The organism is Achromobacter anxifer (genome assembly GCF_903652925.1).
In the GTDB taxonomy this organism is placed as follows: domain Bacteria; phylum Pseudomonadota; class Gammaproteobacteria; order Burkholderiales; family Burkholderiaceae_B; genus Achromobacter; species Achromobacter anxifer.
On the sequence record NZ_CAHLAR010000002.1, the window covers coordinates 670,474 to 725,424 of the forward strand.

Sequence of the window (54,951 nt, forward strand, 5' to 3'; positions counted from 1 at the left end):
CGTCCAGCGCATCGAGGAACAGCGTGATGCCCGTGACCAGGAATATGCTGCCGACGATCAGCAAGCCGCGGGCGCGCTTGCGCAGATAATCCACGCCCAGCAACAGCAATACCAGATTACCCATTGTTTTTCGTGCTCCTCTTTCGGGGCGCGGGGCTGCTCTGCGGCGGACTCCGGGCCGGGATTGCGGCTGGCTGGCGGGAAGCTGGATACAGGCACCCGCAATAGCCGTGAATATTATGGTTTGATATCCACGTTAACAAATTTCCGCCGGGTTTCAATGCGCGCGTGTCCATGCACGCCGCCGTCCGCGGCATTTTCCGGAGCATGCCATGAATACCCGTAGTCGCACCGACGCGAAAGACGAAGGCCCTCTCGACTCCGCCTCCAGCCTGATAGACGCCAGGATCCGCGAGCTGGACGACTGGCGCGGCCAGACGCTGGCGCGCGTCAGGGCGATCATCCTTCAGGCCGACCCCGGCGTGGTCGAGGAATGGAAGTGGCGGGTGCCGGTGTGGTCGCACGGCGGCATCATCTGCACCGGGGAAACCTACAAAAGCGCGGTGAAGCTGACCTTCGCCAAGGGTGCGGCGCTGGCGGATCCGTCCGGGCTCTTCAACGCCAGCCTGGATGGCAACACGCGGCGGGCCATCGATATCCGTGAAGGCGAATCAGTCGACGAGAAAGCGTTGAAGGCGCTGGTCCGGGCGGCCGTGGCCTTGAATGCGGCCGGAAAATCCGGCTCGCGGAAGTGACCGGCCGGCGTGCCGTGGTCCACGGTCCGGCCTTGCGCCCAGTCGGCGTCAGGGCAGCAGGCCGGCGTCCCGCAGCAGCGGTTCCTCGTAAACGGAATCTTCGGCGGGATAGCGCAGGCCGGGCACATCGAGGGCCTTGGCGCGCGCCCAGATGACGCTCTCGCCGGCCGGAAGCGTGTCCGGCGCCTGGGCATACAGCGGATCCTCGAACGCGGCGCTTGCGGGCGCAATGGTCCAGCCCTGGGCGGTCAGCGCCGCGATCACGTCGGGCAGGGCCTGCGCATTGAGTTGGTTGGTGTGCAGCAGCATGACATGCTTGGGACTGCGGCCCAGGACCTTGCGGGCCAGCCCGTCGTAATAGGCCGCACGGTCCAGCAAATGGCGGACGTACAGCTGTTTCACGCGCTGGGCCTTGGCGGTTTCGCCCGCTTTCACGTGATCGGCATAGACGCGGCTGTAGTACCAGTCGCTCGCATCGATCGACACTGGCGCGCTCCGGTAGCCGTTTCGGGCCATCCAGTCGCGCATGCCGTCCCGCTTGGCCTGGGTATCGCCTTCCTTCAAGTACGGGAACCTCAGCATGGGCACAAAGGCGGGCAGGCCCCTGAGGGCGGTATCCGCGGTTTTTACGTCGGCGATGAACGCTTCCAGCGAGACCTTGGGGTCGGCAAGACTGCGGTGGCTGGCCGTATGGTTGCCGACCCAATGTCCCGCCCGCGACCACTGCGCCGCCAGTTCGAGTCCGCCGGCGCCGCCTATGCGGTTCAAGGCGGGAAACAGCGCGGACTGGATTCCTTGCTTGTGCAAGGCGTCAAGCAGCTGGGCATTCCATAGCGCGGCTTCGGGTTGCTGGTCCGGATTGAGTCCGTCATCGAAGGTCAGGGCCACGGTCTGGGCGGAACACCACGACGCCCACAGAGAGAAGCCGACCGCAACAATGCGGTGGAAGAAAAAACGGGAAGCCATGCGGGAATGCAAACCTCAGGTGTAGTTGCCACGCGCGCGCCAGGAAACCGGCCAGGGCGGCCCGCGCCCCGGCGGATGCCGGGGCATCAGGATAGCAGTCATGGCGGGTCGCGCGCGGCTCAGGTCAGGCGGCTGCCGGCCTGATGTTCTGGTTGTGCCGGAACAGGTTCTGCGGGTCGTAGCGAGTCTTGGCCTGAACCAGCCGGTCGAAGTTCGGCCCGTACGCCGCGCCCAGGCGCTCCGGTTCGTCCTGCGTCAGGAAGTTCACGTACACCCCCTCCTGCGCATAGGGCTCGGTGGATCGGAACAGCGCCCGGGCCCACGCGATGCAGCGCTCGTCTTCTTGCTGCGATTCCCAGCGTCCGTGCACGTTCATGGCGAATTGCGCCGATCGGTGCGGATAGGCCGTGGCGGACACCGGCACCTGCGCGGCGACGCCGCCGATGTAGCCCAGGAAAATCTCGCATTGCGGCGACGGCAGGCCTTCCAGCGCCGCCACGATGGCGTCTATCAGTCCGTCCTCCAGGCCGCCCAGATTATGCGATTTCCAGTAGTTGCGGGCCCCGGGCGTAAGCAGCGGATCGAAGGCCTTTTGCCAGGCCGTGTACGGCATCGGGCCCAGATGCTCGCCATAAGGCGTGCCGAAGCCGCGCACCGCTTCCACCGCCGCCGGCCCCTGGGCGGGATCGCCCGAATAGCACATGGCGAAGGCGACCATGGGCTTGCCATGCACGGATTGCGGCAGGAAGGGCAGCGGAGGCGCCAGGCGCAGCACGGCCCAGACGGTCAGGTCCTGGGGCATGGTTGCCAGCGCGTCGCGGTACTTCGACAGCGCTACCTTGCCCTGTTCCAGCGGCAGCGCCACCAGGCCGCCATACACCTCCGGGCCGACGGGATGCAGCTGGAACTCGAACATGGTGACCACGCCGAAGTTGCCGCCGCCGCCACGGATCGCCCAGAACAGGTCCGGGTGGTCTCGCTCGCTGGCGTGCAGCAGTTCGCCGTCTGCGGTGACGATGTCGGCCGAGAGCAGGTTGTCGATGGTCATGCCGAACCTGCGCGTCAGCCAGCCGAAGCCGCCGCCCAGCGTCAGGCCAGCGACGCCGGTGGTGGAATTCACGCCCAGGGGCGTGGCCAGGCCGTAGGCCTGGGCTTCATGGTCGAAATCCGCGAGCGTGGCGCCGGGCTCGACATAGGCCCGGGCGCGCAGCGGGTCGACGCGTACCGACTTCATCGGCGACAGATCGATCATCATCCCGCCGTCGCAGACCGCGGTGCCAGCGATGTTGTGGCCGCCGCCGCGCACGGACAGGACCAGGCTGTTGTCGCGCGCGAAATCCACGGCGCGGCGCACGTCGGCCGCGCCCGCGCATCGCAAGATCACCGCCGGGCGGCGGTCTATCATCGCATTCCAGATCTTGCGGGCGTCGTCGTAGCCGGGATCGCCCGGACAAAGGACCTGGCCTCGGGCCGAGGCTCTCAGGTCATCCAGGGCGTCATTGGAAAGTTTGCTCATCACACACCTCCTTGAAGGTGCTGTTTCGTGAACAATCTCTGAAACTGTGGGGCCTGCGGGCAGGCCCTGGCCGCCTATGAGGTCGGGCGCGGCATGGGATACGCCTCCTGCGTGAGGGGCCATGACCCGGAAAGGGCGGCGCGCCGCGCCGGGAGCCAGTCGGCCCGCTCCCGTTTTGCGCGCCGTGGCGTGCGTATCCGGAAAGCTTACTCCTCGCTGGTCCATTCCACCTGCACACCGAGGCTGCGCAGGTTTTCGACGAAGCGCGGATGGGCGCGGCGGATCGGCGTGGCGTTGCGGATTTCCGAACGGCCGTCGATGCTGCTGGCGATCATGAAGAGCGCGATCGCGACGCGGATGATGTAGGGGCTTTCGACCACCGCCGGCGTCAGCGGCCGGCCGCCGAAGGTGATCAGGCGATGCGGATCGGAAGAGAACACGTGCGCGCCGAACTTGGACAGTTCGCCGGTCCAGCCCAGCGCGCCGTCGTAGACCTTGTTCCAGAACATGGCGTTGCCTTCGGCGCACACGCCCAGCGCGATGAAGATGGGCAGCAGGTCCACCGGAAAATAGGGCCACGGCGCCGCTTCGACCTTGGTCAGCACATTGCTGGTGAAGGGCGTCTGCACCTTCAGAGGCCCCGAACGCAGCGCGCGCGACCAGCCGTTCTCGTGCACGATCTGCACGCCGAACTTGGCGAAGGTGCGGTCGATCAGCGGGAAATTGCTGGGCGTGCTGTTGCGCACCACCACGTCGCCGCCCGTGATTGCGCCTAGCGCGAGGAAGGTCGTGATTTCGTGGAAGTCTTCCTCGAAGGTGAATTCGCCGCCGCCCAGGCGGGCGCCGCCGCGCACCGTCAGCCGCGAGGTGCCGATGCCGTCGATGTCCGCGCCCATCATGGCCATGAAACGGCAGAACTCCTGCACGTGCGGCTCGGAGGCCGCGTTGGTCAGGGTGGATTCGCCGTGGGCCGCCGCGGCGCACAGCACGAAGTTCTCGGTCGTGGTGACCGAGGCGTAGTCCAGCCAGTGGTGGGTCGGCTTCAACGGGCCGCTGCTGCGCACCAGCAGCGAGCCGCTGGCGCGCTCCACTTCGCCGCCGAAGGAACGGAAGATGTCCACGTGCGGATCGATCTCGCGCACGCCCAGCGTGCAGCCCTTGACGTTGTCCTCGAGCCGCGCGACCCCGAAGCGCGCCAGCAGCGGCGGCACCAGCATGATGGACGAGCGCATTTCCTCGGGCAGCCGGTGGGCGGCGGCGTCGAAGGCGGTGTCGCGGTGGTGCAGGTCTAGCGTGCGCGTGGATTCGTCGAGGCTGACGTCGCTGCCCAGGGTGCGGAAGATGTCGAGGATCTTGCGCACGTCGGTGATGTCGGGCACGCCATGCAGCCGCAGCGGCTGGTCGGTCAGCAGGGTGGCGCACAGCACCGGCAGGACCGCGTTCTTGTTGGCCGACGGGATGACGCGGCCGCGCAAAGGGGTGCCGCCGTGGACGATGAGGTTGGACATGGAGCGAGGAAGGCGTAGAGGAATAAGGAAAGGGGAGCCCCGGGGGCTCCAGGTAATTTCACACTGTAAGGGCGCGCGGCTCTGGTGTCATGCAAGCCTGACGGCGCCAGGACCCGGATTCTTCCGGATCAGGACCCAGCCGCCTACGGTCAGCGCCAGTCCGCCGGCCAGATAAGGCAGGCCGAAAATCAGCGCCCAGAAAAACAGCGCCGTATAGGCGTCGTTGGCCGCCTGCTTGCCGCCGCTGGCCGGATTGAAGATGCCGGGTTCCATGCTGAACACGGCGGTGACCAGGGTCAGCAGGAGGATCAGGCCCAGCACGGCGCAACCCCAGCCAAGCCGGCGGCGGAAATTGGGAATGCGCACGAGCGCCACAACGAGCGCCACGCCGGTCAGCAGCGCCACGACGTTGGTCGTGATCAGCATCCGGTCCAGCGCCGCCATGTAGGCAAGCCCCGTCAAGTCCGCCAGCCCGAATGCGCGCAGCAGCGCCGGACCGAGGACACCGAAGCTGGCCCAGGTGGCCAGCGCGCCGAATGCGATGCTGGTGAGCCACTTGGTCAGGGCAGGGGGCATGCGGGAGTCCTGTTCATGGTGCGGTGCGGGGAGAATACTGCGGATTGCTGCTGACGATTGAGACGGGCGGTAACGGCATTCCGGACAACCCGGGCATTCCGGGCATTCCGGGCAATCCGGTGGCGCCTAGGCCCGGCGCCGCATCCTTTCCTGATGCAGCAGGCGGACCTGTTCGGCGAATTCCGGCACGGGGCCGTCCAGGGGAATGCCGTCGACGACTTCCGAGATTGCCAGGGGCCGGACCTTGGAGGTGGGGGCGACGCCCCATTCCCGCAGCCATTGCCGGTACTGCGCGGACGAACTGGCATATACGATCCTGCCCAGCCCCACCCATCCGTGCGCCGAGGCGCACATGGAGCAATGTTCGCCCGAGGTATAGACGGTGCAGGCAGCGCGCTCCGCGGCCGGGACATGGTTTGCCGCCCAGCGGGCGATCTCGAACTCCGGATGCCGCGTGCGGTCGCCGCTGGAGGCATGGTTGTGGTCCTCGAACAGGACCGCGCCGTCGGGCGAGACCAGCACGGAGCCGAAGGGCTCGTCGCCCGCCTCCAGCGCCTGTTTTGCCAGTTCGACGCAGCGCGCCAGGTGCTTTTTGTCCAGTTCGGTGATCATGCCGGGTCTCCTCGTGTGCGCCGCAATGTGCCGGGCCGGCGGAATGCGGCATCGGGGAGGCCGCCGGGAGGCATGCGCAAGCATAGCCTCCTTGCAAGCCGGCTTAGTAATACACGTCCACGTAATCGGTCAGGCCGCCGCAGGCTTCCATCTGCTGCAGGCGCCAGTACTTGCGCTTGCCGGTCGCCCGGAACTCGAAGTCGCCGTTGCGCTCGCAGCGCCGTCCCTTGTCCGGCGCGTCCAGGATCAGGATCGTGCCGCGGAAGATGAAGCGGTCGCTGGCGATCGAGACGATGTCGCCCTTGATCTTCAGCGTGCCTTCGAAGTTGGCCTGCGTGCCTTCGATGTGAACCAGGTCGTTCTCATCGGTGGCGGTCAGATGGCCGCGCTGCGCGGACCAGAGCCATTGCAGGGTGATGCCGCTGTTGTTCATCAGCCGCTCGTAGGCGGCCTGGTTCTGGATGTCGGTCTTCAATGCCGAACCGGAAGGCGCGGCCGTGGCCGCCGCCGCGGGGGCCGGCGCAGGAGCTGCGGCTGGCGCTGCGGCAGGGGCCGGGGCGCCATGCGCCTTGATGGGAGGCGCGGCCAGCGCCGGCATGGCCGCGGCGAAGGCCAGGCCGGCTGCCAGCAGCAGGCCGGACATCCGCATTTTTCCCCGGGCGATGGTCGTGTCGCGGGCTAGGTTCGTGTGCATGGTTTTCGTCAGATAGGGGTAGGAGGCGCGGCCAAGCATGCGCGGGCGCATAAATTAGCACGCCCTTCGGACCCCGATAATTGCCGTTCCTTAATGCCATGTATCGATTGGTTAATTGAATGACCAAGGGATACCGAACCTGCCCGCGTCCTTTTTCGCGGCTGCCGCCTAGGGCCCGTTCAAATCAAATCGAGCCTTGCACGGGCCCTAGCGCTTGGCGTTCGCGCTCTCCGCCCGGAAAGCGGCTTCCCCGGCATCGGATATCTCGACCCACTTCCGGTCGGGCGGCGCGTCCGTGACATAGCTGTCGTGCCAGTTCCACCACTTGTAGGTCGGCGTCTGCGGGTAGCCTTCGGGCGAATCCTCCCAGAGTTCCTGCCGGCCCAGCGGCGTGATGTCCAGGTAGTTCCAGGTGCCGCCCATCTGCTCGTCGCCCCGGTTGTTGAGGAAATACGTGCGGAAGATGCGGTCCCCCTCCCGGTAGAACACGTTGGTGCCGTGCCACTCGTGCACGCCGTGATCGGCGTCGAAGTCGTCGGTCAGCGTGTACCAAGGCATGGTCCAGCCCATGCGCGCCTTCAGGCGCTCGATGTCCGCCTGCGGCGCGCGGGACACGAACACCAGGGTGGTATCGCGCGCGTTCAGGTGGGCCAGGTGGGCGACCTGGTCGGCCACCATGGAGCAGCCGCGGCAGGCGTGCTCCGGCCAGCCGTACACGCCGGGTTCGTGGAACGCGCGGTAGACGATCAATTGGCGGCGGCCGTCGAACAGCTCGGGCAGGGTCAGCCTGCCTTCGGGGCCTTCGAAGACATAGGCCTTGGCCACTTCCGTCCAGGGCATGCGTCGGCGCTCGGCGGCCAGGGCGTCGCGGGCGCGGGTCTGCGCCTTTTCCTTCACGAGCAATTGCTGCCGGGCCGCTTCCCATTCCTGGGGCGACACGACCGGGGGCGTGCGCATGGGCTTGCCATTGCTGGCGTTGTTGTCGGTTGATGATGTCATGGCTTGGGTACCTCCTCATCGCGGGCCGCCGGCCTGGCGCAAGGGCTGCGCGGCATGGCGCGGGGCGGCCTTGGGGATAGTCTGGCGCCGCGGGGCGAGGTGGGGGGAGTAACAAATGCGGCGCCATTGCGGCCGCGGCCGGGCTAGAAGCTCACTGCCAGCCCCACGGAGAAGCCCGACACGTTGTTGCCGAACACATAGCGGCCCACCAGCCGGGTGCGGGTGATGATCACGTTATAGGCGCTGGAATCCAGCTCCAGGCCGGCGCCCACCGAGGTCAGCCGGTCAAAGCCCAGGATGCCGCGCTGGTCGCCCAGGAATTCCGAGTGCGTCAGCTCCAGCACGTAGCGCAGCGGCCGCTGCAGCATGACGAACCCCGTGGGCGCGCGGTAACGCGCCCACAGGTTGGCCGATTGCGCCGTGGCATGGCCTTGCACGGCCGCGGAACTGTCGAAGCTCTGCAGGCGCAGGTCCGAATAGCGCAGCTCCACGTCGACCTCGTAGCCGGGGCGGTAGTGTTCGTAGTCCAGCATGAGCGAGCCGCCCAGGCCATAGGCGTTGAGCGAACCCTTGTCCAGGAAATTGATGTCCTTGCCGGTCTGGCGCCCGACATACCAGCTGGCCGCGCGCAGGTCGCTGGTGACATTGCCCAGCGCGAAATTGAAGATGGGGCGCAGCTTCAATTCGTCGGTCAGCTTGAAGTCCCAGCCTATGCCGCCGGTGGCCGATACGCTGTTCCACTTGGTGGGGATGGTGCGAGACTCCGCGCCTTGCGTGGCGACGAAAGTCGGATCGTAGCGGCTCCAGGCCAGCACGCCTTCCAGGTAGATGGGGACCGATTTGGAAATAGTGTCGCCGCCGCCCAGCTGCGACATGGAGAATTCGCTGGACCCGGACACCGATCCGGTGCCCGTGCCGATGCTCAGCGCGCTGGTCGTGATGTCGGGCACGATGGAGTACGACATGATGGCCAGCACGCCGTTGGCGCGCTTCTGCAGGTCGTCCTTGCTCAGGCGCAGACCTTGCTGCGCCTGGGCGGGATCGGCCGCCGCGCAGGCCAGCGCGGCCAGCAGCCAAGCGCTACGTCGTATCGCCATTTTCACGGGCATGGGCATGTCATCTCCAGCATGAATGCGTGTCCAAAACAGCTGCCGACCTGGCGGCGTGACGAAATCTATTGGGCCGCGGCGGGCGGGTCGACCATGGACTGGCGCTGGGACGCTAGCAGCGCGTCGCTCTGGTCGATCCGGATGACGCCTATCCGCGGAAACTCGAAATCCACGATGATGTACATCGCCGCCGTCATGACCACGGCGTACACCAGCTGGTGCAGCAGGCTGTCGCGCTGGGAAGTCGCCAGCTTCGATCCGATGAGGCAGGCGCATACCAAGGCCAGGAAGACCAGGAAGGCATAGGTCGCGACGGGCGGGTGGACCTTCTGCGCCACGGTCTGCGCGGTGGACACGTCGAACATGTCGTTGACGGCGCCGATGTAGGAGACGCCGAAGGGCGGCACGGTATTGCGGGCCGCGCGCATCGAGTCGGTCCAGATTTCCTTCTGCAGCGCGCCCACCCGGGCGGCGATCGCGTCGCGCTGCTCCAGGTCGGCGACGTGGCTGTAGTACTCGATGCGTCCGTCCACGTAGCGCCGGAACTGTTCGCGCAGCTTGGGCTGGTCCTGCGGATTCAGCATGTCGATGCGCAGCCACGCCGTGCCGATTGAATTGACCTCCTGCACCAGGATGTTGCGGCGCTCGGCCATGCGCTGGGCCGCGCCTGAAAACGTGAAGGCCACCAGCAGGCCCAGGAGCGCGAACACCGACGCCTCGATGGCGGCGGCGCCCGCGCCGGTCTGGTCGTCGGCGCTATGGCCCAGGCGCCTGCCGATGCGCATCGCGATCATCAGCAGCACGAAGAACACGACAGCCAAACCCGCCAGCAACAGGGAGTAGTTCATGTAGGCACCATGTGTTCAATGACGATCGGTGGGTTGTGGCGGCGCGGTCGCGGCCATGTCGCGCCATAGCGTGACGCGGTTGCGTCCGGACTGCTTGGATTCGTAGAGAGCCTCGTCCGCGCGCCGGATCACATCAACCGTGGACTCGCCGTCTTGCGGCCACAGCGCGACGCCGATGGATACCGTTACCCGGCCCACACTGTCCGGCATGATGCGCCGGGCCACGGCGTAGCGCAGGCGCTCGGCGACCTCGCTGGCCTGTTCTGCGGAACCGGTGGGCAGCAGGGCGATGAACTCTTCTCCGCCCACACGGAAGGGGCGGTCCTGCTCGCGCAGGCAGGCGCGGATCACCTCGGCCAGCGCGATCAGCACCTTGTCCCCGGTCAGGTGGCCAAAGGTGTCGTTGATGCGCTTGAAGTGGTCCAGGTCCATGGCGATGACGGCAATCGGCGCATCCTTGGCGGCGTGTTCGTCCAGCACGCCCGTCATGGCCCTGCGGTTCAGCAGGCCCGTCATGGGATCAGTTTGCGCCTGGGTGTTCAGGCGTCCGACCTCGTCCCGATGCTGATCCAGGGTCAGCCGGACCGCGTCGCGCAGCGTGTCGGCCTCGGCATACCAGGCATTGAGCGCGGCGAGGTCCTTGCCGCCCGAATGGCCTTTCCTCATGGCGCGCGTCAGCCGCGACAGGGGCGACGCGATGGCATAGGCCAGGCCGCATACCAGGAGCAGCGTCAGCACGATGGCGGGAATCGCGGAGCGCAGGGAGTCTTCGAGCAAGACGCGCAGCGGCGACAGCACCTGGTCCAGCGGCCGTTGCGCCACCACCGCCCAATTGCCCTTGGCCAAGGGGGCGTAGCCCGTCAACACGGTGCCGCCATTCGCGTTCGAGAGCAGGGCGGCGCCGCCCTGCCTAGTGGGCTCCACGCCCGCCAGATCGAGCGCGCCGGGGTCCGCGTGCCTGCGGTACAGCACGTCGCCGCCGTTGCCGACCAGGAACACCGACATGCCCGCAATATCGTCGCGGTCGCCAATGATCCGGTCCATGCCGCTGCCTTCATCCAGCTTGATGGCCAGGGCCAGATAGGCCAGCGGGGCGCCGGCCGCATCATCCAGCGGCTCGACCACGGTCAGCACCGTGGCGCCCGACGTGCCAGGCGTCGCCACCCAGTCGCCTGGCCCCGGCGCATCCAAGCCCAGGTCGGCCAGGTCGCGGATGCCTGTCACCGCGTCGGGGGCGCCAGGAGCGCGGGCGATGATGTTGCCGGTGGCGTCCGCAAGCAGCACCGCATGGACGGAGTCGATCTGGCCGCCCAGGCGCTGCAGCTCATCCTGCAAGGCCTGCGGGTTGTGCAGCAGAGGGAGGATTTGACGCGCGCTGTTGCGGGCCTGCCGATGCAGCGCGGCAACGTAGACTTCGATGACCTCAGCCAGCTTTTCGGCGCGGGCATGATTGGCCGCCAGCGCATTCCTGATGATCTGCGCCTTCTGGGCCTGATAGCTGGAGTACATGGCGGCGGAAAAACCCACCGCGACGCTGAACACGGCCAGGGCGACCAGAACCGCCAGCAATCCGATCTTGCGCTTGCGCATGCCTGGGTGGCTGGACCGAGGGCTCATCGAGACTCCATGCAATTTCCATGCTTACTGGTGTATCGACCGCGTTGAGTCTGACAACGATAAATGGAGGGCCTGCCGTCCGCAATGCAAAACGCGATTAAGAGAAATCCATGATTGATTCTGGCGAAATTCTGTGGTGGCGTCGCAAAACGCCACGCACAACATTTCCAAAATCTTGGTAACGGGCCCGCAAGGCATGGCCGGGTATTCTCAAACACTTTCACGACGGCTTTACGCAACCCTGTTCTTGCCTGTCCGGCGAGTCCCTGCGTTAGCCAAAATAAGGAGAGCAGACATGGCCAACAAAAACACCATTTGCCTCTGGTACGACCGCGACGCCCTGGAAGCCGCGCAGTTCTATGCCCGGACCTTTCCCGACAGCGCCGTCAGCAAGATCCTGCGCGCGCCCGGGGACTATCCCTCGGGCAAGCAGGGCGACGTGCTGACGGTGGAGTTCACCGTGGCGGGCATCCCCTGCGTGGGTTTGAACGGCGGTCCGGCCTTCAAGCACAGCGAGGCCTTTTCCTTCCAGATATCCACCGAGGACCAAGCCGAGACTGACCGCCTGTGGGATGCCATCGTCAGTAACGGCGGCCAGGAAAGCGAGTGCGGCTGGTGCCGTGACAAGTGGGGACTATCGTGGCAGATCACGCCGCGGGTATTGATAGAAGCAATCTCGGACCCGGATCCCGCCGTCGCCAAGCGTTCATTCGACGCGATGATGACGATGCGCAAGATCGACATCGCGGCCATTGAGGCGGCGCGGCGGGGGTAGGGGGCGGATTCCTCCTTTTGGCTGATTCCCGCGGGACCAGCGCGATCTATCATGGAGGCGCTGCGCCGGAGCAGCTATCCACATGGCCCGTTCCGAGGCTAGCCGGCGCTAGCGCTATCTGCTCGGGGGGGCTCTCCTATGGCCACGTTCGCGGTTCGCCTTATGGCGTTTGTCGTGTTGGCGGGCTGCGCCGCCGCGGCCCAAGCGGGACCCGGGCAGGCCATGGAGGCCACCGGCACGTCGCGCTCCTCATCTTCCTCGCGCAGCAATAACACCGGCGCTGCCATCGACGCGGCGCAAAAGGCGCTGAGCGATTATCTGCGCAGTTCCGACCAGCAGGACGGCGCGCTGCTCGACCAGGACGCGCAGGACCGCCTGCGCCAGCAGTACGAGGAGGCGCAGCGCGCGGCGGCCCAGGCCCGGGCGAAGCAGCAGGAGGCCGACTACGAGCGCAACCGCGACCGGATCAAGGAGCGCTATGGCGCCGATCCCGCGCTGAATCCTTGGGGTAACGGTTCCGCCAGCCGCGACAAGCCCCGCAATGCCCCCGCCGACGCGCCGGACCCTTCAGCTGCAGCCAAGGCCGGGGCCAAGGATCCCGGGCTCGATTACGCCGGCCAGGCCTGCGAGTACTTCACCCGGCCCTCGGATGCCGCGCATCTGAACTATTACAGCGAAGGGTCGACCGTGGCGTACGGCGGGCGGGTCTACCAATGCAAGGACGGGCGTTGGGCCTTCCGCTATCCCGACACCGTGCTGAGCGCGCGCGACCGTAGCCGGCTTTCCGCCACGCAACAGGAGAAGTGATATGTCATTGTTCGCTTCGGCCATGACGGCCGTGCTGGCATATTCGACCCTGGGCGCGCCGCTGGGCATGGGAACGGAACAGGCGCAGGCCTTGTCCAGCGCCTATTTCGCCGCCTTGGAACAAGGCTTTCAGGCAATGGGGCCCAGCATGAAGCGCGCATTGGCGACCTACTGCCAGGATGGGCAAAGCATCAACGGCTACTGCAATTTCGTAGTGCAGGGCGCCATCATAGGCAGCCACCTCAGCGGCAACTACGAGGACGTTTTGCGCTACAGCGATCGCTATGCCGCTGCGATGCAAGCCTATATGCGGTCCAAGGGAACGCCGCTCGGCGCCTGCATGGCCGTGGGCGCGACAGTGATGAACCCACGCACGAACAGCATCTCGGCATCCTGGGACGCTCATGTGCCGTCCCTGATCTACTTCGCTCAGGCAAAGCTCAAGCGGCCTGCTGCCGGCTCCTACTACCAGGCGTTCTATTGCGCGCGCCGCGGGCCCAACGAACTGTTCGAAGGCTATGACCCTGAACATTCCAGCGTGGCGGCCAGCGAGGCGGAAGCGCGTGTCGCCCGCAAGTTCGAGGCGGAGATCCTGCGGCCGTTCCGTGCCGCTTCCAAGCAATTGAGCGATGAATACGTCCGGACCATGGATCACGACAGCGCGGCGGGCAATCGGAACCTGCTTAAGTACTCGGTGCTGTACGGAAACGCGTATTCGGCGTGCAGCCGGGCGCGCTTCCCGGCCAACCTCTGCGGCTATCTGAGCGCCGACCGCATCGAGGTGGAGTATTACGAGCGCCAGTAAGCCGGATTTCAGCCACGCAACAGGAGAAGTGATATGTCATTGTTCGCTTCGGTCATGACGGCCGTGCTGGCGTATTCGACCCTGGGCGCGCCGCTGGGTTTGGGAACGGAGGAGGCCCGGGCGGTTTCCAAAGCCTACTTTGCGGCCCTGGACGAGGGGTTTCAGGCGATGGGGCCCAGCATGAAACGCGCGCTGGTGACCTATTGCCAGGACGGAAAGACCATCGAGGGAAACTGCAATTCGGTATTGCAAGGCGCCATCATAGGCAGCCATCTCAGCGGCAATTACGAGGATGTGCTGCGCTACAGCGATCGCTATGCCACCGCGATGCAGGCCTATCTGCGGTCCAAGGGGACACCGCTTGGCGCCTGCATGGCCGTGTACGTGAGCAACGTGAAACCGGGGCCGGGCATCAATCTGATTTCCTGGAGCGCCCACGTGCCGTCGCTGGTCTACCTGGCGCAAGCCCGCCTGAAGCGGCCGGCAACGGGCACGTACTATCAGGCGTTCTACTGCGCGCGCCGGGCGCCGAATGAGCTGCTGGATGCCTATGATCCCGATCATTCGAGCGTGCCGGCCAGCGAGGCGGAAGCGCGCGTGGCCCGCAAGTTCGAGACGGAAATCCTGCGGCCGATCCGGGCCGCGCATCAGCAGCTGCAGGCCGAGCTCGAGCGGACGATCAAGACCGACAGCACCGCGCTCACCCGCAGTTTCCTCCAGACCGCGGTGTTGTACGGAAATGCCTATTCCGCGTGCAGCCGGGCGCGCTTCCCGGCCAACCTTTGCGGCTACCTGAGCGCGGACCGCATCGAGATGGAGTACTACGAGCGTCAGTAAGCCCGCGCCGCTGTGCGCAGGCCGCCCGCTGGCATAACATGCGCTGATTGCGATACGCCACGGAGCGCAGACAGTGCAATTGCCCGTCAGCCCGGATCACCGGGCATTTTCCCGGCTATGCCGTGCGCGGGACCTGCTTGCGGATCTGCGGTCCGAGCAGGTTTCGGTGGCCGATGCCGCCTTTGAAAGCGCCGACATCCAGGCCGAAGCGCAGCGCCTGAAGCAGCAGGGGGTGGTCTTCACGATAGAGCCCACCGCCGCGGGGCCCGTGACGATCGCGATCTTCTCGGACACCTGCGGCAACCTGATACAGATCTACCAGTTGAATAGCTGAGACTGCCGGCGCGCGCTTCAGCCTCCGGCCGGCAGCACGTGCAGCCCGGTGCGCTTGACGAATTCCTCGTAGCTGATGGGCGGCCCGGCCTTGGTGCTGGCGGCGTTGGCCTGCCAATGCACCCAGGAGCGTCCCGTGGTCGCGTCGTACACCACCTTGTAGATGTAGGTCGGCACGGCCACGCCGGACCCTATGGTCTTGGGCTTGTCGGCATAGACGGGCCCCGTGAAGACGTACACGTCGCCCGCGGCGCGCATCACGTATTTGCGCGTGTCCTGTTCGATGCTGCTCCAGGCGCCGCCGTTGTGCGTCTGGTCCTGCGGCACCATATTGGCCAACGAGAAGCTCTGCGCCATGGCTTCCGGCGTGGACATGTCGCCCGCCGGGGCCATGTGGCCGCGCGAATAGCCCGAGCCGCGGTAATCGTCCAGCTCGGCGCGCTCGGCGCGCGGCAGGCGCGCTTCCGCATAGAACTTGTCCGTGCGGCGCAGCCCCTGGGCCTGCGTCAGCATCTGGCGGTTCAGGCGTTCCGCCACGAAAACCGGCGTCCTGGTCTGGCCGTCGTGCAGGATGGCGAAGGCCGAAAAGCACACCTCCCGCAGCTTCTGGCTGCCCGGCACTTCGGGCGGGCGCGAATGCGGAAAGAACTGCCGGCATTCGGCAAACATTGTTTGAACGGGCGCGCCTGTCCGCGCCGCGGTCGGTACCGCTGCGGGCGCCGTGTGTTGCGTGCGCTGCTGCGGCCAGCCCAGGCGCGTCATCACTTCCTGCACCGGCGCCGGGATCCGCCATTGCGGATGCAGCATGTAGCTGGCCGCGCCGAAGCTCGCCAGGGACGAGAACAGCAGGGCCTTCAGGAACCGGGGAAAACGGCCGCTGGAGCGGGAACTGGCCCTGGCCGTGGATCTGCTTGGGGAACTTCTCTTCTTGGAAGCGGGTGTCTTCGCGCGCGTCATTACTACCTGTGAGCTACTGCCCGGTTGCGGTCGGCAACCGGCACCGCCCCGGATTGTAGATGAGTGGCAAATTTGCCACGCACGCGTCGATTTGTTCGTCATGCGAGACGGCCGGAACGTCCGGTGTTGCATGACGCGCAATCAATTTGTGACAGGGGTTACGCTATGTTTCCATGACGCATTTCCCACGTAGAATTCCTGCTGGCCGCCGCGATGCTGCGGCGCGATACCCATGCGTTCACGATGTACGTCGATCTCCTTACCCTTTACTTCATCATCATCGGAACGCTGCTCGCCAGTGCAGGCCTGACGTTCTGGGAGCATCGGACCCATCCCAGCCGCAGCGGATCATTGCGCATCCTGGCGGCGGGCTTCGCCACGCTCGCGCTCGGCTGCACCGTCGTGCTGCTGCGGGGCAGGCTGCCGGGCGCTCTCGGTTCCCCGATAGCCAACCTCATCATGCTCAGCGGCTACCTCCTCATCATGAACGGGGCGGCCTCGCTGAGCGGCAGACGTTACCGCGCCGCTTCCATCGGCCTGCTGATCGTGATGGCGCTGATCTGGCTGGTGGCCGGCGAGGCGGGGCAGGACGTGGTGTGGAAGTACGTCAGCGCCTTCCCCATTGCGCTGGTCAGCGGCGTAACGGCCTGGGAATTGTGGCGCTGCCAGTCGCTCAGGCCATTGATGCCGCTGCGCATCGCTACCGCGGTGGCGGGCATTCATGCCCTGGTATACGCCGCCCGCGCTTTCGTGTTGCCCTGGTGGGTGGCGCAGTATGGTCCAGGCATCAATCTCGCCGCCAGCACGTTCACCATGTATGAAGGCGTGCTGTATTCGATCCTGTTGCCGATGACCGTGGTCAAGCTGGTCCGTGAGGAAACCCACGGCCAGCTGCTGCGGGAATCGCAGACCGACTACCTGACCCGCCTGGGCAATCGCCGGTGGTTCTTCGAGCAGGGCGCGCGCATCATCGACAGCGGGGCAGGGCGCGGACCCGTCGCGGTGCTGGCATTCGACCTGGACCAGTTCAAGGCCATCAACGACCGGCATGGCCATCAGGCGGGAGATCAGGTGCTGAAGTTCTTCGCGGATTCCGCTCGCTGTGTGCTGGGCGCCGATGCCTTGCTCGCCCGCATCGGCGGCGAAGAATTCGCCGCGCTGCTGTCCGGCCAGGACGCGCGCCGCGCCACGGTGCTGGGCGCGGCCGTGGCCCAGCACTTCGCCGTGAAGGTGGCCGAGCGGGAAGAGGGCATGGGCATACCCGCCACGGTCAGCGTCGGGCTGGCGCAGTTCGACGACAAGGTTCCGCCTCTGGCCGATGCCTTGGCCGCGGCGGATCAGGCGCTGTACCGGGCCAAGGCGCTGGGCGGGAACCGGGTGGAGCTGGCGCGCGCCGAGGCCAGTCCGCTGGCCTGCTGAAGGGGCCCGGCCAGGGCGTGGATCAACCCTTGCGGCGGGATCGCGGTCGGGGCGCGACGCCCAGGCGAGGGTCGCGCGCCAGCGCAAGCGCTGCCAGCCTGACCGACAGCGTCTCGAAGTCTTCTTCGGTCTGCGGCAGGTACAGCCATTTTCCCAATACCGGATGCGGCTGCAGGCCTGGAAACTCGGCGATCAGTTCCGCCTGGCGTTCCTGCGAGGTGCACACCAGCAATCCGCTCCAGGGATCTTCGCGGTCGGCTGCGACCAGATACAGCAGGCCATCCAGGTAGGCCGCATCGCTGCCGAACATCTGCCGGCGCATGTAGCCGGCGTCCTGCTCCAGCGGTTCCAGGATCCAGAGCAGCGAGTTGGAGCGGACTGCCCGCTGCTTGCGGGGCGGGGCGAAGGGATCTGATCGGTTGCGCATGGGAATGACGCCAGGCTGGGTACGGTTGCGGCGAGAGCCTAAGAAAATGGTAATGGTAATAGTGGCGCCAGATTAAAGTTTCCACTCCGAGGGGATCGCGTGCATTGCTCTAAATGCGGAGCCGCCCACAAGGGCAAGAACAGCGTGTGCGACGAATGCGCAAGAGTGCTGGGCAATATGCCCAGCAAGAACGTCTTCACATCGAACGCCGGCAGCTTTACGGCGGACCAGACGCCACCGGCCGTGACGAGTCCATGGCCCGCCGCTAATCCGCAGCCTGCCTTGACTCCGCAGCCCGCCGCGAATCCGCAACCCGCCGCCAGCCTGCAGGCGGCCGCGGCCCTTCCCGGCAGCTGGGCTGAAGCATTCCATCGCTATCACGCCGTTCCCTTGCGGCTGCGCGGCAAGCCCGTCAAGACGGCGTGGCTGCTGGCAGGCGGCGTGGCCAGCGTGGCGGCCATCGCCCTGGGCGCCTACGTCTGGGGAATGTCGACGTGGTGGTTCATCCTGCTGTTTCCGAGTCTCGTGAGCGTGCAAATCGGAAACGATCTGAAGCGCAAGCGCTATACGCGGGTTCTCTCGCTGTGCAACCTGGAGGCGAACCGCGCCGGCGAGGTTTTCTACACCGAGATCGGCGGCCAGTGCCCCGTGTGCGGGGGCGAGGTGAAGTTCAGGGAAATAGGCCCGAAGCGCCAGAAGGAGACGACGGCGGTGTGCAGCGTCAATGGCCGCCATCGCTGGAAATTCGACCCGGGCGTACTGGACGAACTTTGACGTCCGCGCCGCCCGGCGCAAGCCGGCGGCGGCCGGGCGGCCGGGGCGCAGCTCGCCGCGCTGCCTATAATGGCCCCGATCCCCGCTTCGACGGCAGCCTTGCCGTGCTTCATGTCCTCTTTGCCTTTACGCGTGCTGTCCGTCATCCCGCCCATGACGCAGCTCAATACCCCTTATCCGTCCACCGCCTACCTGACCGGTTTCTTGCGGTCGCGCGGCGTGACCTCGTTCCAGGAAGACCTGGCGCTGGCCCTGGTGCTGCGCCTGCTGTCGGCTGATGGCCTGCGCGCCGTGGCGGAGCGCGTGGCGGCCTTGCCGGCCAACAAGCACAGCCCCGCGGTCCAGGCCTTCGTGGCGCAGCAGGCGCGCTACCTGGCGACCATAGACCCCGTCATCGCCTTCCTGCAGGGCCGCGATTCCACGCTGGCGCACCGCATCGTCGGCCGCCATTTTCTGCCCGAGGGACCGCGCTTCAGCTCGCTGGACGTGTACCTGGACGAGGAGGGCGGCGATCCCCTGGGCTGGGCCTTCGGCGCGCTGGGCCTGCATGACCGCGCCAAGCATCTGGCGACCCTGTATCTGAATGACCTGGCCGACGTGCTGCGGGACGCGGTGGATCCGCGTTTCGAGTTCGTGCGCTATGCCGAATCGCTGGCGGGCAGCCAGCCCACGTTCGACCCCTTGGCCCAGGCGCTGGCGGCGCCGCCCACGCTGGTCGACGACATGCTGCTCAGCCTGACCGAGGAAGCGCTGGCCCGCCACACGCCCACCATGGTGCTGCTGTCGGTGCCGTTCCCCGGCGCCGTCTACGCCGCGTTCCGCATCGCCCAGACCATCAAGGCGCGCGATCCCGGCATCATCACCGTGCTGGGCGGCGGCTTCGTCAACACCGAGCTGCGCGAACTGAAGGACCCGCGGGTCTTCGATTACTTCGACTACGTGACCCTGGACGCGGGCGAGCGTCCCTTGCTGTCGCTGCTGGAGCACGTGCAGGGCAAGCGCTCGCGCCAGCGCCTGGTGCGCACCTTCCTGCGCGAGACGGACACGGGCGCGGTGCGCTACGTGAACATGGTCGAACCCGACATCGCCTTCGCCGAAGTGGGCACGCCCACCTGGGACGGGCTGCCGCTGGACCGCTACCTGTCGCTGCTGGACATGCTGAATCCCATGAACCGCCTGTGGAGCGACGGGCGCTGGAACAAGCTGACCGTGGCGCATGGCTGCTACTGGAAAAAATGCAGCTTCTGCGACGTCAGCCTGGACTACATCGGCCGCTATGAAGGCGCATCGGCCGAGGTGCTGGCCGACCGCATCGAGGCCATCGTCCGCGAAACCGGGCAGACCGGTTTCCACTTCGTCGACGAGGCCGCGCCGCCCAAGTCGTTGAAGGCCCTGGCCACCGAACTGATCGCCCGCAACACCGGCATTTCCTGGTGGGGCAACATCCGCTTCGAAAAGACCTTCAGCCCCGAACTCTGCGAACTGCTGGCCGACAGCGGCTGCATCGCCGTATCGGGCGGCCTGGAGGTCGCGTCGGACCGGCTGCTGAACCTGATGAAGAAGGGCGTTTCGGTCGACCAGGTGGCACGCGTCACGCGCGCCTTCACGGACGCCGGCATCCTGGTGCATGCCTACCTGATGTACGGCTTTCCCACGCAGACGGTGCAGGACACCGTGGATGCGCTGGAATACGTGCGGCAGCTGTTCGACAACGGCTGCATCCAGAGCGGCTTCTTCCACCGCTTCGCCTGTACGGTGCATTCGCCGGTGGGGCAGAACCCCGAGGAATACGGCGTGACCCTCAAACCCCTGCCGCCGATCACCTTCGCCAAGAACGACATAGGCTTTCACGACCCAACGGGCGTGGACCACGACGCATTGGGCCGCGCGCTGAAGAAAGCCATCTACAACTACATGCACGGCATCGGGCTGGACGAGGACGTGCGTAGCTGGTTCCCGTTCCATGTGCCGAAGACCACCGTGTCCAGGCACCGGATCGCCCGGGCCCTGAGCCAGCGCGGGTAGGGCTGGAGTTAAGAATCGCAGGGTTGATGCCGTAGAGCAGAGAAAACTCAATCAACCGCGCGAACATCAGAAAATGCTAACCGCGAGACAAACCAAAGCGGCATACGTCGCAACAATTGCCGCAGCGATATTTGCTGGAATCCAACTGTGGCCCTCGCTAGTCAGTATGAACAGGATTGAGCCTCCGGCCCCAACATCGAATACGGCGGTTGCCCCGGGCGGTGTGGCCATTGCAGGCGCGTCACTTGCGTCTGCGGCGACGGGACCGGGTTTTACTCAGGTCACCATCAACAATGGCGACCCTGCTGCCTTTGCTGCCATCAAATCGGAAATTGAAGGCCACGAGCGACAAAAGCAGCTGGCTCAAAGTCTGGAAGCGAAGCTGGCTGAAGCGGAGCGATCCTTGCGCGTATGGCAGTTTTGGTACTTTCGCAGTGCGCATCCCGACTCCGTCGAAATGCTGCGGGACCTTGCAGAGCTGAAGAATTTCAGAATTAGTAAGGAAAGCTTCAAGCAACGGTGGGCCGCAAGGTTTGCGTCCAATGAAATCAGAAACGCATACATCGACGACATCATCATCCAATACGGATGGGTGATTGAGAAAGATGGTCTCTTGTCCGTGTCAGAGAACGGATATGGTCTTTTGGAAAAATCTGGAATTTCTATCACTCCATATTCGAAGCAAGTCAAGCCAAGTTTTGATTGCAACAAGGCGACGAAGTGGTACGAAGAGCTCATTTGTTCAGATGCTGAGCTAGCTTCTCTGGACTTCGAAATGTATAGGTTGTTGGGCGTACATCGGTCTCAGTCGAACAATAATAGAAGGCCCCTCAATCCTTCACAGGCAGACTGGCGCAACAAGGTTCGCAATATCTGTCCTGACCGCGCATGTCTCGTTCAGAGCTACACCACTCGGATTGAGCTGTTGAACCAAGCAACAGCCTTATAGCTGCATCACTTTTCTTCCCCAGATTCTCATATGCACACGCATAGTCCCATACAGAGCGTTGGCGAGTTATTGACTTCGAGGCCCCGAACCATTCCGGAAGGCGCTGGTGTCTATGCGTTTTGGTGGATAGGTTGTCGCGATACCCTGCTAGCCGCAAATCGAACGGTCATCCTTCGGGGGCCCAAAGGGGTTCTCTTCCCCGTTGAGTACCGAGATTGGTGGCCGGAGGAACTTCCGTATCCGTGCCTTTACGTTGGTAAGAGCACAACCTTGCGAAAGCGCTTTGGACTTCATATCAAGCAAAAGAGCGTTGGTCGTCTTCATGATCCGCATCCGGATCATCACAAGGCCGTGCCCAAAACCACGTCCTGCCAACTGCGGTGGGGAATTGAACACATTTTCCCAAATGAGCCCAATCCTCTGAAAATTATTACTAGTTCAGTGGGTTTCTCCTACCGCTCTGACTTTCTCGAGAACGCCGTTGCCGAGAGGTTCTTTGAGGAGGATCGAATGGTGGGGGCGTGGCGACCTTGGTTCAATATAGATTCTGAGCGCTAAAGAGTGGTCGATGCGAGTAGCGTGGTCGCGCGTTTCGGCTTGTTGCGATATGAGTTCATAGTTAATGTTGATATGCGGCGGGGCGGCGATGACAGCGCTGGTGGTCGGTGCAAGCGGAGCAACGGGACGGCTGCTCGTCAGGCAATTGCTCGACCGCGGTCTGTCCGTCCGCGCCATCCTGCGGTCGTCTGATGCCTTGGCGGAGCTGGCCGGCGATGCCCGGCTGTCATTCGTACACGCCAGCGTTCTGGACCTGAGCGACGCCGATCTGGCCCGCTACGCCAGCGGCTGCACGGCGGTGCTGTCCTGCCTGGGCCACAACATGACCCTGAAAGGCATGTATGGCGCGCCTCGCCGGCTGGTGACGGACGCGACCCGCCGGCTGTGCGCGGCGATACGGGCCAACCGGCCGCATGCGTCGGTCAGATTCGTGCTCATGAACACCGCGGGCAACAGCAACCGCGACCTGGCCGAACCGGTTTCGTTCGGCCAGAAATGCGTGGTCGGACTGGTGCGCCACCTGCTGCCGCCGCATGCCGACAACGAACAGGCGTCCGACTATCTGCGCACCGAGGTGGGCCAGGTCGACGGCATGATCGAGTGGTCCGTGGTCCGGCCCGACAGCCTGCGCGATGGCGGCGCGGCCACGGCCTATGAAACGTATCCTTCGCCCTCCCGCAGCGCGATCTTCAATGCCGGCGCAACCAGCCGCATCAACGTGGCGCACTTCATGGCCGAACTGGCCACCGACGCGGCCGCGTGGAGCCGCTGGAAAGGGCAGATGCCGGTGATCTACGACCAGGGCATGGCGTAGGTACTTGCGTATCGAGCCGCAGCCTCGGCGCAGCGGCACCTCCTCATCTCAGCGCAGCAGCACATCCTCATAGAACGCGCCCATCGGCAGCCGGGCGTCGCGCACCTGGATCTCCAGCACCCAGATGCCGTCGGCGGGCACGAAGTCCGCCTGCGCCAGCAGATGCCTGCCGTACAGCGCGTGCGGAAAATCCGAGACCCGATGCCCGGGGATTTCCCGCACCAGCTCGCACCCATGGTCGCGCGCATGGCAGGACGCGCGGTCGTAGAGGGCGGCGCCAGTCAAGCCTTCCAGCCAGTCCAGGCGCGTGCAGCGGAAGACCTCGCGCGCGGCTGCGGCGCAGCGCTGGCGGTCCGCGTCCGCGCCCAGCACGAAGGTGTCGCCGTAATCGCCTTCGTGGCCGTCCCAGACCGGGCCGATGTCCAGCACGAAGATGTCTTCTTCCCGCAGCTTGCGGTCGTAGTCGGTGGGCTGGATGGGCGGCGATTGCGAGTCCGGACCGAAACGCACGTAGGTCGGGTGCCAGTTGTGGGACGCGCCCATCTGGCGCAGGTGCCCGTCAGCCAGGGCGATGGCTTCGCGCGTTGTCATGCCGGGCCGTATCAGCGCCCCGATCTCCCGCACCGCCTGCATGGAACGGCGGCGCGCGTCCAGGATGCCTTCCAGGGTGTAGCGGGGACTGATGCGTTCCCAGGGATGCGCCGGACTTGGCGGCGGTCCGCCAGCCGCAGCGCCGGCCGCGGGGTGGAAGGCTTCGGCCCGATACCGGTCTTGCGGCAAGCCGGCAGCCAGCAGCCGCGCCCGGGCGGCGCTCACCATTGCCGGGTTGCCGCAGGCATAGACCAGGCTGCGCGACCAGTCATGGCCCGCCGCGACGGCCGCGTCCTGCACGTGCCGGTTGGCGGGACGGCGCGGGGGGCCGTCGCCGGCCCGTGCGCCATCGGCTTCAGGAGCCGAGTCCTGCGACAGCACCGCATGCCATTGGAAGCCCTCTCCCTTGTTCTGCAAGGCATTCAGCATCCGGCCGGCATAGCAATCGTGCGCCGTCCGGCCGCCCCAGTACAGCGTCACGCTCTTGAGCGCGCGGCTTTGCAGCGCGGCCATGAGGATGGGCGCGACGCCCGCGTAGCCCGTGCCGGTGGCCAGCAGGATCAGGTGATCCACGTCTTCCATGTCCTGCGCGGACCAGATGCAGTCGCCCTGCGCGGCGTCCAGGGTCAGCGTGTCGCCGGGCATGAGGCCAGGCAGGATGCCATCGGTAAAGGCGCCGCCCGGCATGCGGCGGATGTGGAACTCCAGCCTTGCGGGGCCTGCCGAGCCCGGTACATTCGCGATTGAGAAGTTGCGCCGCGCGCCGCCGTCCAGGATCAGCCGGGCATGCTGGCCGGGCAGGTAGTCATAGGCCGGCCCGTCCTGCAATTCGACGATGAGCTGGGTGACGTCCGGCGCCAGCGGCGCACGCGATACCACGCTGGCGCGGCGCGGCGGCGCGGGCTGCTCGGGGGCGCTCCAGTGCGGGAAACGCAGCGTCAGGTCGCTGGCGGCGCGGCACTGGCACATCAGCAGCTCGTCGCTGGCGGTCTGGTAGCCGCCTGCCGCTGGCGGCGCAATGCGTTCGAAACGGCCTTCGACCACCACGGCGCGGCATGAGCCGCAGGCGCCGCGTTGACAGGAAAAGGGCACGGGCGCTTCCTGGGCCAGCGCCGCCTCCAGGATCGAAGTGGTGCCGTCGGTGACGAAGGGGCCGGTTTCCAGGGTGATGGTGTGGCGGGTAGCGGGGGTGTCCATGGACGCTTCCAGGAAATATGTCCCAGACGGGACGCAGGCAGCCAATCTATCGCTAGAATGGCTGCATAAAATAGAGCCATTTCTATCAATATGAGCAAGCCACTTTCCACCAAGAAGCCGGATGCCGGACGCCAGGAGGCCAGCCTGGACCTGCCGGTGGATGTCGCCCGCGCCGGGGAATCCAAGCAGTCCTGGGTCTACCGCGAGATCCGCGAACGCATCCTGCAAGGCGCGCTGCCCTCCGGGACGCGCCTGCCGTCCACGCGCAGCCTGGCCGGACGCTGGCACATCGCCCGCTCCACCGTCGAGGCCGCCTACGACCAACTGCGCGCGGAAGGCTATACCGCGGGCACGGTGGGCTCGGGCACTTATGTGGCGGCGGTGATTCCGGACAGCTATTTCCGGGCGGGAATGTCGGATGGGGAGGTTGCCCCGCCGAAGGCGCAAGCGTCCTCGGCTGTGCCGCCAGGAGGCGCGCCGCGAGCGGGCAAGACGCGGGCCGCGCCGGTTGCCGGTTCGCCGCAGGCCGCTACGCTCATGGCCGCGATCCTTACGCCGTCCCAACCCAATTCCCAGTTCTTCTCGCGCAGCGCAGACGCCGCGCTGTTTCCCATGGAGCGCTGGCGCAAGGGACTGCTGGCCAGCGCCCGCCGCGTCACGCCGGCGCAGCTTGCCAACGACGAGCCCCAGGGCTGGGGGCCGCTGCGCGAGCAGATCGCGCGTTATCTGGGCGCGGCGCGAGGCATACGCTGCGATCCCGACCAGGTCATCGTCCTGAGCGGCATCCGGGACGGCCTGGATCTCTGCGGTCATCTCCTGCTGCAATCGCAGGACCGGGTCCTGATCGAGGATCCGGGCTACCTCAACGCCGAGCCCATCTTCGGCCAGTACACCCGGCATATCGTCCCGCTGCCCATAGATGCGGAAGGCTTTCCCGTGGCGCAGGCCCGGCGCCAGCGCGGAGTCAAGCTCGTCCACGTCACGCCCGCCCACCAGTCGCCCACCGGCGCCACCATGCCGGTGTCGCGCCGCCTGGAACTGCTGGACTGGGCCGCGCAGAGCGGCTGCTGGATCGTCGAAGACGACTACGACAGCGAATTCAGCTACGACGGCGCGCCGCTGGCCGCCTTGAAAAGCCTGGACAGCGCCGACCGAGTCATCCATTGCGGCAGCTTCAACAAGACCCTGTATAACGCGCTGCGCATCGGCTATGCGGTCGTGCCCAAGGCGCTGGCGCCGGCCTTCGCGCAGGCGCGCCGCCGGGCCGGGCGCGCGCCCAGCATCATCGAGCAGATGACGCTGGCGGCGTTCCTGCAGGACGGCAGCTTCGCGCGCCACGTGCGCAAGGCGCGCGGCGTGTATGCGCGCAGGCGCGACGCGGCGCTGCGCGCCCTGCGGCAGGCGGTGGGGACGGAGGAACTGCGCGTCAGCGGCGAGCACGCCGGCTTCCATCTGCTGTGGTGGCTGCCGCCGGGCTGGGACGTGGCGCAGGTCGTGGCGGCGGCGCGGGCCGCCGGCGTGGGCATGCAGCCGGTGTCGGATTTTTGCCGCAAGGTGGACATGCCGCCTGGCGTGGTGGTGGGTTTCAGCGCGGTGGGCGAAGACGCGCTGCTAAAAATGGGACCGCTGTTGCTGCAGGCGGCGCCGGACCAGCAGGCCGCATTGCAGGACCCGGCGCTATTGCGCCGCCTGTTGCGCGTCAAGGACCGCATGGACTCGGCCTCGCACGAGGCCTGGCCAGTGGAGCGCCTGGCCGAGGCCAGCGGCATTTCCAAGGCGCATTTCGCGCACTCCTTCAAGCGCGCCTTCGGCCTGCCGCCGCACCGCTACCTGCTGACGCGGCGTATCGAGCAAAGCGTCGCCATGCTGCGCGACACGGAGCTCAGCATCACGGAAATCGCCTATGCCACGGGCTGGGAGAGCCTGGGCACCTACAGCCGCATCTTCCGCGACGTCACCGGCCTGAGTCCCAGCGCCATGCGCGCGCAGGCCAGGGCGGACATGCCGGTGCTGGACCGCATGCCCGGCTGCATCGTGAAGGCCGCGCAGCGGCCCGACCTCAACATCGCTGTTTTGGAGAAGCGCCGCCGCGCGGCCGACGGTAAATTTCCGCCATCAACCCAGGAGGTCTCATGAACCAAGGCATCAATGTGGCGGGCGTGTACGTGGACGATCAGGACGAGGCGCTGGCCTTCTACGTGGACAAGCTCGGATTCCGCGTCCATACGGACGTGCGCAACGGACCGTACCGCTGGCTGACCGTGCAGCATCCGGATCAGCCCTCGTTTCAGCTGGGCCTGTTCGCGCCCGGTCCGCCCATCCATGACGAGGCTACCGCGCAAACGCTGCGCGCCATGGTCGCCAAGGGGGCCATGCCGCCCCTGGTCCTGCACGTGGCGGATTGCCGTGAAAGCTACGCCCGGCTGCGGGCCCTGGGCGTGGAATTCACGCAGGAACCCATCGAACGCTATGGCAGCGTGGACGCGGGTTTCCGCGATCCGGCGGGCAATGGCTGGAAGATGATCCAGGCGCCGCGCGGCGCGGCCTGACATCCGGCCCCAGGCGCAGCGGGCGCAGTCAGTAGGTGATCCGCACCGAGGCCGCGCTGCGTACGGCGCCCGCGCGGGTGACGGCTTCGATATTGTTGCCGTCCGGATCCAGCACGAACGCGGCGTAGTAGCCTGGATGGTAGGCAAGACGCTCGCCCGGCGGGCCGTTGTCCCGGCCGCCGTGCGCCAGCGCCGCCTTGTAGAAGGCCTGCACCATGGCCTGGTCTTCCGCCTGGAACGCCAGGTGGATGCGGCCGGTCAGTTCGCCTTGGACTTCGGCGCTTCCGGCCGAGGAGATGAACAGTTCGTCGGTCCAGAAGTTCTTGTCGTCGGATCCGCCGATGGGAATCTTCAACGCATTGAAGACCGCGGTGTAGAACGCCTTGCTGGCGGGCAGGTCGCGCACGACCAATCCGATGTGGTCGATCAAACGGCCCTTGTGTCGTTCCTTTTGCGCCATGAATCGCTCCGTGCGGGGATTTTCATTCAGTCCTGTCCTGCCATGGCCCGCATGGGCTGGCAGGTCAGCTCTTTTTCTTCTTCTCCATACTCGTCCAGCATCTTGCGCGACTTGGTGTATGCGCGCAAATACGCCGCGTCGTAGGCCAGCGTCGATACGCCGGTCTCGCGCGCGGCCTTCTGCTTTCTCTGCTTCATGATGTCCAGCATCTGGGGGGTGAGAACGCCGCAATACTCCATGATGGCGTGGATCTGGGCCAAGGCCGTGGCGCTTTCCTCGTACTGTTGCGCCGAGGCGGTTCCGAATCCCAGCGACAGGGCGGCGGCAGCGATCCAGGCGGCGGGTTTGGTCACGAGACGGGGCATGCGGGGGGCTTCCATTGTGATTGCTACAGGCCGCATTTAACACGATTACGTCGCGCGCCTCAGGCGGCAGGCGTCCGTGCACTCGCCCGGCAGCGGGTCGCCGGCTTCCAGCAATATCGGTTCGATGTCCAGGCGGATGCGCGGCAGCAGCCGCGTCAACAGCATTTCGCAATCGCGCCGCAGGTAGCTCTGCTCTCCTGTCAGCTTGCCGACGGCGCGCGCCACGCCCGACTCCCGGGCCAATACCAGCAACGCCAGGCGGCCGCTGGCTGCGTCGCGCAGCAGCCAGACGCCAGTGGCAACATGCAGCAGCGGGTCCAGCGTGTCGGCCAGCCTGCGCAGTTCGCCGGCGCCGAGTCCGTGCGGCAGATAGCGGGGGGCAGCGTCGTCGGCCTGGGCCTGCCGCTCCAGCTGGTCCGCCTCCGCGCGCCAGGCTTGCGCCTGGGCGTCGTCGCCGCGCCGCAGCGCCGCCGCGGTCAGCTGGCGCAGGCAGGGCAGGCGTTGCGGGCCAGGCACGGCGGCGGCCTGGCGCCAGAGCGCCTCGGAGGCCGCCTCCAGTTGCCGGCGCTTGTCCAAGTCCCGGTCCGCCGCGCGGCGCAGCTGCAGCGCCGCCAGTTGGCACAGGGTCGGCAAGTGGCCGGGATGTTCCTGCAAGTTCTGCTCCAGCGTGACCGCTGCGCCGTCCGCATCGCCCATCAGGGTGTCGGCATACCAGGCCATGCGCGCCCGCTCGTCGGCCGACAGCGCGCGCAGGCGCTGCTTGCGCAGCAATTCATGATGGCCAGCGATGGCTTCGTCGCGTTCGTTGCGCGCCTCGCGCGCAAGCTGGGCGATGGCGTCGCGCTGGGATTCGTCCAGGGCGCGGGCCAGCGGCAGGCGTTGGAGACCGAGCCACAGGGCCGCCGCGCTCGGCGCAGCGCGGCGCCAGGGGACGGCATCCGTCGGCGCAGGTGCCGTGGCCAGCGCTTCCTGCTGGCCCGAGGCATTCAAGGCCGCCAGCCGGTCCGACAGCGAAGGATGCGTATCGTCGTCGGTCGTCGAGCGGCACAGGGCCTGATGCAGCCAGGCCTGCGCCTCGGCTTCGTCGCGGGGATATGGCAGCGGGGCATCGCCGGCCAGACAGGCATGGGGAGAGGGCGGCTGCGTTTCGGAAGCCTGCGCATACAGGTCCGGCCAGTGCTCGCGCAGGGCGCGCCCTTGCACGGACACGGCCATTAGCGCGTTCGCGGCGGCGGCCGCGCCGCAGGCGCGTGCCGACTGCGCGTCGGCCTCGTACTCACATTCCCGCGCGAAATCCAGGCTGGCCGCCAGGAAGCGCGGCACGTGCCAGTTCATGAAGAGGCGCAGCGGTCCGGTGGACAGGCCCTTGCGCCGGTCCAGCTGCCGAGCCGCTTCCTGCCATTGCAGCCGCGCGAAATACACCCGGCTGGCGTAACGCCCGTGGCTGCCGGCGATGTGCGCGCACTCGTGCGCCAGGATCGCCCGGCAGGATTCTGCCGACAGCATCTCCAGCAGCGGCTGTCCCAACCACAGCACGTTGCGCGTGCGGCCCAGCAGGCGCCGGTGCTGCCGGATGCTGGCGTTGAATTCGCCGTTCAGGTAGACGGCATCTAGCGCCGGCGCGCCCAACCGGGCACGCACCTGTTCGATCTCGCGGAACAGCTCAGGAGCGTCGGCCGCTTGCAGGCGGATGCCGTCCTCCGCGCCGGGCGGGCGTGCGGCAAAAGGCAGCCGCAGCATCGCCCAGCCCGCAAAAGGCAAGGGCAGGGCCAGCGCCGCGGCGGCCACGCCCAGCGCGCCCGGCAAGGCCGCGTACAGCCATGCCGGCGCGGTGCACAGCGCCAGGCCGGCGCCGGCCAGGGTGACGTCGCCCAGCAGCAGCCGGGCCGACAGCTTCAATCCCGACAGGCCGCGGCGCGCCATGATTACTGCGCGGCCGGCTTGGGCGGCAGGTCTTCGGCCGACACGCCGCCGCGGCCCAGATAGGCGCCGAACACCGTGCCTATGGTCTTGACCAGGCTGTGCGAATTCATCACCTGGGCCTGGATGTCCTCGATGTCCTCGTCGTCCGGTTGCAGGCGGCAGGCGTGCTGGGCCCATTCGATGGCGGCAAAGCGGTTCTTCTTGGCGCCGCGGCCGTGCGTGTAGGCCAGCGCGATCTCGGCGCTGGCGCGGCCGGCGCGCCAGTCGTCGTCTTCTTCCACCAGCGGGCGCAGATAGGCGCGCACGCCTTCCTGCTGTTCCTGTTCCGTGCCATGGTCGCGCAGCAGCACGCCGATGCGCAGTCGGGCCAGCGCTTCCGCGCGCGGCTCCTCGCGCGCGCCTTGCAGCAGCCACAGCACCTTGTCCAGGTTCTCGCGGCGCGAAAAGTCCATCTCGCCGTCGAAGATGTTGCGGTGGGCCATGTTGTACTTGGCCAGCGGCGAACCGTCTTCCACCGCGCGCTGCAACCACTGGTCGCGCACGGCGTCGTCCAGGTAGCTGTCGGGCGTGTTGTCGCGGAAGCCCCGGTGTATGTCGTACATGCTGCAAGCCGCGTCCGGCACGCGCCGGTCGGCCAGTTGGCGCGACAGGAAGTAGCCCTGCTCATGGTCGCCGCCGTCCCACAGCATCGCGGCCGCCGCCAGCACGTTGAAATCGTCATCCATCTGGTCCGCCGCCAGCACGGCGGCGCGGTCCAGCAACTGCTGCGCGCGCGCCGGATCCTGAGCAAAGCCCCAGCGGCCAAACTGGTGCGCCACCGCCGCCAGCGCCTGCGCCGTGGCCACCTGGTCCCAGCCGCACATGCGCTCCAGCACGCGCTTGAACGCGCCGTCGTCGTCCGGCTGGTGATGGATGATGCTCACGTGGGCGAAGCTGCGGAACGGCCCGTCCACCTGCGCGAAATACTCGTTCGGCCCGAACGCCGCCACGCTTTGGCCGTGCAGGGCGCGGGCGAGCGCCTGGTCTTGCAGCGAATAGCTGGCGAACTGCGCGTAATAGCCCAGGGCCATGCCGCGCTCCGTCGGCCGCAGCTCGCGCGCCAGGAACGAATCGAAAACGCGGCGGTATTCCTCCACGGCCTCGGCGTCGTCCGGTTCCGGATAGCTGTCCAGCGAGTCATAAATCCCGATCCAGCGGATCGCATTGCGCTGCGGCTCGGACAGCGCGGCGCACAGCGGGCCGCCGGCCATGCCGTCGATGTCCTCGTAGCTGCCGCCCCAGCGCGGTTGCAGGTATTGCGCGTAGGCCGTCAGCGCGCCCAGATGCCCGGGCCGCAGCTCCAGCGCCCGCAACAGCCAATAATCCTTGGCCTGTTCCACCTCGTGTTCGGCGCGCGGCGCCAGCCAGGCGGGCAGGGCTTGCGGCGCCTGCGCCAGCCGCGGCACGCCCACGGATGCCAGATGGGCCAGCGCCGCATCCATCAGGCCTTCTTCCTCGATATCGTCATGCGTCAAGGTCTCGGGCAGATTGCCCGCGTACAGCGCGCGCAGCCAGTACGGTTCCTTGAAATGCGCGGCCAGCTGCATCATCGTCACGCAGGCCGCAATCGGACGCGGCGAAAGCGCCATCGCTTGCAGCAAGGCGGCGGCGGAGCTTTCGCAAGCCAGCGCCGCGCCCAGCCAGCGGTCCTGGGTCACGCTGTCGGCCCAGCCATAACCGCGTATATCCGCGGCGCGGCCGTAGCAGAAATTACCCATCACCAGCTGTGCGTGATACGAGTCCGGGCAGGCGGCGATCCAGGCTTGCAGAAAATCGGAGGCGTCCTGGTACGGCACCGTCGAATAGTCGAACAGGGTCCCGGAATTGGCTGCCTCGAAGTAGGGCGCGCCAGGGTTTTCCGTGTCGGCCCAGTCTTGCTGTTCCAGATCGGCGTAGTAGGCGTCAAGCTGCGCGTAGGCGCGGGATTGAACCAGGGCGCGGACGTCGCGGCGGATGGCGGTGAGGGATTGCAAGAGGGCACCTGATGAAAAGGGCGGGATAGGCCCGTTGGCGGGAGCCGGCCAATGATGCCTCAGATGCGAGTCAGGATGAGCAATGAAAGCGACAAAACAAGAGCGTCAGTTTCTAAATGTATTTAAATGCTGCGGCGACGGCCAATAGCCAATAGCCTACAGACGCCAGGATGGAATTCGGTATTCGTACCACGCCTCCTCCAGCGTCTGATACCGCTGCAACCAAGGCGCAAGATGGTTCTCCGTATCCGCCGGCAAGGCCGACAGCCATTTCGCCAAGTCCTCCGCGTTGCAGATCTCCAGCACGGCGCCGCTACCCAGGGTGGGTTCCTGAACCAGGCCCTCGCCAGGCTTCAGATAGGCGCGGCGGTACAGGCGGCCTTTGTTCCAGATGTCGGGAGGGACGTAAACAGGCCATTCCTTTTCATACGGAAAGGACACGTAGACACCCAGCGAAACGCGTTGCGCGTTTTCAAACGCGTCCTTGTAGCGGATCAATTCCACGCCTTGCTGCAACTCGCCATACGCCTGCTGCAGGCAGCGCTTGCCCTTTTTCTTCCACCCGGCGAACGCTGGCTGCGCCCGCAGCAATTCCATGACGCCTTGCTCCAGGTCCGCGAGGGCTATCGGCATGCGAGCTCCCCGGGCGCCGCGGAAACGACGGCTGCGAAGTTCTGATCGGGATATCGGATGTCCATGGGTCGTCCTTGGCCTGGTTCCTCAAGCTGCAACGGTGCGCGCAGCGTTGCACGGTATCATGGCCGGGTTTTCACGGATCGACCTCCTTGATGGTCAGAAGGCCTTTCAATGAAAAAAAGCATCCTGCTTGCCTTGCTTTCCTCCGCTCTGCTGACAGCCTGCGGCCCCGACAAGCTGGTCGCCGACCTGCCTTCGCCCAGCGGCAAATACCACGTCGAAGTGCGCCAGTGCCCGCAACGCGGAACCCTGACCTGGGGCGAGCAGACGCAGGTTTCCGTGCTTGAAGCCGGCGTCTCGGAAAAGTGCAATGCCTTCATCTCGGCGCTGACGCAGTTCCAGTCGTCCTCGCCGGACGATCAGCTGCGGCTCGAATGGATATCCGACACGGAACTCAAGGCGTCGCATCCGGCGTACGCGAGCGGCAATGCGCCCACGGGCGCGACCCAGAAGCCGGGCAATCCGGTGCGGATCATTTTCGCGCCGGGAAAATGATCCCCGGCGCGCCTGCCACACAAGCGCCTCAGCCGCGCTCGATGTAGATGGGGCTGGAGTAGATGAAGTATCCGTCCTCCGTCGTGACGCGCACATAGACGGCGTTGTCGGACCCCGCGTGCAAGGGCACGCGTACTTGCGCCTTCATCCTGGTGACCGGATTGACGTCGGGCAGGCGGAAGACTTGCATGCGGCGCGATATTCCGCCGTTTTCCAGCACTATCGGTTCCAACCCGATGTCCGCCACCGGAATCTCGGCCTGTATCAGCGGAGTGTCGATGATGAGGTTGCCGGAGCGCGCCTCGCCCAGACGCACGTCCACGCCGCTGAATCCGCCAGTAGTAAGCGATTTCCAACGCAGCGTATCCGGCGAGGGTTGCTCCAGGGTCTTGTCGAGGTTCCAGAAATTGATCGCGCGGGGGGATTCGAACCAGTTGCCGGTCAGGGTCGCGGAACCATCCCAGACGGTCTGGCGGCCGCGGCCCCGGTACTCCGAACCTTCCCAAATGATGCGTATGCGATTGCCCAGTTCGTTTTGCTGATACGGCTGCAAGGTGTGGACGACATCCATCCGGTTGCGGATTTCTATGCGCTCTATCGGGCCATGGGTCGCCACATCGAACTCGAATTCGATGTGATCGCCCTGATACCGCAGGATGGAACCCATCTCCGCCTCTTGGACCTGGGTTTCCGTCACCGGGCCGTTCAGCTTGGGATCGTCTGAATAGCGGGTGGCGGGTTCTGCAAACCGCGCCCGCACGTCCAGGTAGGCGCGGCATCCGGTGGTGGCGTAGTGGCGGCGCTGGCGCAGGCAATCGGCGATGGACTGGCGCGTCAGCTCGGGAGCGATCAGGCAGCTCAGGCCGCCATAGGCGCCGAACATCGATGCGCCTGGGTGGCTGGCGCCGTGGCGTCCCTTGTGGCCGTCGCTATTGGCCAGGATGCCCACGCGATAGCCCAGCTTGAACGCGTCCTCCAGCAGCCATTCAAAGGTGCCCCAGTCGGAGTGAATCTCGATGGACCGTTCGATGCGCGCATCGTGGGATCGCGTGATGTCGGCATAGCGTCCGCCGATATGGGCAAAGACCACCACGTCCTCGTCCTTCAGCGCCTGGAACAGCTGGTCGGCGTCGTTGGCGTCCGTGTCCAGATCCGCATGGTCGTGGACCAGCGCGTGCGATGAACGATGGATCTGCCTGCCCTCGTTCAGGAACATGACGTTGCGGTCGCCGCCCAGCCCGGTGTTCCCCGACCATTCATAGCCCGGGAAAATGACGAATTGGCCGTCGCGGTTGTATTCGGCCGTCAGCGTGTTCAGGTGCTGCCAGAACTCGCTCGTGATCTGGAAGTCGTTGCCCTGGTGGCTCATGACATCCAGGAAGGCTTGGTCGCGCGCGAACTCGATCAGTTCGCGCGCGGAGTTGGTGCCTATGGTTTCTTCGGACTGGCCGTGCAGGTCGCCCCAGAAGTGCCGGTGCGCAGCCTGCGCCACGACGCGGCAGGGCGTGCTGGTGGCGACGACTTCCTCGCCGTCCAGGACGTCGATGCTCAGCTCGCCCGGCTGCGCAACCCGCAGATTGTCCAGGGTGATGGCGAGCTGTCCCTGCGCCAGGGTAATCGTGGACGGAAGGTTCTCTACCGGCATATTCGGGCGCAACGTGAAGCTGCGGCCGACCTTGCCGGAAGGGTTGCCCCATTTGTCCTCGCCCTTGAATCCTAGGCGAAAGGCTGCGCCCGCCACCGCCAGGCTCGGCAGGATGGCCTTGTATTGCACCGGCGGACCCGCGACCACCGAAATCGTGGGCGATTGCTCGATCTCGGTGTAGTCATAGGTCGCGAAGGCATCGACCAGCACCTTGAACTCGAAGGTGGGTTCGGTGAACGTCTGCACTCGCATGCCCGGCGACCCTGCGCGGGTGTCCCCGAAGCGGACCACGATCTGGTCGCCTTCTTCCAGGTAGCCGCGCACCACGCGGATGAACAGCGTCTTGTCCCAGGGGCGGATGTTGCGCTTGTTGTCGTACTCCACGTGCAACACGGCGCCGTTGCTGGCCTGCACCGTGGTGTAGTTCCAGCCTTTGGGATCGGTGAACTGGGGCTTGCCCATGTCGCTGGCGAACCGGTGCACGATCTTCAACGAGCCCGTGTCGTCTATGCCGAAATAGCCGGCGGTGTAGGTCAAGGTGAACGTGGCAAAGCTGCCGGCCTCGTATTCGCCCGAGGCGTCGAGGGTCGCGGAGCCCATCTGGTGGCGGGCGTAAGTGGAATGGGGCATGGGACGTCTCGGGCAAAAGTCATGGTGGGCAAACCATGATATTCAGCGCCATTGGATGTTGCTATGGTATGCAGGCTATACATTCATAACGTCACGACATGCGGGTGCGACCATGGAAAATTCGGCCGAAGCGGTCTCGTTGCGGCAGTTGCGGGCGCTGGTGTCCGTGGCCGACACGGCCAGTTTCACCATCGCTGCCGATCAGTTGGGACTGTCCCAGCCTTCCATCAGCCATCTGATCCGTCGCCTGGAAAACGAAGTGGGCCAGGCCCTGGTCATACGCGGCCGCGAAGTCAGCCTGACCGCGCAGGGACGCGCATTGGCGGACATGGCGCGCCGCTCCATCATGACCATAGACAGCGCGCTGAAGGAATGCCGCGACCAGAGCCAGCTGCGCACGGGCTCGGTCAGCGTGGCGGTCGGGCACGTCAGCGCCGCGACCCTGCTGCCGCAAATCCTGCATGCCTTTCATGCGCAGCATCCCGCCCTGGAGATGCAGGTGGTGGATTGCATGGTCGAACAGATCAAGAACAAGCTGGTGTCCCACGAGGCCGACTTGGGCATAGGCGCCATGGTCGAAGGCGGCGACACGCAGATCATGCTGGAGAACCTGATCGACGGCAGCGTGCATCTGTTCATGCGCGACGATCACCCGCTGGCCGCGCGCAAGCAGGTGGACGCCAAGGTCCTGGCGGAACTGCGCTGCATCCAGCTCAATCCGCAGGCGCCGGCCTGGCTTGCGATCAGCCGCCAGCTTGCCGCCGAGGAGATCTTTCCGCGGATCGAACAGCGCGTGATCCTGCTGTCGACCGCGTTCGGCATGGTGCAGGCTGGCATGGGCGTGGCCATGCTGCCCAGCTTCGCGTCGGCCCAGATGCCCCCGGGCATCAAGGCGGTGCCGTTGCGCAATCCGGTGCTGGACTGGCCCGTGTCGCTGGCGCGCCTGGCCAATCGTCCCTTGTCGCCGGCCGCCCAGGCCTTTGCCGCCGTGGCGCGCACCGTCTTGCGCAGGCAATTCGCGCGCGCCTGATTCCCCGCTGCATCGTCCCCGAGGCATAGCGTCGCGTAATAGCTGAATTCAGCGGGCGGACTGGTTGCTGGCTGGTACGCACCGTAAGCTGATTTTCGTCGCGGCCCGCTGGCCAGGCAACAAAACAAGGGGAATCTACATGGCTAAAAAATGCCGTGCGCTGTCATTGCTCACGCGCGCCCTGGGCGCGTTCATCTTGACGGCAGGCTGCGCGATGGCGGCCTATCCGGACAAACCCGTCGTGCTCTATGTGCCATTGGCCGCGGGCAGCACGGCCGATATCCTGGCGCGCACGCTGCAACCCGAGCTGTCCAAGGCCCTGGGCGCGACCGTCGTCGTCGAGAACCGTCCGGGAGCAGGCGGATCGGTGGCGATGCAGTCGGCCGCAAAGGCCGAGCCGGATGGCTACACGCTGGTGCTGGGCGCGACCCCGACCTGGGCCATCAACCTGACTCTGTACAAGAACGTGGGCTACGATCCCTTGAGGAACTTCGTGCCAGTCGCGTTCCTGGCCGGCGGTTCCAACGTCATGGTCGTCAGCGGCAAGTCGCCTTACCGGAACGTGCTGGACGTCGTGGCGAAGATGAAGGAGAAGCCCGGCGCGATGGCGTTTTCATCGGGCGGGAACGGCACCTCGCACCACCTGTCCAGCGTATTGCTGAATTCCGCGACCCAGACCCAGGCCAGGCACATTCCCTATCGCGGCGCCCCGCAGGGGGTAACCGCGGTCATCGCCGGCGAGGTCGATTTCGGCTTCTACAACACCCCCAGCGTCTTGCCGCTGATCAAGTCAGGGCAGCTCAAGGCGCTGGCCGTGACCTCGGTTGCGCGGTCGCCCCTGTTGCCCGAGGTGCCCACGATGCAGGAAGCTGGAGTGCCGGGGTATGAGGTGTCCATCGATTTCGGCCTGATGGCGCCGGCCGGCACGCCTGCCGCCATCGTCGAAAAGCTCAACGCGGCGGCGCGCAAGGTCGTGGAAATGCCGGAGGTCAGGAAGACCCTGGAGCAGCAGGGCTACGATTCCTATCACGACTACACGCCTGCGCAGTTCACGCAATTCATACAGCGCGACCAGGAGAAATGGACGCCGCTGGTCCGGCAATCAGGCGCCAGCGTGGATTGAGCCGCCGCGCAGCCTGGCGGCGGCATCAAAGCCCTTGCGCGAGTCCCTTCGCGGTATCCCCGAGCGACTTGCGCTCATTGACCGCATCGGTCAGCTCCGTGATGAACCAGGGCAGCACCAGTTTGGTGCTGCTGTCGGAAAGACCGATATGCAAACGTTCTGTCGATCCGGCGGGGGTGGTCGCGTTTTGAGGCGCGCGCTCGTCTTGCGTTGCGATGGGCTTTGCGGGCTGTGGGGCGAGATCGGGCGTGGCCGGTTCCGCTGCGGCGGTCGCGGCCGCCGTGCTCAACAACACAGTGGCTGCGAGCAAGTGCATACGCTGAAATTTCTGCATGGTGGTATGTCCTCGGTGGGCTGTGGGAGCCTTTCTGGTCAGGGCACAAGCATGCCGCATGCCCCGTGGGTGTGGTCCCGCGTATTGTGAGGCAGGCTGCCGTTGCGCTTTATGGGGGAGTTGTGACGCTCTGTGAAGAACTGTTGAGATCGGCGCTCGGGGAACGCACGAACGGATGGTTGATCGACAGTCCCCGGGGACTGTCACCCCCTTTCCTTGCTCCAGACAGCTAATCGATAGCGTGCTGGAAAAGTGGCGGCGTGATGTCCAAGAGCATCCCCCGTGCCGCAGCCTACACTGTCACGTTGGCGCAGCCCGTTGCTGCGTCAAGGGAGCCGCGACAGGCTGAGATTGAACATGGATATCGAAAACATCAAAGGCCGGCTGGCCTTTCTGCAGGAAGCCGAAAGGCTCAAGAGTGTGCTGCGCAGCGGATTCACGTCCACGGGCCGCCCGGAAAGCACGGCCGAGCACACCTGGCGCCTGTGCCTGATGGCCATGGCCTTTGAAGACGAGCTGGCCGGCCTGGACATGCTCAAGGTGCTGAAACTGTGCGTGCTGCACGACCTGGGCGAGGCCATCCACGGCGACGTTCCCGCCATCGAGAAGCACCAGCATCCGGACAAGAGCGCACAGGAAAAGGCCGACCTGCTGCACCTGACACGGTCCCTGGACGAGAAGCAGCGCGCCGGCATCATGGCGCTGTGGCAGGAATACGAGGACGCCGCCACGCCGGAAGCCAAGGCCGTCAAGGCCCTGGACAAACTGGAAACCATTCTGCAGCACACGCAGGGCTTGAATCCGCCGGATTTTGATTACGGGTTCAACCTGACCTATGGTCAGAAGCACACCGATGCGGATCCCTTGTTTGCATTGGTGCGCAGCATCCTGGACGAGAAGACGCGGGCGCGGATCGTTTCAGAGACTTGAACGGTCTGGCGATCTGGCTGGCGGTTCGACATGCGGTTTGGCAGGGGCCGGCGGCGGTCCGGCAGGCGGTCCGGCAGCGGTCCGGCGGCGGTCCAGCGGCAGGTCAGGCGGCAGGTCAGGCGGCGCTTGCCGCCGCGGCCGCGCGCCGTTCATGCGTGCCGAACCAGACGCCGGACAGCACCAGCACAAAAGCCCCCGTCAGGCGCAATGTCGGCGGATACGAGCCGCTCAACAGCTCGATCAATACTGCCGTGATCGGCGCCAGCGCCTGAAACGACATGACCCGGCTCGCCTCCAGACGGGTCAGCGCCCACAGCAGACAGAAATAGCCCACCGCGCTGGAAAGCCCGATGAACGCCACATTCGCCCATTGAAAGCCCGACAGGCCGGGCAGCAATGGCGCGCCCCGCGCCAGGCAGACGCCCGCCAGGAACAGGACCGACACAAGCATCGCCACCACGCTGACATACATGGCTGGATACCGGCGCAGGTACGGACGATATAAAAGACTGCAAGCCGCTCCGATAAACGTCGCGCCTAGCAAGGCGGCCCAAGCCCAGCCGTCGGCAGAGCTGCCCACCGCCGCCGCCGAGGGCTGCAGCAACAGCGCAATCCCCGACACCGCCACCCCCGCGCCTATCAGCCGAGGCCAGCTGAACCGTTCGCGTCCCGTGGCAATCGCCAGGCACAGCGTCACCAGCGGCAGCGTGGAAAACACCAGCGCGCAAGTGGCGGCCGGCAGCCGTGCCAGCGCGTAGTTCAGCAGCAAGATCAGCATCGCGAATTGCAGTATGCCCAGGCCTGCCACCGCACAGAAATCCCTGGCCGTAAACCGTACGGACCACCGCCGCAGCATGGGCGCGGCAAGCACCAGCGCGCCGATGGCATAGCGCAGGAAGGCCAGCGTCTCGGGCGAAACGTCACTCGACACCGCGCGGGTGGACACCATCGCGGCCCCCACCAGCGCGCCCGTGACGGCGGCGGCGCATATGGCCTGGGCGCGTTCACTCATCGGAGTCGAGCCTATCCGTGGAAACGGATCTGATTTGGCCGCAGGGATGCATCGCGTGGCCTACAGATCCCGAGCCCAGTACTGCCCCACCAGATCCTTGCCGAAGCTGTGGTGCTTCTCTTCCTCGACCAGCTCGAAGCCTGCCTTCTCGTAGATCCGCCGCGCATCCGTCAACACGCTATTGGTCCACAACACCATGCGCTTATATCCAGCCTGCCGCGCAAACCGCAGGCATTCGTCCACCAGCCTGTGGCCTATGCCCAGCCCGCGCGCGGCGCCGTCTACGTACAGCAGGCGCAGCTTCGCCGTCGTCTCGTCCTGCCGCACCACGAAGACCGAACCCGCCATCTTCCCGTCCTTCTCGGCGATCCAGCAGCGCTCGCTGTCGCGGTCGAACTCCCGGATGAACTTCGCCACGATCTCGGCCACCAGCGCCTCGTACTCCGAGTTCCAGCCGAACTCCTGCGCATAAACCATGGCCTGGTTCGCCACCACCAGCCCCATGTCGCCTGGCCGCGGATCGCGCAGCACGTAGGGCAGGGGGGCTTTGTCGCCGAGCAGGTTCTGGATCTCGTTCATGGCATTGACCAGCTGCGCTTGCGCCGGCTCCGATAGCTGTTTGAGGATGGCGATGATCTCGTTGCGCGACGCCTCGTTGAGCGGCGCAAACGCCGCCCGGCCCGCGTCCGTCAGTTCCAGCAGACCGACGCGCGCGTCCGCCGCCGAGCGCGTCTTGGCGATCAAACCCTTCTTCTCGAAGCCCGAGATCACGCGGCTGACATACCCCGCGTCCAGGTTCAGTTCCCGGCACAGGTCCGAGGTGCTGAGCGCCGGCCGGTGAGCCAGTTCGTAGAGAATGCGCACTTCGGTCAGCGAGAACTCGCTGGCCAGCAGGTGTTCGTGCAGCACCCCGATCTGGCGGGTGTAGAAGCGGTTGAAGTACCGGACCGCTTCGGCGCGGTCGTAGAGCGATTGCTCTGTCATGGGGAGGTCCAATTGCTTGCCTAAGGCATATTATTATTTGCTTTAGGCAAATATTGGAAGATCTTTTTCTGTTCGGCGGCCGGCGCTCCGATAGGCGGGTGCTATCCAGCGAGCGGCGGGCGGGCTGCCGCCATCACCTCTGCCGGAACTGCTTCCGATAAGCAGCCGGCGACACCGAGAACGCCGCCGTGAAATGCTGCCGCAGCGACACCGTCGACCCGAACCCCGTGGCCTCGGCCACCCGGTCCACCGACAGCCCGCCCGTCTCCAGCAGCCGCTGCGCCGCGGCCAGCCTGTGGTTCAGCACCCATTGCGTCACGGTCGTGCCCGTCTTCAGCTTGAAGCGCCGCGTGAAATTGCGGCGGCTCAGCCCGGCCTCGCTGGCCAGGCGGTCCAGCCCCAGCGGCTCCTGCAAATGCTCGATGGCCCATTCCATCGCCACGCTTATCGGATCGCCGCCGTCCTCCCGCGTGAGCGGACGTTCGATGTATTGCGCCTGCCCGCCATCGCGATGCGGCGCCATCACCATGCGGCGGGCCACCCGGTTCGCCAGTTCCGCGCCATGGTCGCAGCGCAGCAGATGCAGGCAGCAATCGATGGCGGCCGCGGTGCCGGCGGAGGTCAGGATGTCGCCGTCGTCCACGTACAGGGCCTTGCGGTCGAGACGGATCTGCGGGTACTTGCGGGCGAAGTCGTCGCTCCAGACCCAGTGCGTCGACGCCGGACGGCCGTCGAGCAAACCCGCCTCGGCCAGCACAAAGGCGCCCAGGCACAGGCCGATGACCCGCGCGCCGCGCGCGTGCGCATCGCGCAGGGCCTGCAACATGGTTTCCGGCGGGCGCTCGTCCGGATCGCGCCAGGCCGGCACGATCACCGTGTCGGCCTCGGCCAGGGCCGAATAGTCGTGCGGCACATGGATATCGAAACCCGACATGGTCGCGACCGGCTCGACCGCTTCGCCGCAGACCAGCAGGCGATAGCGCGGCGCGCCCAGCCGGGCCAGGTCGTCGCCGAACACCATGCAGGGCACGGACAGGTGGAAGGAACTGATGCCCGCGAAGGCGACGACGGCGATGGTATGCATGGCGCAAAGGGCAGAAATGCGGATTTGGCCCGATCCTATCATTTATTGGTATTCGGGCCACTTTCGGGTTCAAGGCCGATGGCGGATCCTTGATGCCGTTCGCCCTCATGCGTGAACGGCAATCAAAACGCCTACAGATCAAGGACCTACGATGAATCACCCGACCATTCGCACCATCGCCGGCGCTACTGCTCCGCAGTCGATCGACCCGGCCAGCACCGCCTTGCTGGTGATCGATTTCCAGAATGAATACTTCAGCGGCAGGCTGCCGATTCCCGAAGGCCTCGCGGCCCTGCGCAACGCCGCCCAGCTAGTCGCCCACGCTGATCAGCATGGCATCCCGGTCTTCCATATCCAGCACGCCACGCCCGCCGGCAGCCCGGTCTTCGCCGACGGCAGCGCCGGCATCGAGTTCCATCCCGACCTGCAGCCCGCGGCGGGCCATACAATACTGCGCAAGTCGACGGTCAGCGTATTTCCCAGCACCGACATCGACCAACGCCTGAAGGCGGCGGGCGTGCGCACGCTGCTGATCACTGGCCTGATGACCCATGCCTGCGTCGCGGGCGCTGCCCGGGACGCGGTGCCGCTGGGCTATCAGGTGATCGTGGCGGCTGATGCTTGCGCCACGCGCGACCTGGATACGGGTAAGGGGGAGCAGGCTGCGTTGCCGCATGCGATGCTGCATCGCGCTGCGCTGGCGAGCATCGATGACACGTTTGGGGACATCATGACGACGAAGCAGGTGTTGGAACTACCGCTGGCTTGAGGAGCGGGAAGGGACCGGGCCCGCTGCCAACCTCGCGCGTCTCCGTCGGCGTCTTGCTTTTGAGCGCGGCTTCGGGCGCAGGGTGTCAGTCTGCAAATTATCTCTGCCGACATTGCAGGTCGATGTCGCGCTTAATCAGCGCCGTCTGCGCACCCCGGTCCCGGCCGCTTTGACCACTCGCTCCAGAGCCGCGTCCACTTCGTCGGAACCCATTATCCGGGTGAATTCGAAGTGCATGCCATCCAGCCGGCCCCTATAAAAACCGCCCCAATATGCGCCAAACTCCTGGGCCACCGGAACCAGCCTATAGACACAGCCGATCTCGTCGGGAGTCGCCGGGAAGGCGTTCAACTTGTTTGCGCTGTAATTGATATCGAACGCGGTCGCCCAGCAATGGTTGCTCAACTCATGGGTGCTGCCGCGCTTGTAGCGCCGGCTGAATGTGCCTTCGAAGGATTTCACATCCGGCAGCAGGCCGGTCGTTTCCCAGGCGCTCCACAGCGTTGTCAGCTGATACGCCAGTTTCTCGTGAAACGGCACCTTGGGCTGTCCGCCAGCAATGCCCTTCAACTGCGGTAGTGCCACCGACTGCAAATGCTTCGCTTCCCACCCGTTGGTAATGATCAGGCGTTCCATATTGCCCGGTTCGCCGGCCGGCTTGGCCTCGATGCGTCCGAATACCTCGTGCATCTGTTCCTGGCTGAGGGGGCTTTTGGTTTGTGGGGCTATATCGGGATAGGAGTAACCCCAAAGTTTGGCCACCAGGCGAGCATCGAAATCGTCCGTGATGTCGAAGGCCAAGCCACACCCCAAGGTCATGTTCCCAACTATCCCGTCGACCGTGAGGATGCTCGCGTTCGCCTTCTTGTTGAACGCGGTCTGGAAACTGCGGGTTCCCTTTTCGCTTTCCCTGTCGAATTGCTTTTCCCCATGCGCGAAGTTGTTGTCCTTCAGGAACTGATTCCAGCGCTCGACCAGCAGTCCTGAATCACCCGGGTTGAATCTAGGCATGATGGTCTCCAGTGTTCATGGTGCGCCGCGTATGTGCGGGGTAGGGTGTTGTTACTTTGCCGCCGCATTTAGCAGCCAACCGAAGACCGGATCGGCGGGCGTCAAGGGCTGTGCGGTATTGGCCTCAGATAGGGCGATTGCCGGTGAAGAAGGGGTTACGGGAGCTCCTGTCTTCACGCATGAGTCGATATCCAGGATGGCCAGCTTTACTTCCTTGGCGAGCTGTTCAATTTTTGGATATTGAATTCCGTTGACCATGACATTTTTGTCGGAAGTCTGCGACGGCGTGCTCTGCATCCTGTAGTAGCTGTTATACGCAGCCAGTACGGCAGCGGCATCGATGGGAGCTGGTGTCAGCGCGTTGAGATTCTGGCGCAGCTGCGATTGAATCTCCATCGACGCGAAATTCATGGATCGGACCAGCATGGGCAGCTTGTCAAGCTTGTCGCTCAACTCCGACGGGGCGCCGCTTCGCAGGGCGTACGTCACCGTGACGACACAGCCTGCCTTCTTCGCCGCCGCATCGAAAAGGCCGCGCTGAGCCTCCAGGTGATACCGCGCGCCCAATTGACTCGCACCCGCCGCAATGCCGGCGCCGGTAGCGGTGGTCGCCACGTTTCCAATCAAGCCGCCGGTGACTCCGACGACCACGCCAGCCAGCGTCCAATCGCTTTGTTGATATAGCCCACGTTGCGCCTGGTCCGCGCGGTCTTGGTACGCCTTTCGTTCGGCGACAAGGCGGTCATTACCCTCGGGCACGGTAGCGAAAGGCTCGAGCGGTTCAGACTTGTATATCGGATAGGCACCAGGGGGACCGGCGGCACAGCCGGCCAATAGGACCGGGACCAAGACCGATGGCAGGCAAAGGCGGCTCGCCATTCCTTGCGCCGACAGCCGCAATAGCCGAGCAAAAGGGGTATTACCCATCAGGCGCCTGAGCATATTTTTGGATGGCGATAATTGGACCGAGCGTTTCTGGCGAATGTTGATAGCCAGCGTAGCAACGAGGATTCGATGCGGCTAGCCATCCAGAAGCATGATGCCAAGGCCCGAGGAGCCAATCCGGTCACGTTGCAGAGACGGGTTTGAATACCGGCCTACAATTTGGCGTCATCCAAATGGGTAATCCAATACCGTTATTCGGTTTGACCTTTTCATGGTCATCGCAGTGACGTCGAATTTGTCCCGGAGAGCCCCGGCCGGCCCTGCCCATCTAGCAGAGCGAGCCTCGCTAATGTCCGAACACCACCAGTTCCTGTGCCCACGCGACCTGCATCTGCCGCCGCCTGATTGGCGGGCGCTGAAAATCAAACTGCTGGAAGTCGAATATGTGATGGAACCGCGCGGCAATGGCATTCCGTATCGCGCTCTGTTGAACCTGAGCTTCGGCCTTGCCAGCCTGAACGAAGGTTCGTACCAATATCAAGAAGACCTGGGCACCACGGGAGACGTGATCGCCATGTCCGTGCGGGCGGGGTATCTGCCGGTGGAGATACCCATACGCCATAGCGAAACCCTGGCGCTGCTGGCCGAGCACGGTAATACGCAGGCGATACGGCGGCAGGGCCAGCCCGAGTTCATGGACAGGCTTGGGGGCGCCGTCGGTCAGACGTCGAGCTGACTCTCCGCCTCGCCGATCCGGAAGACTTGGGATAGATCCCAGTCCCCCATGCCGCGCTGCACGGCGTCCTGTAGCAGGCGCCGCACTTCCGGCAGCACGCGTTGGACGGTGGCGCTCGCTTCGGCCAGTTCGGCAATCGCGTCCAGATCCTTGAGCAACACGCGCGCCGTGCCGGTGGCATGCTCGGGCGGGGTCACCATGCGCGGCCACAACGTTTGCAGCAGCACGGAATCTGCCCAACCGCCTTGCAGGGCCGACGGCAGGGCGGCGGTTTCGATGCCGCTGCGCTTGGCCAGCACGAAGGCTTCGGCCAAACCGGCGAGCGTGGTCGCCACGATGGCCTGATTGGCGAGCTTGGTGGTCTGGCCCGCGCCGACCTCGCCCATGCGCGTGACGCGCGCGGCGTAGGCGCGCATCACGGGCGTCACGGCTTCGATCGTGTCGGTCGGTCCGCCCGCCATGATGGCCAGCTTGCCGTTCGCCGCGCCGTCCGTGCCGCCCGAGACAGGCGCATCGATCCACGCGCCGCCGGTCGCTGCCGCCCAGCGCCCAGCCAAGGCGCGAGTGAGCGCGGGCGACAAGGTCGAATGGTCGATGAGACAAGAGGGTGGGGTGGCGGCGTGCGCAAGCCCGTGTTCGCCGAACACGACGTCCTCCACCGCTTTGCCGTCGCCCAGGCAAAGCAGGGCGATGTCCACGCTCTCGCCCAGCGCCTGCGGCGTGGCCTTTGCCACGGCTCCCGCAGCGACAAGCGAGCCGAGCTTGGCGCTGGAGCGGTTCCAGACGGCGACCTCGTACCCCGCGGCCAGCAGCCGCCGGGTCATGGGTTCACCCATGCGGCCGATGCCGCAAAAGCCGACGCGCTGCGTCTTCGTCATTCCTGGCCTCCCTGGGCTGACGTTTCCCCGAGGGAAGCTTCATAGGGCCACGTCACAGCCCCGGAGTGGGTCACTGCGCCCAGCTTGGCCGGACGCACCAGCGCTTCATACTTTTCAAGCACGCCACCCAGCCTGCCGCGCACGAACGGCTGGCTGGCCTTCGCCCGTTCCGCAAGTTCTTCGTCCGAGAGTTCGACGTCCAGACTCCCCTTGATCGCATCGATGTGTATGGGGTCGCCGTCGCGCAGCAGGCGTATCGGGCCGCCCGCCGCCGCCTCGGGGCCCACATAGCCGATGCACATGCCGCGGGTGGCGCCGGAGAACCGGCCATCGGTCAGCAGCGCGACCTTTTCACCCATGCCTTGCCCATAGATCGCCGCGGTGACGCTCAGCATTTCACGCATGCCCGGGCCGCCCTTGGGGCCTTCGTTGCGTATCACGAGCACGTCGCCTTCCCGGTAGGCGCCTGCCGCGACCACCGCCATGCAGTCCTCTTCTGTTTCGAACACCCGCGCCGTGCCCGAGAACACCAGCTGCTTGAGGCCGGCGGTCTTCAGCGCGGCGCCGTCCGGGGCCAGATTGCCGCGCAGGACCACCAGCCCCGCGTTGGGCGAGAGCGGTTCGTCGTGCGGCTTGACCACGCGGCCGTCGGGGCCGGGGAAGGCGCGCAGCGCCGTTTCCAGCGTCTCGCCGCTTTGAGTGAGCGTGTCGCCGTGTATATGCCCGCCCGCTAGCAGGGCGTTGAGCACGGCCGGCACGCCGCCGACATGATGCAGGTCCACGGCCAGATAGCGTCCACCCGGCTGCATGTCGCCGATGAGCGGCGTGCGCGCCAGCACTTCCGATACGTCGTCGAGCGTGAAGGTGATGCCTGCCTCGTGGGCGATGGCCGGGATGTGCAGCATGGCGTTGGTCGACCCGCCGGTGGCGGCGACGGCCGCGCAGGCGTTCTCCAGGCTCTTGCGCGTCACCAGGTCGCGGGGCAGCGGCCCGCCGTTGCGCAGCGCGCGCATGACGTTCTCGCCGGCGCGGCGGGCAATCGCGATGCGTTCGCTGTAGACGGCCGGCACCATCGCCGAGCCCAGCGGGGCCAGCCCCAGCACCTCAGCGACCATCGCCATGGTGTTGGCCGTGAACTGTCCCGGACAGGAACCGGCGGTCGGCGTGCAGCGCTTTTCTATGCCGCGCAGCGTCTCGGCCGACATGTCGCCGCGCTGCGCCGCGCCCACGGCCTCGATGGCCGTCAGGATCGTGGCCTGCGAGCCGTCCGGGGCTACGCCCGGCAACATCGCCCCGCCGAACAGAAACACGCCGGGGACGTTCACGCGCACCATGCCCATCAGGATGCCGGGCAGGGTCTTGTCGCAACCGGCCACGCCGACCAGCGCGTCGTAGCAGTGGGCGCGCACGAACAGCTCGACGCTGTCGGCGATGGTCTCGCGCGACACCAGCGAGAAGCGCATGCCCGAGTGATTCATCGACGTGCCGTCGGAGACCGAGATCGCCGAGCCGCGTATCGGCACGCCGCCGCCGGCCGCGATCCCGAGACGCACGTTGTCCGAGATCTGGTTCAGCGACATGGAACAGGGCGTGTTCTCGCCGTACGTGTCGACGATGGCGACGAACGGCTTGTCGATGGCCTCGTCGTCCAGGCCCGTGGCGCGCAGAAAGGCACGGTGCGGGGCGCGCGTCACGCCCTCGGTGACCGTGCGGGAGCGGTGTTTGTGCAGATCTTTCATGGATGGAATTCCTAGTATCGGGGGGGCTCAGGTGTTGAGCATCAAACCGTTTTCGATGGCCAGCACCTGGCCGGTCATCGCCGGCGCGCGGGCGGCGATGAACCAGGCCAGTTCCGCGACTTCCGACGGCTGCGACACCCGCTTGAGCGGCGCGTTCTCGCGCATGCCGTCGACCACGCGGGCGTAGGCCTCGTCGCCGAGCACGCGCCGCAGCAGGCCGTCGTCGACCATGCCCGGGGCAATGGCATTCACGCGGACCTGCGGGGCGAGACTGCGCGCGAGCGACAGCGTCAGCGAATTGACCGCGCCCTTCGAGGCCGCATAGGCGATGGACGATCCCGTGCCATTCAGGGACGCCAGCGAAGAGATATTGATGACGCAGCCCGACCCTGTGTCCGCCGGCCGGTCGCGCAGCAGAGGGGCCGCGGCGCGTGTCATCTGGAACATGCCGATGAGGTTCACGCGATAGACGCGCTCGAACTCGCTGGCGTCGATCGCGTCGAGGTCGCCGTGCGGAATCACGCGTGTCGTGCCCGCGCTGTTGACGACAGCGTCCAGCCGTCCCCACTGCGCCGCGACCGCATCGACCATGCCGCGGCAGGCGGAGTCGTCGCCCACGTCGGCATCCACGACGATGGTCTGGGCCCCGGCGTCGCGGCACTGCGCGGCCACCGTCTCGGCCGCCGCCCGTGTGCCGTCGTCGAAATTGTTGATGGCCACCGCCCAGCCTTCACGCGCAAAGCGCAGGGCCGTGGCGGCCCCGATGCCGCTGGCCGCGCCGGTCACCAGGCAGACGGGCGCGCTCATGCCTGCTCCCGCTTCGTTCGCAGCGACAGCGCGATGAAGGCCCCGCCGACCTGCGCGCAGGCCAGCAGGATCATGCCGGGCAGCAGCTGCTCCGTGGTGTCCTTGAGAAAGCCGATGACATACGGGCTCACGAAGCCGGCCAGGTTGCCGACCGAATTGATCAGCGCGATGGCCGCCGCGGCGCCCGCGCCGCTCATCATCGCCGTGGGGATGCCCCAGAAGACCGGCGCGATCGAATTGATGCCGATGGCGGCGACGATGAGGGCGGCCATCGACCACCACAGGTGCTCGGCAAGCAGCACCGATACCAGCATGCCGGCGGCGCCCAGCACACAGCACACGGCAACGTGGATGCGGCGTTCGTTCGTGCGGTCCGCATGGCGCGCGATGAGTATCATCGCCACCGCGCTGACCAGCGACGGCACCGCCGACAGCAGGCCGATGTTGCCCAGGTTGGCCACGCCCGCGGCCCGTATCATCGTCGGCAGCCAGAACACCAGGCCGTAATTGCCCATGGCGATGCAGAAATAGAGCAGGCCGAGCAGCCACACTTTGCGGTCGCCGAACACATGCCGCACGCTATGGCGGGCCCGGGTGCTGTCGTCGGCGGCAAGGTCCTGAGCCAGCAGGCGCTTCTCGTCCGCGCTGAGCCACTTCACGGTCTCGATCCGGTCCTGCAGCATGAAGAAGGCGGCAATCCCGACCAGCAGCGACCCCAGGCCTTCGACCAGGAACAGCCACTGCCAGCCGGCCAGGCCATGCGCGCCGCCGAACCGTTCCATGATCCAGCCGGACAGCGGACCGCCGATGGCGCCCGACACCGGAATGGCCACCATGAACAGGGCGATGATCTGCGAGCGGCGGCTCGACGGGAACCAGGTCGACAGATACAGCACGATGCCCGGGAAGAAGCCGGCTTCGGCCACCCCCAGCAGGAAACGCAGCAGATAGAACGACAGCGGTCCCTGCGCGTACATCGTCAGACAGGAAATGATGGACCACGTGACCATGATGCGCCAGGCCAACTTGCGGTACAGCGCGTCAAGCTGCGCAGGATTCTGCGCCGCCTGCGAGCCGGCGTAGGCCGGCGCGCCGCCGGAAAGGGACGTGCTCATGGGTGTTGTCTCCGTGGGTGTGTGCCATGGGGCACATCGAGTTATTCGGCAGTCTGCGAGTTCGGTTATGCGCGTGGCATCGGCCTGGGAGCTATCGTTGTTCCCGGCGATTCATCGATGCTTCACGAAAAAGCCCGAACTACAGTGCTGTCCGTTCGAAGGGTACGGGTTGCCCGTTGCTCGCGGCAAATCACACTTTCCGCATTCGGCATTACCGTTTGGTTATGATTGGTGGCTTGCGCCATGATGCGATGGCGACCGACTCCCTGTCTTTCCAATCCGATATGTCCGCCAGCACGCCGTCCGACAATTCGATAGAACGCTTTTTCCGCAGCGGCTTGAAGCTTGGGCATCTGCGCATTCTGGTGGCGCTGGGCGAGCTGCGCCAGGTGACACGGGTAGCCGCCGCGTTCCACGTCACACAGCCAGCCATCTCCAAGCAGATCGCGGAGATCGAGGAGGCGCTGGCCACGCCGGTCGTGCGCCGTGTAGGCAACGCCATTGAATTGACGCGCATAGGACGCGTGCTGGTCGAACGCGGGCGAGAGATCCTGCGCCAGATCGAACTGGCGCGGCGCGACGTCAAGGCCCTGGCCTCTGGCACGGCGGGCCACGTCAGATTCGGCGCCGTGGTGACGATTCCCCAACCCTTGATCGCGCATGCCGTCGAACTGTTCACGCGGCGCGCGCCAAACGCCTCGTTCTCGTTCGTCGAAGCCACGCTCGATCGCCTGCTCAAGATGATGGACGAAGGCAACCTCGACCTGGCCCTGGGCCGCAACCGCGTGACCGGATATCTGCCGGTGATGCGCCACGAATCCTTGCATCACGAGCCGTTCGTATTCGTGGTGGGCACGCGCCACCCATTGGGCGGCCCCGACACCCCCGTGACCTGGGACGACCTGCAGGACGTGCGCTGGATCACGCCCATGCAGGGTTCGCCCGCCTTTGCGACCATGGTCGAGATCCTGGCCGAACATGGCGTGACCCTGTTGCGTCCGACCATCGAGTCGAGTTCATTGGCGCTGAACCTGTCCTTGCTGCGCGACGGGGGATACGTTTCGATCCTGCCGTTGTCGCTCGCGCGCCGCTACGTGCGGCGTGGAACCATGCGGATGTTGCCGCTGCCGCCACTGGGGCCATTGGGCGAGGCGATTCTGTATTGGCGCGAGGACACGACGACGTCCACCACGGGGCTGTTTGCGGAGTGTTTGCGGGAGTCGTCGGCGGAATTGATCGATGCTGCTGGCGCGTAGCGAGCCGCTGATTGCCTTGTTTTGGCTTGGGTACGGTCCGTCCTAAATGGATCAGGCTTTGTGCGTATACCCTAGACGTTTTGATTATGGCTACGGCGGATGGCAAGACGGCCCGCCGTTGCCTTGGCCGACCTTAGATATTTCAGCAAAGCGAGTCCCATTAATGTCCGAACACCACCAGTTCCTGTGCCCCCGCGACCTGCATTTACCGCCGCCCGATTGGCGGGCGCTGGAAACCAAGCTGCTGGAAGGCGGATACGTGCTCGAACCGCGCGGCGACAATATTCCGTACCGAGCCTTGCTGAACCTGAGCTTCGGTCTGGCCACCCTGAACGAGGGCTCGTACCAGTATCAGGAACCGTTGCGCACGACAGGCGACGTGATTGCGATGTACGTGGGGGCGGGGTATCTGCCTGCGGATATTCCCATTCGCCATAACGACACCATGGCCGAAGCTTTGGATTTGTTGGCCAGCCACGGCGTCACGCCTGGGGAGCTGTATGCAGATAATGAGGGCAGCGACTGGAACAGCCCGCAATACTGCCTGGGGCCTGCGGCAAGACCCTATCTCACCCCTGACGCGCAAGCTTCCTACGACGCAGATCCCAGGAATTTCCCGTTGATGCTGCTGGCCTACGACGGCCCTGAGCCGCGCGTGGCGGTGGGGGAAAACCTCTCCGAGCCGAGCTTGCCGGGTTCAGACGTACTGCTGGAATCAATGCCGCCGTTTGACTCGCATGTTGATTTCATTGGGGCGGCTTACGAGGATCCGGCGGCGCAGTGGCATTGCGCGGAGAATGGCTGCGATTACCGGATATTGGAGTTGGATTGGCAGTACAGCCTGGCGATGGGGTTTCGGATGGTTCGGACGGAATGGTTGGATGAGGGTAGCGCGAGGGGGCTGGCCAGGCTGATCGAGGGGCTGACTGGGCAGGTCATGGTTTGCAGCCATCGGCATTTGTGAATGCAGGGTAGGGGATAGGCAGCTGGGCTGCCATTGCCTTGTTATTGCAAGACATAAACCTACGGTGCAAATGAGAGGTGCCGCTACGGCTGTTCCAGCGGCCACACCTCAACGACCCCGTGCGCGACGGCGCAGGGTGTTTGCGACACCATCGCTATAGCTTCGGCCATGTCGGCGGCTTCGATGATGGCGAAGCCGGCTACTGGTAAGGGGGATTTCATGAATGGGCCGGGGGTTGTTTCGATCCGGGCTGCTTCGTGGTTACGTACTTGTACTGGCTTGCCTGCAATGCCCATCAACACGCCGTCTGCCTGCAAGTTTGCGTCGTGCGAATGCGCTGCGTTTCGGATGGCTGCGGGCGCACGATCGTAGCCTTCTTGATCGCCATATCCGATGGTCACGAACTTTGGCATGGGCATCTCCTTAGCGTGGATGAGATTAGGACGGGTTTGCAATCCCAATGTCTAGAAAATGGGCAATCCTGCGCGTGTTGGCGCATCCAAAATTGTAATCTGACACCATATCTCCGAAATGCTCAACGCAATGCATCAAGAGGCTGCGCGCACTTGGCCTGCGTTGCCTGCGAGTTGAAGAGGCTAGCTATAGGTTTTCGAGAATTACTGATTTTTGCATAACATCTTGTATTATGTGTCTGTTGTCTTCATGGGTGATGCGATGGCCAAGTATAGTGCGCTAGGAAAATATCTTTCAATGCTTAGGGTTGATTCGATTGCGTTGGCATTTTCTGAAATTGAGACGATAATCGAATCGCCTCTGCCGGCGTCCGCGTATAAGTATCCCGCGTATTGGTCAAATGAGAGAAGTGGGACACATACGTGGTCTCACGTATGGCAGGCGGCCGGCTGGAGAAGCGAAAACTTAGATCTAGGTGGTGGGTCAATCACTTTTAGGCGTGATCAGCAATCGGCTGAAGCGCAACTCGCTAATCTGGAACCAAGGAAAAAAGAAACCATCTACGATCTTTTGGGAGTTCTAGGAATTTCCACCGAAGACTGGAATGGCAGCAAGGCTAATCCAAAGTACTGCTACAACTGGTCTTTCGGAAGCGTATTTGAGCACTATGTCGTGTGCTTGTGGCACGGCAACATGTCCGTGGAAGATGGCCAGATAGTTTTGAAGGGCAATCTACGAAAACTCGCCTTAGAACTTGAGGCCGTGAGTCAAGATGTTTCTGCTCAACCTACTGAAAGGAGCAGGGCAGCACCACAAGCCGCTCGAGCGAGATCGACCGATGATGCAATCAGATCATCGTTTAATCATGGATTGCCGGTGTCTGTGATTGTTGTCAAAGGTACCCGACGTGATAAAGCCACGGTCGGCGGAGGGTCCTCTCAGACAGAGTTCCGCTCGCTTGATTCAATCAAGTGGTACGCGCATACCTATGATGATGACAACGGCACGTTTCAGCTCGTCAGAGGAATAGCGCCCTTAGGTTCCTTACAAACTCTGCCGACATTATCTTTGGATGTTGAGGAATATGCTGGTCCGCCTGATGACCTGCAACAGCGAGCAATTAAGGTCCGCCGTGGCCAAAAGAAATTCCGTGACAACCTTCTATCGGCGTATCAGAAAACATGTGCGGTGACCGGCTGCAAAGTTGAGGACCTTCTCGAAGCCGCCCATATACGTCCTCATTCTGAGGAGCCGAACTATCGCACTTCCAATGGGCTGTTACTTCGAGCGGACATTCATACGCTTTTTGACCTGGGTTTGTTGGCAATAGACCCCCAGAAGAAGGTTTGCTTGGCGCCGTTCTTACTTAATTCAGAATATAAGGGCTACCAAGGAAAAGAGTTGCGACAACCGACTAAAGTCACGGATATGCCGGATTTTTATGCCATGCAACTCAGATATGTTGCATTCAGAGAAAAGCATGGCCTAAATTAAAATATGCAGGCCACAATTTCGTAACGCCTGGGTAGAAAATTTGTAGTTTGACACCCTTTTTAAGCACCTAAGGCCCGCGTGAACATGCAGAGCGGTGTATTACGCTTAAACTGCTAGGAATTTCTTTTCTTTTAGTACGTATCGCTCTTGGATGGAGTGCTTAGGTGAAAATTCGAAAAATAAAAATCAGTAATTTTCGTGGAGTGAAAGAGCTCAACTGGGATCTTCCAAAAAGCGACATCTTCTGCTTGATTGGCAAGGGCGATTCTTCCAAATCCACAATCTTGGAGGCCATCAGATACGCCTTCCATCCTCAGTGGAATCTGAGCCTCAGCGACTCCGACTTTCACCAGTGTAAGGTTGCGGATTCAATCGTCATTGAAGTCACCATTGGCGAACTGGCCGAAGAATTTTGCTCACTGGACAAGTACGGCCATCAACTCCGAGGCTGGGATGCAGAAGCCCTCGAACTCACCGACGAACCAGAAGACCATCTTGAGAGTGTCTTGACTGTGCGGCTTACGGTCGACAAGAATCTTGAGCCCAAGTGGGTGGTGATCTGCGATCGCCATCCTGATGGTGTTCCGATGAAGCAGGGGGACAGGAACAAAGTCAGCGTGGGCCTTATTGGTGCCTATAGCGAAACGCAACTTTCATGGGCTGCGGGCACTGCATTGGCGAAGCTCACCGAGGCGCAAAGCCTCAACGAGCTACTGGCAAACGCCTCCAGAACGGCCAGAGCCTCATTGGACGCTGATCGGCCAGTTTCCCTTAAGAACTTTGATGCTGCGGCCGAGAAGTCGCAAGACATTGCGAAGCTGTTGGGTGTCCCTGTACGGGAGGCCTACAAGGCCCACCTTGACCTCGCCTCTATCAATCTGAAGGTGGGTGGCTTGGCCCTTCATGACGGTGACATGCCTCTTCGCCAGTTGGGACTTGGGTCACGGCGAATGCTGCTATGTGGCATTCAGAAGATGGGGCTGGAAGAGGGGCACATCACATTGTTTGACGAGGTGGAGTTTGGCTTGGAGCCGCACCGAATCACCCGATTGATTAAGCATATCCGTGAGGATAAACGAGGCCAGTACTTCCTTACCACACACTCTCCCACAGTCCTACGAGAACTTACCGTCAAAGAGCTAT

General features: G+C 64.8%; 54 protein-coding genes (2 of these 54 cut by a window edge). 23 read left to right on the forward strand and 31 right to left on the reverse strand.

Going from position 1 to position 54,951, the window contains the following annotated elements; translation table 11 throughout:
- A protein-coding gene (locus HWY37_RS08470; RefSeq protein ID WP_176088350.1) for an HdeD family acid-resistance protein crosses the window boundary here: on the reverse strand, positions 1-124 show its 5' portion. Its footprint begins 1,274 nt before the window's first position; 124 of the gene's 1,398 nt are visible here — the first part of the coding sequence; it begins with the start codon at positions 122-124; its stop codon lies off the left edge, out of view.
- 208 nt (positions 125-332) lie between these two features.
- Between HWY37_RS08470 and HWY37_RS08475 the strand changes: the two genes are divergently transcribed.
- Complete coding sequence (locus HWY37_RS08475; protein WP_176088351.1) at positions 333-755, forward strand: DUF1801 domain-containing protein; 423 nt, start codon at positions 333-335, stop codon at positions 753-755.
- A gap of 48 nt (positions 756-803) precedes the next feature.
- On the opposite strand, the gene HWY37_RS08480 is transcribed toward HWY37_RS08475, so the two are convergent.
- The 10 genes from HWY37_RS08480 to HWY37_RS08525 form a co-directional block, all read right to left on the reverse strand.
- The gene (locus HWY37_RS08480; protein WP_176088352.1) at positions 804-1,721 is read right to left on the reverse strand and encodes a polysaccharide deacetylase family protein; all 918 of its coding nucleotides are present in this window, start codon (positions 1,719-1,721) and stop codon (positions 804-806) included.
- Positions 1,722-1,845: 124 nt separating this feature from the next.
- Positions 1,846-3,237 (reverse strand): FAD-binding oxidoreductase, encoded by a 1,392-nt coding sequence (locus HWY37_RS08485; RefSeq protein WP_176088353.1) that lies wholly within the window; start codon positions 3,235-3,237, stop codon positions 1,846-1,848.
- A gap of 206 nt (positions 3,238-3,443) precedes the next feature.
- Complete coding sequence (locus HWY37_RS08490) at positions 3,444-4,745, reverse strand: UDP-N-acetylglucosamine 1-carboxyvinyltransferase (RefSeq protein WP_176088354.1); 1,302 nt, start codon at positions 4,743-4,745, stop codon at positions 3,444-3,446.
- Positions 4,746-4,832: 87 nt separating this feature from the next.
- Complete coding sequence (locus HWY37_RS08495; protein WP_176088355.1) at positions 4,833-5,321, reverse strand: hypothetical protein; 489 nt, start codon at positions 5,319-5,321, stop codon at positions 4,833-4,835.
- 126 nt (positions 5,322-5,447) lie between these two features.
- On the reverse strand, positions 5,448-5,933 hold the full coding sequence (locus HWY37_RS08500) for a nucleoside deaminase (RefSeq protein ID WP_175205930.1): 486 nt from the start codon (positions 5,931-5,933) through the stop codon (positions 5,448-5,450).
- Between the two features lie 103 nt (positions 5,934-6,036).
- Complete coding sequence (locus HWY37_RS08505; protein WP_176088356.1) at positions 6,037-6,627, reverse strand: hypothetical protein; 591 nt, start codon at positions 6,625-6,627, stop codon at positions 6,037-6,039.
- Between the two features lie 207 nt (positions 6,628-6,834).
- Entirely contained in the window at positions 6,835-7,626 is a 792-nt protein-coding gene (locus HWY37_RS08510) for a DUF899 domain-containing protein (protein ID WP_176088357.1), read from the reverse strand.
- A 143-nt stretch (positions 7,627-7,769) separates the two neighbouring features.
- Entirely contained in the window at positions 7,770-8,741 is a 972-nt protein-coding gene (locus tag HWY37_RS08515; RefSeq protein WP_176088358.1) for a hypothetical protein, read from the reverse strand.
- A gap of 59 nt (positions 8,742-8,800) precedes the next feature.
- On the reverse strand, positions 8,801-9,583 hold the full coding sequence (locus HWY37_RS08520) for a bestrophin-like domain (RefSeq protein ID WP_175205934.1): 783 nt from the start codon (positions 9,581-9,583) through the stop codon (positions 8,801-8,803).
- A gap of 15 nt (positions 9,584-9,598) precedes the next feature.
- Positions 9,599-11,200 (reverse strand): GGDEF domain-containing protein, encoded by a 1,602-nt coding sequence (locus HWY37_RS08525; RefSeq protein WP_246302227.1) that lies wholly within the window; start codon positions 11,198-11,200, stop codon positions 9,599-9,601.
- 295 nt (positions 11,201-11,495) lie between these two features.
- Between HWY37_RS08525 and HWY37_RS08530 the strand changes: the two genes are divergently transcribed.
- The 5 genes from HWY37_RS08530 to HWY37_RS34875 all read left to right on the forward strand — a co-directional run bounded on the left by HWY37_RS08530 (position 11,496) and on the right by HWY37_RS34875 (position 14,758).
- Positions 11,496-11,975: a VOC family protein gene (locus HWY37_RS08530; protein WP_175205935.1), complete on the forward strand. Its 480-nt coding sequence runs from the start codon at positions 11,496-11,498 to the stop codon at positions 11,973-11,975.
- Positions 11,976-12,113: 138 nt separating this feature from the next.
- A complete protein-coding gene (locus tag HWY37_RS08535) occupies positions 12,114-12,782 on the forward strand; it encodes a hypothetical protein (RefSeq protein WP_175205936.1) in 669 nt (222 codons plus the stop codon).
- Position 12,783: 1 nt separating this feature from the next.
- Positions 12,784-13,587 (forward strand): hypothetical protein, encoded by an 804-nt coding sequence (locus tag HWY37_RS08540; protein WP_175205937.1) that lies wholly within the window; start codon positions 12,784-12,786, stop codon positions 13,585-13,587.
- Between the two features lie 33 nt (positions 13,588-13,620).
- Positions 13,621-14,424 (forward strand): hypothetical protein, encoded by an 804-nt coding sequence (locus HWY37_RS08545; protein WP_175205938.1) that lies wholly within the window; start codon positions 13,621-13,623, stop codon positions 14,422-14,424.
- Between the two features lie 73 nt (positions 14,425-14,497).
- On the forward strand, positions 14,498-14,758 hold the full coding sequence (locus HWY37_RS34875; protein ID WP_281372118.1) for a VOC family protein: 261 nt from the start codon (positions 14,498-14,500) through the stop codon (positions 14,756-14,758).
- Positions 14,759-14,775: 17 nt separating this feature from the next.
- On the opposite strand, the gene HWY37_RS08555 is transcribed toward HWY37_RS34875, so the two are convergent.
- Positions 14,776-15,714, reverse strand: coding sequence for a DNA/RNA non-specific endonuclease (locus HWY37_RS08555; protein WP_176088359.1), 939 nt, complete (start codon positions 15,712-15,714; stop codon positions 14,776-14,778).
- Between the two features lie 243 nt (positions 15,715-15,957).
- Between HWY37_RS08555 and HWY37_RS08560 the strand changes: the two genes are divergently transcribed.
- Positions 15,958-17,133, forward strand: coding sequence for a GGDEF domain-containing protein (locus HWY37_RS08560; protein ID WP_176088360.1), 1,176 nt, complete (start codon positions 15,958-15,960; stop codon positions 17,131-17,133).
- A gap of 22 nt (positions 17,134-17,155) precedes the next feature.
- Here HWY37_RS08560 and HWY37_RS08565 read toward each other — a convergent pair whose 3' ends face one another.
- Positions 17,156-17,560 carry a hypothetical protein gene (locus HWY37_RS08565; RefSeq protein WP_176088361.1) on the reverse strand — a complete coding sequence of 135 codons (405 nt, stop codon included), beginning with the start codon at positions 17,558-17,560 and terminating at the stop codon, positions 17,156-17,158.
- 99 nt (positions 17,561-17,659) lie between these two features.
- Between HWY37_RS08565 and HWY37_RS08570 the strand changes: the two genes are divergently transcribed.
- The 4 genes from HWY37_RS08570 to HWY37_RS08585 all read left to right on the forward strand — a co-directional run bounded on the left by HWY37_RS08570 (position 17,660) and on the right by HWY37_RS08585 (position 22,680).
- Complete coding sequence (locus HWY37_RS08570) at positions 17,660-18,334, forward strand: hypothetical protein (RefSeq protein ID WP_176088362.1); 675 nt, start codon at positions 17,660-17,662, stop codon at positions 18,332-18,334.
- A 111-nt stretch (positions 18,335-18,445) separates the two neighbouring features.
- On the forward strand, positions 18,446-20,359 hold the full coding sequence (locus HWY37_RS08575; protein WP_176088363.1) for a B12-binding domain-containing radical SAM protein: 1,914 nt from the start codon (positions 18,446-18,448) through the stop codon (positions 20,357-20,359).
- A 166-nt stretch (positions 20,360-20,525) separates the two neighbouring features.
- Entirely contained in the window at positions 20,526-21,308 is a 783-nt protein-coding gene (locus HWY37_RS08580) for a lysozyme inhibitor LprI family protein (RefSeq protein ID WP_176088364.1), read from the forward strand.
- Positions 21,309-21,954: 646 nt separating this feature from the next.
- The gene (locus HWY37_RS08585; RefSeq protein ID WP_176088365.1) at positions 21,955-22,680 is read left to right on the forward strand and encodes an NAD(P)-dependent oxidoreductase; all 726 of its coding nucleotides are present in this window, start codon (positions 21,955-21,957) and stop codon (positions 22,678-22,680) included.
- A gap of 48 nt (positions 22,681-22,728) precedes the next feature.
- On the opposite strand, the gene HWY37_RS08590 is transcribed toward HWY37_RS08585, so the two are convergent.
- Entirely contained in the window at positions 22,729-24,468 is a 1,740-nt protein-coding gene (locus HWY37_RS08590) for an NAD(P)H dependent flavin oxidoreductase family protein (protein ID WP_176088366.1), read from the reverse strand.
- A gap of 90 nt (positions 24,469-24,558) precedes the next feature.
- On the opposite strand from HWY37_RS08590, the gene pdxR reads away from it, so the two are divergent.
- Both pdxR and HWY37_RS08600 read left to right on the forward strand, forming a co-directional pair.
- Positions 24,559-26,604 carry a MocR-like pyridoxine biosynthesis transcription factor PdxR gene (gene pdxR, locus HWY37_RS08595; protein WP_176088367.1) on the forward strand — a complete coding sequence of 682 codons (2,046 nt, stop codon included), beginning with the start codon at positions 24,559-24,561 and terminating at the stop codon, positions 26,602-26,604.
- Positions 26,601-27,017, forward strand: coding sequence for a VOC family protein (locus HWY37_RS08600; RefSeq protein WP_176088368.1), 417 nt, complete (start codon positions 26,601-26,603; stop codon positions 27,015-27,017). Before pdxR ends, HWY37_RS08600 begins: the two co-directional genes overlap by 4 nt.
- Positions 27,018-27,045: 28 nt before the next feature.
- Here HWY37_RS08600 and HWY37_RS08605 read toward each other — a convergent pair whose 3' ends face one another.
- The 5 genes from HWY37_RS08605 to HWY37_RS08625 all read right to left on the reverse strand — a co-directional run bounded on the left by HWY37_RS08605 (position 27,046) and on the right by HWY37_RS08625 (position 32,410).
- Entirely contained in the window at positions 27,046-27,477 is a 432-nt protein-coding gene (locus tag HWY37_RS08605) for a VOC family protein (protein ID WP_176088369.1), read from the reverse strand.
- Between the two features lie 26 nt (positions 27,478-27,503).
- Positions 27,504-27,842, reverse strand: coding sequence for a hypothetical protein (locus HWY37_RS08610; RefSeq protein WP_176088370.1), 339 nt, complete (start codon positions 27,840-27,842; stop codon positions 27,504-27,506).
- Between the two features lie 45 nt (positions 27,843-27,887).
- A complete protein-coding gene (locus HWY37_RS08615; RefSeq protein ID WP_176088371.1) occupies positions 27,888-29,765 on the reverse strand; it encodes a M48 family metallopeptidase in 1,878 nt (625 codons plus the stop codon).
- A gap of 2 nt (positions 29,766-29,767) precedes the next feature.
- Complete coding sequence (locus HWY37_RS08620) at positions 29,768-31,777, reverse strand: DUF4034 domain-containing protein (protein WP_176088372.1); 2,010 nt, start codon at positions 31,775-31,777, stop codon at positions 29,768-29,770.
- Between the two features lie 156 nt (positions 31,778-31,933).
- On the reverse strand, positions 31,934-32,410 hold the full coding sequence (locus tag HWY37_RS08625; RefSeq protein WP_246302228.1) for a hypothetical protein: 477 nt from the start codon (positions 32,408-32,410) through the stop codon (positions 31,934-31,936).
- Between the two features lie 174 nt (positions 32,411-32,584).
- On the opposite strand from HWY37_RS08625, the gene HWY37_RS08630 reads away from it, so the two are divergent.
- Positions 32,585-32,968 (forward strand): hypothetical protein, encoded by a 384-nt coding sequence (locus HWY37_RS08630; protein WP_176088373.1) that lies wholly within the window; start codon positions 32,585-32,587, stop codon positions 32,966-32,968.
- 28 nt (positions 32,969-32,996) lie between these two features.
- Here the strand turns inward: HWY37_RS08630 and HWY37_RS08635 are convergent, their stop codons facing one another.
- Positions 32,997-35,243, reverse strand: a complete 2,247-nt coding sequence (locus HWY37_RS08635) for a DUF3604 domain-containing protein (RefSeq protein ID WP_176088374.1) — start codon at positions 35,241-35,243, stop codon at positions 32,997-32,999.
- Between the two features lie 112 nt (positions 35,244-35,355).
- Between HWY37_RS08635 and HWY37_RS08640 the strand changes: the two genes are divergently transcribed.
- Positions 35,356-36,273 carry a LysR family transcriptional regulator gene (locus HWY37_RS08640; protein ID WP_176088375.1) on the forward strand — a complete coding sequence of 306 codons (918 nt, stop codon included), beginning with the start codon at positions 35,356-35,358 and terminating at the stop codon, positions 36,271-36,273.
- A gap of 139 nt (positions 36,274-36,412) precedes the next feature.
- Positions 36,413-37,396 carry a Bug family tripartite tricarboxylate transporter substrate binding protein gene (locus HWY37_RS08645; RefSeq protein ID WP_176088376.1) on the forward strand — a complete coding sequence of 328 codons (984 nt, stop codon included), beginning with the start codon at positions 36,413-36,415 and terminating at the stop codon, positions 37,394-37,396.
- 25 nt (positions 37,397-37,421) lie between these two features.
- Here HWY37_RS08645 and HWY37_RS08650 read toward each other — a convergent pair whose 3' ends face one another.
- Positions 37,422-37,730: a hypothetical protein gene (locus HWY37_RS08650; protein WP_176088377.1), complete on the reverse strand. Its 309-nt coding sequence runs from the start codon at positions 37,728-37,730 to the stop codon at positions 37,422-37,424.
- Between the two features lie 357 nt (positions 37,731-38,087).
- Here HWY37_RS08650 and HWY37_RS08655 point away from each other — a divergent pair, with 357 nt between their 5' ends.
- Positions 38,088-38,660 carry an HD domain-containing protein gene (locus HWY37_RS08655; protein ID WP_176088378.1) on the forward strand — a complete coding sequence of 191 codons (573 nt, stop codon included), beginning with the start codon at positions 38,088-38,090 and terminating at the stop codon, positions 38,658-38,660.
- A gap of 115 nt (positions 38,661-38,775) precedes the next feature.
- Here the strand turns inward: HWY37_RS08655 and HWY37_RS08660 are convergent, their stop codons facing one another.
- The 3 genes from HWY37_RS08660 to HWY37_RS08670 all read right to left on the reverse strand — a co-directional run bounded on the left by HWY37_RS08660 (position 38,776) and on the right by HWY37_RS08670 (position 41,740).
- Positions 38,776-39,672, reverse strand: a complete 897-nt coding sequence (locus HWY37_RS08660) for a DMT family transporter (RefSeq protein ID WP_176088379.1) — start codon at positions 39,670-39,672, stop codon at positions 38,776-38,778.
- Positions 39,673-39,732: 60 nt separating this feature from the next.
- Positions 39,733-40,656, reverse strand: a complete 924-nt coding sequence (locus tag HWY37_RS08665; protein WP_176088380.1) for a bifunctional helix-turn-helix transcriptional regulator/GNAT family N-acetyltransferase — start codon at positions 40,654-40,656, stop codon at positions 39,733-39,735.
- Between the two features lie 133 nt (positions 40,657-40,789).
- Entirely contained in the window at positions 40,790-41,740 is a 951-nt protein-coding gene (locus HWY37_RS08670) for a GlxA family transcriptional regulator (protein WP_176088381.1), read from the reverse strand.
- 151 nt (positions 41,741-41,891) lie between these two features.
- Between HWY37_RS08670 and HWY37_RS08675 the strand changes: the two genes are divergently transcribed.
- Positions 41,892-42,509: a cysteine hydrolase family protein gene (locus HWY37_RS08675; RefSeq protein WP_176088382.1), complete on the forward strand. Its 618-nt coding sequence runs from the start codon at positions 41,892-41,894 to the stop codon at positions 42,507-42,509.
- 135 nt (positions 42,510-42,644) lie between these two features.
- Here HWY37_RS08675 and HWY37_RS08680 read toward each other — a convergent pair whose 3' ends face one another.
- Positions 42,645-43,520: a M15 family metallopeptidase gene (locus HWY37_RS08680; RefSeq protein WP_175208049.1), complete on the reverse strand. Its 876-nt coding sequence runs from the start codon at positions 43,518-43,520 to the stop codon at positions 42,645-42,647.
- A gap of 51 nt (positions 43,521-43,571) precedes the next feature.
- Positions 43,572-44,447, reverse strand: coding sequence for a hypothetical protein (locus tag HWY37_RS08685; protein WP_175208048.1), 876 nt, complete (start codon positions 44,445-44,447; stop codon positions 43,572-43,574).
- 307 nt (positions 44,448-44,754) lie between these two features.
- On the opposite strand from HWY37_RS08685, the gene HWY37_RS08690 reads away from it, so the two are divergent.
- Positions 44,755-45,141: a hypothetical protein gene (locus HWY37_RS08690; protein ID WP_175208047.1), complete on the forward strand. Its 387-nt coding sequence runs from the start codon at positions 44,755-44,757 to the stop codon at positions 45,139-45,141.
- On the opposite strand, the gene HWY37_RS08695 is transcribed toward HWY37_RS08690, so the two are convergent.
- Genes HWY37_RS08695 through HWY37_RS08710 form a run of 4 tightly spaced genes read right to left on the reverse strand, consistent with a single transcriptional unit; the run spans position 45,126 to position 49,680 of the window.
- Positions 45,126-46,019 carry an NAD(P)-dependent oxidoreductase gene (locus HWY37_RS08695; RefSeq protein ID WP_176088383.1) on the reverse strand — a complete coding sequence of 298 codons (894 nt, stop codon included), beginning with the start codon at positions 46,017-46,019 and terminating at the stop codon, positions 45,126-45,128. The two genes, HWY37_RS08690 and HWY37_RS08695, sit on opposite strands and share 16 nt — an antisense overlap.
- Positions 46,016-47,758 carry a dihydroxy-acid dehydratase gene (gene ilvD / locus HWY37_RS08700; RefSeq protein WP_176088384.1) on the reverse strand — a complete coding sequence of 581 codons (1,743 nt, stop codon included), beginning with the start codon at positions 47,756-47,758 and terminating at the stop codon, positions 46,016-46,018. Before ilvD ends, HWY37_RS08695 begins: the two co-directional genes overlap by 4 nt.
- Positions 47,759-47,785: 27 nt before the next feature.
- Entirely contained in the window at positions 47,786-48,565 is a 780-nt protein-coding gene (locus HWY37_RS08705) for an SDR family NAD(P)-dependent oxidoreductase (RefSeq protein WP_176088385.1), read from the reverse strand.
- Complete coding sequence (locus HWY37_RS08710) at positions 48,562-49,680, reverse strand: MFS transporter (RefSeq protein ID WP_176088386.1); 1,119 nt, start codon at positions 49,678-49,680, stop codon at positions 48,562-48,564. The genes HWY37_RS08705 and HWY37_RS08710 overlap by 4 nt, the downstream gene beginning before the upstream one ends.
- Before the next feature lie 284 nt (positions 49,681-49,964).
- On the opposite strand from HWY37_RS08710, the gene HWY37_RS08715 reads away from it, so the two are divergent.
- Together HWY37_RS08715 and HWY37_RS08720 are read left to right on the forward strand one after the other, a co-directional pair.
- The gene (locus HWY37_RS08715) at positions 49,965-50,936 is read left to right on the forward strand and encodes a LysR family transcriptional regulator (protein ID WP_176088387.1); all 972 of its coding nucleotides are present in this window, start codon (positions 49,965-49,967) and stop codon (positions 50,934-50,936) included.
- 163 nt (positions 50,937-51,099) lie between these two features.
- A complete protein-coding gene (locus tag HWY37_RS08720; protein WP_176088388.1) occupies positions 51,100-51,900 on the forward strand; it encodes a hypothetical protein in 801 nt (266 codons plus the stop codon).
- Between the two features lie 83 nt (positions 51,901-51,983).
- Here the strand turns inward: HWY37_RS08720 and HWY37_RS08725 are convergent, their stop codons facing one another.
- On the reverse strand, positions 51,984-52,313 hold the full coding sequence (locus HWY37_RS08725) for a YciI family protein (protein ID WP_176088389.1): 330 nt from the start codon (positions 52,311-52,313) through the stop codon (positions 51,984-51,986).
- Between the two features lie 214 nt (positions 52,314-52,527).
- On the opposite strand from HWY37_RS08725, the gene HWY37_RS08730 reads away from it, so the two are divergent.
- Together HWY37_RS08730 and HWY37_RS08735 are read left to right on the forward strand one after the other, a co-directional pair.
- Complete coding sequence (locus HWY37_RS08730) at positions 52,528-53,808, forward strand: HNH endonuclease (RefSeq protein ID WP_176088390.1); 1,281 nt, start codon at positions 52,528-52,530, stop codon at positions 53,806-53,808.
- 164 nt (positions 53,809-53,972) lie between these two features.
- Positions 53,973-54,951: the 5' portion of an ATP-dependent nuclease gene (locus HWY37_RS08735; RefSeq protein WP_176088391.1), read on the forward strand. It continues 728 nt past the right edge of the window; 979 of the gene's 1,707 nt are visible here — the first part of the coding sequence; it begins with the start codon at positions 53,973-53,975; its stop codon lies beyond the right edge, outside the window.

Excerpts from the sequence above, each read along its gene's own strand:
- HWY37_RS08560 (WP_176088360.1), top strand. The coding sequence starts at position 15,958 with ATGTACGTCGATCTCCTTACCCTTTACTTCATCATCATCGGAACGCTG.
- HWY37_RS08590 (WP_176088366.1), bottom strand. The coding sequence starts at position 24,468 with ATGGACACCCCCGCTACCCGCCACACCATCACCCTGGAAACCGGCCCC.
- HWY37_RS08580 (WP_176088364.1), top strand. The coding sequence starts at position 20,526 with ATGAACAGGATTGAGCCTCCGGCCCCAACATCGAATACGGCGGTTGCC.
- HWY37_RS08660 (WP_176088379.1), bottom strand. The coding sequence starts at position 39,672 with ATGAGTGAACGCGCCCAGGCCATATGCGCCGCCGCCGTCACGGGCGCG.
- pdxR (WP_176088367.1), top strand. The coding sequence starts at position 24,559 with ATGAGCAAGCCACTTTCCACCAAGAAGCCGGATGCCGGACGCCAGGAG.
- HWY37_RS08645 (WP_176088376.1), top strand. The coding sequence starts at position 36,413 with ATGGCTAAAAAATGCCGTGCGCTGTCATTGCTCACGCGCGCCCTGGGC.
- HWY37_RS08530 (WP_175205935.1), top strand. The coding sequence starts at position 11,496 with ATGGCCAACAAAAACACCATTTGCCTCTGGTACGACCGCGACGCCCTG.
- HWY37_RS08475 (WP_176088351.1), top strand. The coding sequence starts at position 333 with ATGAATACCCGTAGTCGCACCGACGCGAAAGACGAAGGCCCTCTCGAC.
- HWY37_RS08665 (WP_176088380.1), bottom strand. The coding sequence starts at position 40,656 with ATGACAGAGCAATCGCTCTACGACCGCGCCGAAGCGGTCCGGTACTTC.
- HWY37_RS08655 (WP_176088378.1), top strand. The coding sequence starts at position 38,088 with ATGGATATCGAAAACATCAAAGGCCGGCTGGCCTTTCTGCAGGAAGCC.
- HWY37_RS08720 (WP_176088388.1), top strand. The coding sequence starts at position 51,100 with ATGTCCGAACACCACCAGTTCCTGTGCCCCCGCGACCTGCATTTACCG.
- HWY37_RS08615 (WP_176088371.1), bottom strand. The coding sequence starts at position 29,765 with ATGGCGCGCCGCGGCCTGTCGGGATTGAAGCTGTCGGCCCGGCTGCTG.
- HWY37_RS08545 (WP_175205938.1), top strand. The coding sequence starts at position 13,621 with ATGTCATTGTTCGCTTCGGTCATGACGGCCGTGCTGGCGTATTCGACC.
- HWY37_RS08565 (WP_176088361.1), bottom strand. The coding sequence starts at position 17,560 with ATGCGCAACCGATCAGATCCCTTCGCCCCGCCCCGCAAGCAGCGGGCA.
- HWY37_RS08685 (WP_175208048.1), bottom strand. The coding sequence starts at position 44,447 with ATGGGTAATACCCCTTTTGCTCGGCTATTGCGGCTGTCGGCGCAAGGA.
- HWY37_RS08525 (WP_246302227.1), bottom strand. The coding sequence starts at position 11,200 with ATGAGCCCTCGGTCCAGCCACCCAGGCATGCGCAAGCGCAAGATCGGA.
- HWY37_RS08640 (WP_176088375.1), top strand. The coding sequence starts at position 35,356 with ATGGAAAATTCGGCCGAAGCGGTCTCGTTGCGGCAGTTGCGGGCGCTG.
- HWY37_RS08535 (WP_175205936.1), top strand. The coding sequence starts at position 12,114 with ATGGCCACGTTCGCGGTTCGCCTTATGGCGTTTGTCGTGTTGGCGGGC.
- HWY37_RS08575 (WP_176088363.1), top strand. The coding sequence starts at position 18,446 with ATGTCCTCTTTGCCTTTACGCGTGCTGTCCGTCATCCCGCCCATGACG.
- HWY37_RS08500 (WP_175205930.1), bottom strand. The coding sequence starts at position 5,933 with ATGATCACCGAACTGGACAAAAAGCACCTGGCGCGCTGCGTCGAACTG.
- HWY37_RS08600 (WP_176088368.1), top strand. The coding sequence starts at position 26,601 with ATGAACCAAGGCATCAATGTGGCGGGCGTGTACGTGGACGATCAGGAC.
- HWY37_RS08555 (WP_176088359.1), bottom strand. The coding sequence starts at position 15,714 with ATGACGCGCGCGAAGACACCCGCTTCCAAGAAGAGAAGTTCCCCAAGC.
- HWY37_RS08485 (WP_176088353.1), bottom strand. The coding sequence starts at position 3,237 with ATGAGCAAACTTTCCAATGACGCCCTGGATGACCTGAGAGCCTCGGCC.
- HWY37_RS08715 (WP_176088387.1), top strand. The coding sequence starts at position 49,965 with ATGTCCGCCAGCACGCCGTCCGACAATTCGATAGAACGCTTTTTCCGC.
- HWY37_RS08650 (WP_176088377.1), bottom strand. The coding sequence starts at position 37,730 with ATGCAGAAATTTCAGCGTATGCACTTGCTCGCAGCCACTGTGTTGTTG.
- HWY37_RS08705 (WP_176088385.1), bottom strand. The coding sequence starts at position 48,565 with ATGAGCGCGCCCGTCTGCCTGGTGACCGGCGCGGCCAGCGGCATCGGG.
- HWY37_RS08630 (WP_176088373.1), top strand. The coding sequence starts at position 32,585 with ATGAAAAAAAGCATCCTGCTTGCCTTGCTTTCCTCCGCTCTGCTGACA.
- HWY37_RS08625 (WP_246302228.1), bottom strand. The coding sequence starts at position 32,410 with ATGCCGATAGCCCTCGCGGACCTGGAGCAAGGCGTCATGGAATTGCTG.
- HWY37_RS08510 (WP_176088357.1), bottom strand. The coding sequence starts at position 7,626 with ATGACATCATCAACCGACAACAACGCCAGCAATGGCAAGCCCATGCGC.
- HWY37_RS08480 (WP_176088352.1), bottom strand. The coding sequence starts at position 1,721 with ATGGCTTCCCGTTTTTTCTTCCACCGCATTGTTGCGGTCGGCTTCTCT.
- HWY37_RS08585 (WP_176088365.1), top strand. The coding sequence starts at position 21,955 with ATGACAGCGCTGGTGGTCGGTGCAAGCGGAGCAACGGGACGGCTGCTC.
- ilvD (WP_176088384.1), bottom strand. The coding sequence starts at position 47,758 with ATGAAAGATCTGCACAAACACCGCTCCCGCACGGTCACCGAGGGCGTG.
- HWY37_RS08680 (WP_175208049.1), bottom strand. The coding sequence starts at position 43,520 with ATGCCTAGATTCAACCCGGGTGATTCAGGACTGCTGGTCGAGCGCTGG.
- HWY37_RS08710 (WP_176088386.1), bottom strand. The coding sequence starts at position 49,680 with ATGAGCACGTCCCTTTCCGGCGGCGCGCCGGCCTACGCCGGCTCGCAG.
- HWY37_RS08505 (WP_176088356.1), bottom strand. The coding sequence starts at position 6,627 with ATGCACACGAACCTAGCCCGCGACACGACCATCGCCCGGGGAAAAATG.
- HWY37_RS08515 (WP_176088358.1), bottom strand. The coding sequence starts at position 8,741 with ATGCCCATGCCCGTGAAAATGGCGATACGACGTAGCGCTTGGCTGCTG.
- HWY37_RS08520 (WP_175205934.1), bottom strand. The coding sequence starts at position 9,583 with ATGAACTACTCCCTGTTGCTGGCGGGTTTGGCTGTCGTGTTCTTCGTG.
- HWY37_RS08610 (WP_176088370.1), bottom strand. The coding sequence starts at position 27,842 with ATGCCCCGTCTCGTGACCAAACCCGCCGCCTGGATCGCTGCCGCCGCC.
- HWY37_RS08540 (WP_175205937.1), top strand. The coding sequence starts at position 12,784 with ATGTCATTGTTCGCTTCGGCCATGACGGCCGTGCTGGCATATTCGACC.
- HWY37_RS08725 (WP_176088389.1), bottom strand. The coding sequence starts at position 52,313 with ATGCCAAAGTTCGTGACCATCGGATATGGCGATCAAGAAGGCTACGAT.
- HWY37_RS08490 (WP_176088354.1), bottom strand. The coding sequence starts at position 4,745 with ATGTCCAACCTCATCGTCCACGGCGGCACCCCTTTGCGCGGCCGCGTC.
- HWY37_RS08495 (WP_176088355.1), bottom strand. The coding sequence starts at position 5,321 with ATGCCCCCTGCCCTGACCAAGTGGCTCACCAGCATCGCATTCGGCGCG.
- HWY37_RS08635 (WP_176088374.1), bottom strand. The coding sequence starts at position 35,243 with ATGCCCCATTCCACTTACGCCCGCCACCAGATGGGCTCCGCGACCCTC.
- HWY37_RS08605 (WP_176088369.1), bottom strand. The coding sequence starts at position 27,477 with ATGGCGCAAAAGGAACGACACAAGGGCCGTTTGATCGACCACATCGGA.
- HWY37_RS08695 (WP_176088383.1), bottom strand. The coding sequence starts at position 46,019 with ATGACGAAGACGCAGCGCGTCGGCTTTTGCGGCATCGGCCGCATGGGT.
- HWY37_RS08675 (WP_176088382.1), top strand. The coding sequence starts at position 41,892 with ATGAATCACCCGACCATTCGCACCATCGCCGGCGCTACTGCTCCGCAG.
- HWY37_RS08690 (WP_175208047.1), top strand. The coding sequence starts at position 44,755 with ATGTCCGAACACCACCAGTTCCTGTGCCCACGCGACCTGCATCTGCCG.
- HWY37_RS08670 (WP_176088381.1), bottom strand. The coding sequence starts at position 41,740 with ATGCATACCATCGCCGTCGTCGCCTTCGCGGGCATCAGTTCCTTCCAC.